The organism is Alkaliphilus peptidifermentans DSM 18978, assembly GCF_900101495.1.
GTDB lineage: Bacteria > Bacillota > Clostridia > Peptostreptococcales > Natronincolaceae > Alkaliphilus_C > Alkaliphilus_C peptidifermentans.
In genome coordinates this window covers 115343-173013 of sequence record NZ_FMUS01000001.1, presented here as the reverse complement: position 1 = coordinate 173013, position 57671 = coordinate 115343, and the positions used below count along the sequence as shown (strand labels likewise).

The window sequence follows — 57671 nt, the reverse complement described above, 5'->3', positions numbered from 1 at the left end:
AGAAGGACACAATTTCCGTTCAGGTGTAAAGGTATTTATTGGCGATATAGAAGCAGAAATAAGAACAAAAAGCCCAAATGACGACGAGATGATAATTATTGTTCCTGAGGCTGCAGCCAATGCAATAGGTCCATACTTAAGAATACTTGTACTAAACGATGATGGAGGCTATACCTATGGAGATGTAGTGCCAGAAAACCAAAGCCGTAACCCCTACTGGTTCCGATATATAGCAGAGGGTAGCTTCCCTAAAATTGACCATGTATACCCAGATTACGGGCCAGTTACAGGTGGAGCAAAAATAACAATTAGGGGAACAGGATTTAAAGATGAAGACACCTTTGGAAGTCCAAAGGATGTATCAGTCCTCATAGGTGGGGTCCCAGTACCGCAGGAAAATATAAAATACATTAATCCTCAAACCATAGAGGTTATAACACCTGCCGGTAGAGTTGGCAAGCAAACTATCGAAGTAATAAATTATGATCAAGGCCGGGCAATCGGAACAGACATCTTTACCTATATTAGTCAACCAACAATTTCAACTGTGAATCCAGGAAAGCTCTTTACCAACGATATAGATACTGAGGTAGTAATAAGTGGAAAAATGTTTATGAATGGGGCTAAGGTTTTCATTGGTGGAGAGTTAATGCTTGAAAAGAATGTACAGCCAGGTCAAACAATATTGGCCAGAGGTATTAGGGGAGTCACCGATGAAGGTGAAAGTAGATGGATGGTTATAGTGGGAGGAATGGAAGCTGCTTCTGTAGCCTTTGAAGATGAAAACATACTTAAGGTCAAATTTAATGAAGCTGTAGATCTAACAAATAACAACCTTATTGTAGTAAATCCTGACGGAGGATTATCCAGTGAGTATAAAGACTTTGAATATATGATTCCTATTCCAACAAGACCATTGGTGCTGGAAGCAATTCCTGGAGCAGAATCAACAGTTACACTTATCTGGTCAGGCTCTGCCCCGGATGTATTAAATAGAGCTGATCGATATGAGATATATGGAAAAAAGCAAAGCGATAAGGAGTACACATTTATTGGAGATACTAGAGATCTAGAGTTCCTTGTTAAAGACTTAGAGCTCAGCACGCAATACAGCTTTATGGTAAGGGCCATGAATAAATATGGTAGCGCAATAGAGTTTGCTGAAGTAAAGGTAAGAACCTTCAATGAACGTGAAGATCAGCAGTTAAGGGAAAAGCTAGAGGAGCTGGAAAAGGAAGAAAACAAGCTGAAAAAGGAAGGTAAGGTAGAAATCATTAAGGATGAAGTTATTCGAACAATAGGAACCGAAGAAATTCCCAACGGAGTAGCTCCATATTTAATAGATTTTTCGCTTGTTGATTATAAAAACCAAAACATATATACTGTTGCTATACCTGTTTCAGTAGTACAAAACTTAAACAGGAAGATTACCATAACCGATGGAAAAATGCAGTTTACCTTCCTACCAAGGGATTTATATACTAGAGAGGTAAGTCAGGTTTCTATTACTGATATGGATGACTCCTTTGTATTAGTCACCATCAACAGACTAACAGGAGAAGCTGTAGAGCCATTACAAACTGCAATAGGCCGAGCCCAAAGAAGGGCATCAGATATATATGAGCTGGGCTTCCAGCTAAGAGTAGGAAGAGATACTAGTGATATTAACAGTATGGTAAGAAGTGGTGAGTTTAGTATTAAGTTTGACTCCATGGCATATCCACTGGTAAATGAAGACAAGCTCTATATAGGAGAATATAGTACTTCCAACCATAACTTTACTAAAGTAGCAGATGGAACATCAGCAAGCATTAGAAATAAAGGAAGATATATGCTGATGGCAAACAGATAAAGAAATTCTCAGTAGAGGTGGAGGACCCCCTCCACCCAATTTACTAAAACTCATTCTGAGCATAGGAAGTTCTAGAGTTTTAGTCATTCTGAGCCTAGCGAAGAATCTTATATTTTAGGTTTTAATCTTTAGAATGTTTTAAACTCTTAACCCATAACTCTTAACTCTTAATTCTTAACTTTTAACTCTTTATTTTTAGTTTTTCAATTATCAATTATGTTTTATAGTATTCCATTTTAAAATTTGGAGGTCAATTCCATGCTAAAGCGCCAACATAAAATAAGCATATTTATAATCATCATATTCCTAGCCAATATCTTTTCTGCATTTGCCATAGACGGGTTTACATCACACCCAGTTTATGAAGGAATAGATAATGCAGCCACACAATATCAAAATCTACGCTTTAATGATACCGCCAACCATTGGGGTAGAGAAGCTATTCAAGAAGCAGGAGCTCTTTCTCTTATGAGGGGCTCTAATAATGGTTTTCAGCCCGATGGAAACCTAACCTATCTAGAGGCTCTGACGGTACTGGTAAGGGCAATTGGTTTAGAGGAAGAAGCCCAACAATTTGCAGAAACCCAAGCACTACCAAGTGTTAGAGATTTTGTAATACTTAGCGTTGTTGAAGAATGGGGTAGAGGCTATGTTCAGCTGGCAATACAAAACAACATTATTACAAACCAAGAGGCAAATGCAATAACCAACCTTACACAGCAACAGGCAGAAAACCTACAAAATCAAGTTCAGCAGCGACTAGATTCCTACGGAGAAAACATCACCCCACAGGAAAGAGCAGCATTAGAAAGACAGATTAATCAACAGCTTGAGCTTAATAGATGGAATCGTCCAATTAGCCGACAAGAAATAGCCATGTGGATAGCTAGAGCATTAGAGCTTCAGCCCCTATATGGTGATAAAATGGTAGAGGTATATAGCTTCAACGATTGGCGACAAATAGATACCGATAAAATTGCCTACATAGAAGCAGTTTTACAAGAAGGAATTATGTCTGGAATGGGAAATGGATTTGTTCCCAATGGAAATCTTACAAGGGCACAGATGGCACAAATACTGATGAACATAAGGGATGAACTTCTAGAAAAACGTGGAGTATCAAAACTAGAGGGAAGAGTAACTAAAATAGAAGAGTTGCAACAGCAGGGACAAGATAAAAGAATCATTACAATAGAAAATAGAGATAACAGCTATAACTTAATATCTCTACAACCAAATAAGGGAAAAGATATATTACTCCAAAAGAATGGAATACTACATCTTTCCGATGGTTTTCGGGAGGGTGATAGAATACAATATTTTATAAATCAAGATAATAAGGCATTTTATGCTAAAACTATACAAGCTACATCAACAGTAGTTGAAGGCTTTGTAGAATTCATTGATGTGGAGAATAACCGACTGGCAATGGTGGATTTTGATGATAAACAACATTTATTTGTTGTACACAGTAACACTCCAGTCACAACAAATGGTAAAAATGTTAGCTTTGGAGAGTTATACTATGGACAAGAGGTAGTAGTTACCCTTACTAATGATAGAGTAACAAAGATAGAAGGATACCTTGAGGAAGATCCTAACCTACATGGATACATACCGCCAGGCAGTAGAATAAAGGTGGGGGATGTTCTGTTTATAAATAGTCAAGAGGTAGCCTTAAAAACAGGAGACGGAATAGAAATATATCAAATTACCTCCGATACAGATATTACTAGAAATAGTAAATTTGCAAACCTCTTTGAAGTGAAAAAAGGCGATCGGGTTATATTATCCTTCGATGATATTTACAGTGCAGAAATATCAGAAATTCGAGTAGAGGATGAAGAAAGACATATAACCGCCATTTATAGAGGAACAATAGAGCAGGTAAGCGAAAGAAATAAAGAGGTTATTTTGGAAAAGGTAGAGGTTTTCGAAAATAACAGATGGGTGAGCCACACTGAATCAAAGGTTAAGCTAAAGGCAGAGAACAACTTATATTCAGGAGGGAGTCAAATAACCCTAAAGGAGTTATCCTCGGCTAAAGGTAAAGAGGTGTATGTAGCAACTGAAAGCAGCTTTGGAGTACAGCGAGTTGCAAAGCTACTACTAAAGGATGGTAGAACACAGCAATACGACAACAAAATAACCAATATTCAGTACGGGTTAGGGCGTATGGTGGTAAATAATAATTCAGTTAACTTCCATGATGGCACCATAGTAGTTCAAAATAATAGACTTATAGACCCATACAACCTAGAAGCACAACAAACCATCCATGTTACTGCAGACTTCGATGCCAGAAGCAATAGCAGAAATGCTGCCTTTATTAACATTGAATATGATGGTATGCTGGATGACCGTATTGATGGAACAAGGCTTCTTGTATATAGAGGAAGAATCGATACCATAGGTGAATATCAGGTAACAATAGGCAGACTGGCCTATCAGCTGGATTACCTACAGCTTCAGGACAACACCTGGGTAAATATGGATCGATCTAAAAAAATATCCATGACGGAGGACACCTATATCTTCGACAGTGAACTGGAGCTGGAAATAGGAGTACCATATTTTATGAACTCTAGATATATAAATCCAGACGATATTAAGGATGCTGCCCTGAGACAACGAATTAAAAATCGCCATTATGTAGGAAAAACTGCCTACTTTGTGGTAAAGGAATATAGTAATGGATCCCAGACTGTGGAAGAGATATTGGCAATTAGCCTTACACCACATCATAGGGTAATAACCAATAGAGTTAATACTGACCATGGTGCAATCGGCGAAATAGCCAGCATCGACCTTGATACCAACGAAATTACATTAACAAATCTAAGGCATTGGAATCAATTATCAAAACGATGGGAGGCTGTCACCAAGAATGAGGCCATCCATATGGATAAGGCAGTCATTCTGGTTAACGATCAGCCATTAAATAGAGATGAATTTTACACACTAAAAAAGAATGCAAAGGTTTATGTAATCAAAAATAAGGATGTTTCAACTGGCGATAATGCATACGTAGTTATTGTTGAACAGTAAAGGGGGTTGCCAAAATGAATAAAAAAGTTTCATTATTAGTAGTTTTAATTATGCTACTACTCACCCTTCAAGGCTTCGGACTAGAAATTCCTGGTTACGAGGGTGGAATTAAGAATGAAATGACCTATATGGAGGTTATCTTTATTACAGGAGAGCCAATAATAATGGAAGGAACCCTCGACATTCGAATTACAGAGAGAAATCAGCGGGGGACAGAGCGATATAGCTATCGTCTTGAAAACACAGATAAAGATGCAAAGCTTACCAGAACTGTTAATCTTAGCACAAATATAGTAGAAAAGGATGGGCAACGTCAAGAGGTCTATAGCGTTACCTCCTATAAGGAAACAATTGAGGTTGCAGGAGTAAAATACGATACCGACCAAAAAAGCAGCCAGTGGAGTAAGTCTAATATTTCTGAAATGAAACCCGGGGTTACATATTTTGCAGGAAACTGGGATGGTAGAAAAATTTATACAGTTAATAATAACGGAGGTAAGGTGACGGTTGAAACCAGAGGGGATGTAGTGGGCTACCACCAATACTGGGGTACGACAGAAAATCAAACCATAGAGCACTTTATTCGCTTTGAAGGTACGGGAGACGATGCAGTTAAATGGCAGGGTACTGCTAGAGTAGAGGCAGTTCATAATCGTACAAGAGATTATAGCTATGAAAGCAATGCACCTACACAAATCAGCTTTAGAGGTGGTTTTCTAATGACACAGCAGGAGGAAAATGTACTTAAGGTAAGCTATGACCTTCCCCGGCTGGGTGATGACGGAAGCTTAAAAAGCCAAAGAAATGTTGGAGTAAATAGCTATAGTATAGATACAAACCCAATCAATGAAAGATTAACCATACCTTCAATGAGAGATGTATCTGGACATGGGGCAGAATCAGATATACTTCTATTGGCAAGCCTGGGAGCAGTTCCTTCCAATACAACCAACTTTGGGCCATCCCTACCTATTTCAAGGGGAGACTTTGCCCGTTTTATAACAGTAGCAATGGGGATACCAGTAGAAGAAGAGGAAACACGATCAAGAAGTGTACAATCAAAGGATACAAAAGCACTATTCGTAGATGTAAATAATAGCGACCCTAATTTTAAATATATAAAGGCAATTACAGACAATGGAGTTATGCACGGAACTGGCGAAGGACGTTTTTATCCCAACCGTTCTGTTACAAAGGCTGAAATAGCAGCAATACTTGTTAGATTATTGGGCTTTGAAAGCCTAGCGCCAATACAAAGCTACAGCACAGGCTACAAAGATGATAGTCAAATACCTACGTGGGCAAAGGATGCTGTTTATATCACAAGCCAGCTTGAATTAATAGATGGCACAAGTGACAACTATTTTCAACCCAATAGAGACATCACTAAGGCCGAGGTAGCAACAATCTTAACAAACCTAATTCATTACCTACAGAAGGAATTAAGGTATGATTATAGAGAGAGTATAATAAACTTTTAAAGAGAGTTGCTAGAAGCCTTGTTAAGATGGTATAATTCTAACAAGGCTTCTAATTTTTATTAGAATTTGAAATTTTAATTTTCAATTATGTTTTTATGTTTTTAGGTTTTTAGCTTTTTAGCTTTTAATTTTCATTTTTATTTTTTAAGCTCTTAACTCTTAATTTTATTTTGATTTTTTTCCATTTTCCATTTTACATTTTCAATTTTATTTTTTTTATTTTTTCATTCAACATTCAACATTTATCATTTAACATTTGTTTTTCACTAAATCATGGAGGTATAAAATATGACTAGACCAAGCAACTGGAAAAAGCAACTGGCAGTAATAGCTGCAATGGTGATGGTAATGGTATTCTTAACTACACCCTTCACATATGCAGATGATTATGGAGACTACATTTTAGAGGGCTTAAAGGATGTTATATTACAAAAATTTGTAGACCCTTTAAAGTATGAAGATCTAAAGGGAGATACACCACAGGAAATTTTTGACAACCTAGATATCCATAGTGAGTATTATACAAGAGAAGAGTTTGACGCCTTTTTAGATCAAATTATGGGCGAATTTTCGGGTATAGGAGCATACATAGAAGAAAAAGAAGGAAAAGTATATATTGATGAAACAATCGATGATTCCCCTGCTAAGAAGGCAGGTTTAAAGGCTGGAGATGAAATTTATACAGTAGATAGTATACCTACAAAGGGGATGACTGTACAAGAGGCAGTGAACCTTATAAGGGGAGAAGAAGGCACCAAAGTTACATTAGAAATTAAAAGAGCTGGAATTGATAAAATATTAAAATATACAATAACAAGAGCAGTTATAGAAAGTAATCCAATACAATGGGAAACAATAGACGGTATTGGCTACATTAAAATTGATAGCTTTAATGAAAAGGCCAGTAATAACTTTTCAAAAGCTGTAACTAATATGAAGGAAGAAAAAATAGATAAGATAATAGTAGATGTTAGAGATAATCCAGGAGGTTCACTAGATGAGGTGGTGAATATAAGTAGACTTTTAGTACCTAAAGGCCCGGTAGTCTTTGTTGATTTTAGAAGCTATAAGCTCACTTATTCCTCCTTCTTAAGTAAACCGATTTTTGAAGATATAGTAGTTTTGACAAGCGAAGGAAGTGCCAGCGCATCAGAAATTCTTGCAGCAGCAGTACAAGACACTAAAGCAGGTGTTGTAGTGGGAAAGACAACATATGGTAAAGGCTCAGTACAAAGATTATATGGAATGTTCAATGGCGACGGCTACAAAATAACAGAGGCACGATACCTTTCTCCCAATAAAACAATTATCGATGGAGTAGGAGTAATACCAGATTATGAAGTAGAACGATATCCAGAGGAATTCCATGTCGAAAAACTACTACCATTATCACTAGTAGAGACCCTTAACAAAGAAGATAACAACGACACAGTGCTGGCCATTCAACAGCGATTAAGAATAATAGGCTACGAAATAACAGACGAAGATGGATGGTATGGTGAAAGCACACAAAAAGCTGTGGAAGCCTTTGCAAAGGGACATGGAATTAAAACCACACAACTAACACCAGAAATGCAGTTTGATATAGACTTTGTTTTCAGACTAACAGTGTCAAACAAAAAAATGACCAACAGCTACAATTTGCACTGGACTACCTTAAAAATAAAGATATTAAAGCAGCAGCAGTAAATCAATAGGATATTTATTGTAAGGGTGGACGTTTCTGTCCGCCCTTTTCTTCATTTTTGTGGATTTTCTATCAATTTTTAATTTTACACTTTCAACTTTCAATTTAGTTTTTCTATTTTCCATTTTCAATTCTCAATTCTCAATTCTTAACTCTCAACTCTTAATTCTTAACTCTAAAAATTTTAATTTTTATGTTGACACCAACCATCCATTGATATAAAATTAAAAAATATTAAAACCGACATATTTATATAACAAAATTGCGCACCCGACAGGGTGCCCCTAAAAAGGTCACCCCTCGGGGTGACTTCTCACTTTTTTTGGATAAGACCTGCCAACAAATAGCAATAATAGTATAAGGGGTGCAGTATGTCATTCTGAGAGTAGCGAAGAATCTTATGTTTCTCTTCTAATCATTTGGTTCTTATAAGTTGACTTTTTTATAATTTTTCTTTGCTTTAATGTTTTATATTTTTTTCCTTTACATTTTCAATTTTCAATTTTCAACTTAGTTTTGTTTTTCATTCAACATATAACATTCAACATTCTACATTAAAAAGATAGGAGGTTTTTTCCACATGTCCACAAAGTACATATTCATTACCGGAGGAGTTGTATCATCCCTGGGAAAAGGTATAACCGCTGCATCATTAGGTCAGCTTTTAAAAAGCAGAGGCCTAAAGGTAACAATACAAAAATTCGATCCCTATATTAATATAGACCCAGGTACAATGAGTCCATATCAGCATGGTGAAGTTTTTGTTACTGACGATGGAGCAGAAACAGATTTAGATTTAGGCCACTATGAGAGATTCATAGACATTAATTTAAGTAAAAATAGTAATATAACCTCAGGGAAGGTATACTGGTCTGTTATTACTAAAGAAAGAAAAGGTGACTACCTAGGGGGTACTGTTCAAGTTATACCCCACATAACGAATGAAATAAAAGAAAGAATATACAGGGTGTCAAAAGAAGGAACAACCGATGTAGTAATTACTGAAATCGGAGGTACAGTAGGTGACATTGAGAGCTTACCCTTTCTTGAAGCAATTAGACAGGTTAAATATGACGTTGGCATAGAAAATGTCATGTACATACATGTTACCCTAGTACCATTTTTAGAAAAGGCAGGGGAGTTAAAAACAAAGCCTACACAGCACAGTGTAAAAGAATTAAGGAGCATAGGAATTCAACCAGACGTAGTAGTCTGCCGTACAGCAAAACCCCTTTCACAGGAAATGAAGGACAAAATAGGTCTCTTTTGCAATCTTAACCCCAATAGTGTTGTACAAAACCTAGATGCCGAAAGCCTATATGAAGTTCCTTTAATGCTTCAAGCAGAAGGCCTGGACAATATAGCAATAAAAAGATTAAAGCTTAATGCAGGAGCTTCAGACTTAAACCACTGGCTTCAAATTGTAGACAAGCATAAAAACCCAATAAAAAAAGTAAATATAGCCTTAGTAGGCAAGTATGTTGAACTTAGAGATGCCTACATATCAGTATCAGAGGCTTTAATCCATGCCGGAATCCATAACGATGCAAAAATTAATATAAAATGGATCAGCTCATCAGAATTAGATAACGGCTCAGCAGTAGATACATTGGCTGGTGCCGATGGAATACTAATTCCCGGTGGCTTTGGCGACAGAGGCATAGATGGAAAAATTGAAGCCTTAAAATATGCCCGTGAAAACAATATACCTTTACTAGGAATTTGCTTAGGCATGCAGCTGGCTGTTGTTGAGTTTGTAAGACACGTTTTAAACCTAACCGATGCCCACAGCGCCGAATTAAACCCCAATACCAGCCACCCAGTAATAGACTTAATGCCGGAGCAACAGGATATTGAAGACATGGGTGGTACCATGAGGCTAGGCCTATACCCATGTAAAATATACCCCGATACTAAAGCAAAGGAAGCCTATGGAGAAGATCTAATTTACGAAAGACACCGTCACAGATATGAGTTCAATAACCAATATCGAGAGCTTCTAACAGAGGCTGGTCTTATAATAAGTGGAATTTCCCCCGATGAAAGACTGGTGGAAATTATAGAACTGAAGGACCACCCCTGGTTTGTAGCAGCCCAGTTTCACCCCGAATTCAAATCAAGACCAACACGACCCCATCCGTTGTTTAGAGACTTCATAGCCGCATCACTGAAAAAGACAACTTTATAATGTATAATATATTATATATATAAATGTAAGAAAAAAATTAAACACGGGGGTAAACGATGGGGGATAATATATTAGAGAATAAGTCATATAGGTTTTCTTTACAAATAGTAAAGCTCTCAAGATATATGAAAAATAGTAAGAAAGAATACGATATATCTAGACAATTACTACGTTCGGGGACAAGTGTGGGAGCAAATATTGTGGAGGCACAAGATGCCGAGAGTAAAAAAGACTTCATACACAAGCTGTCTATATCATTGAAAGAAGCAAATGAAACAAGATACTGGTTAAGATTAATTAGAGATAGCCATGAAGTTGAAAAAGAAATAGTTGAGCCACTATTAGAAGAGTGCAACAACTTACGTTATCTTCTAATATCAATAATAAAGAAAACCAAAGAGAATACAACTAAAAGCTGCTGATATAATCAGCGGCTTTTAATGTAAAGTAAAGGTCTATAGGTTCTGCTTTAATATTCGGTCTTTTAGTCTTTTAATTTTCAATTTTCAATTTTCCATTTTCAATTATCAATATCTTTAGTCTTTCAACTTTGCATTTTCAATTTTCAATTCAACATTCAACATTTAACAACAAACATTCAACATTAAACTACTATGTATTTAATCAACCTCACTAGTCTATACTCATAGTATAGAAAAATATAGAAATTTTTTCATATAAAAAAGGATTTTTTTCATAAACCTAGAATACATATGAAGTGGACAAAGTTTTTTGGGAAGGATTTCATTTTTCGTCACTTACCTGAAAAGAACTTGTAATATAACTGTAATGGTATTTTTGCCTCTACAAGTGTATAATGATATTTGTAAAGGTTGAGCAGGCATCGTAATAAGAATTTATTACAGTTATGTTACAAAAGTGCCTCTGTCGTTGACATTTCAATAGTGTCAATGATATAATCAACTTTATAGAATGCGGGTACATAAACTGATACACCGGTTCTATAGAATTTTAAAGGATTGGTTGGTTTTGAGAAGGGGTTACAACCATATCCTAAATTTAACTCACTTCAAACAAAGAAAAAAAAGGAGGAAGACATAATGAAGAAAATCCTATCATTAGTACTGGTACTTTCTATGGTACTAGGAAGTTTTGGATTTGCCTTCGCTTCTAATGAAGCAGCTGGTATGGAAAGAGTTGTTGAAGCCGGCGCATTTGGAGTAGGAGGACTAAGATTAAACGATGTTGCAACAAGAGCAGAATTAGCAACTATCGTGTTAAGACTTCATGGTTATACCGATGAAGCAATCAAAGCATTAAACGAAAAAGCAGATTTTACAGATGTTCCAGAGGGACATTGGGCAGCTCCTTTCGTTGGATTAGCCGCTAAAGAAGGTTTATTCCAAGGATACGGAAATGGGTTCTTCGGACCTGCTGATTCTGCAAACTATGCTCAATTAATGACAGTTATGTTAAGATCATTAGGTTATGGAGAAGAAATGGCAGACTTAGCATGGCCAAATGGTTTCCTTGTTAAAGCTGCTGCTGTAGGAATCGAAGTTGATTTTTCTATCGATCCTCTAGCTCCTGTTAAAAGACAAGTAGTTGGAAAAACTATGGAGCAAGTATTAGACGTTAACTTAAATGGTCAAGATACTACTTTAGCTGACAAGCTAGGTATCGAGCCAAAAGAGCCTGTAGATGTAGTTCCAGCTACACTTGAAGTTAAGTCAATTGAAGCTAACACAGCAAAAAGCTTCTTAGTTACCTTTAACAAGCCTGTTGAAGACACAGCTAAATTTGATTTTACTGTTAAGCGTGGTACAGCAACAACTACTATAACAACTAAGTGGAATGATGCTAAAACTGAAGCTACTTTAGAAGCTTCTGCTAAATTACCTGAAGGAATCTTTACTATTACAGTTACAGATAAAACAGGTGAAGATGCAGTTGAAATGGCTAAAGTTGAAAGAGAAATTACTAAAGAAAAAATAGTTTCTGTTGATTTTGACTCTGAGGTCATTACTAGAATTAGTGATACACATGGTGTTGTAGGTTTTACTACAAGAAACCAATATGGTGAAGATATTACTGATACACCATTAGGAAGAGGACTTAACTGGATTACCTCAACTAAAGACCACCATGTAGAATACAAATCAGGTGTTATTGAGTTTAGACATGATACTGAGCAAGTGTTAAATGAATTGAAAGACTTAAAATCGGTTGTTGTTACAGTAAGAGATACTACTGCATCATTTGTAGCAACTAAAACCTTTAGTGTTTCTGACACTGTATCAATAGTAAGTGATATTAAAGTAAATGGTATCGTTGATGAGAAAGGCAATGAAGTTAAATTTATTTTTAACGCCGCTAATACGTACTATTTAGATTTTGAAGCATATGATGGACTTGGAAAACTTGTAACCTATCAGCCAGCTTTAGATGCTAAAGTATATGGTACGGAAGTATTCAGTGTAAGAAGTACTAATACTATAGTAACACCAAAATTAGAGAAACACCCTGATACTGGTAAAGCTGCCATTAGACTAGAGTTAGATGGAGCTGCTACAGTAACTTATGATACACCTATTTCATTTATCCTTATGGCACCTTTTACAGGTAAAACGGCAACATTCAATGCAACTCTATCAAGATCAGCGAGAGTTGAGAAATTCTCACTACAATCACCTGTAGAAACAGCAACTGAAGGTAGAAGAATAGAAATTCCATTCTCTGCATTTGATCAAGATGGAAAAGAAGTAACACAATATGATGATCTTAAACCATTCATCACATTTAGTCCTAAGGACGATATAGAATGGGTTAGACAATCAGATGGCAGTGCTAAGTTAACTGGTAAATTTAATAAAGGAATGGTATATATAACAGCAACAGTAGATGGTACTATCACAGGATCCTTCAGCCAAATCTCAATAGATGTAAAAGAAGCATCTGTGCCATCTTCAATAACTGCACTTAGACATACAATAGCATTCACTTATAATGGTGACAAAGATAAGCCATACGATTCTGATGAAGCTTCATCTTGGTCTAGAAGACTTAGCCACTTTACTGTTAAAGATCAGTTTGATAGAAACGTGAATTTAAGAGTTGATTCAGAATCAATCCTTGACGGTACTGCTTTCGAGATTAGAGTTAAGTCCTCTTCAGAAGACATAATTCGAGTAGAAGAAGGTCATGGAGCTGTGAAGGACGGAGATTATGTTATCCTTACAGGAAATACAGACAATTCTGTAACTTTTAGAGCAGGGAAAACTACTGGTACAGCAACTATCACATATGAATTATGGGGTAAGGAAAAAGTAGACAACGGTTATTCAGCTCTTAAGAGAATTGATTCAGCTACAACTATTGCCTACAACGTTAAGCCTGAAGACATCAGAAAAGCAAAAATTACCACAGATCACGATAGAGACTTATTTGTAGTAGGAGAATTGACTCGCTATGGAAATAAGACTGCACTTACTGCTACAAAACTTGGCGATAAAATGGTAAATGAATTTTCTGTTCTTGGTGTTCTTAACAATGGAATGGAAGTACGATTACCATCAACAATGAGAGCAGGATACACCTCAAGTAACACCAACTTCAAATTGATTGGTGATGATTTGAATCAAGTTCAAGTAATTAGCATCGGAAGTGCAACAACTGCATCTACAACAGTTACTGGGTATGTATATGGTAAGAGTGGTGTGTTGGCAGCTAGTACAGAAATTAAGGCTAGTACAGTAGCACCAACTCCAACTGCAGTTAATGTTAGCTACTCAGAAGACTTCCAAAGAGCAGCGAATATCGATAATGATATAATTACTATTTCTGCTTCTGACTTTAATGCACTAGTAGTAGATAAAAACTTACTATCCTTTGATAAAGAAGGAAATGAGCTTACTGAAGCAGGTGTACGTTTCAGAGTAAATACACAGTATGGGTTATCTAACTCAGGTGTTGTTGAAAGATTAGTTGTAAGTCAAACTGGTGCTAGCAATGTAAACATAAGCCTTTCTACTGGTTTAGTAACCTTAACTGGTGGAGATACTACTCCTAATACTGGAGAGTTTACTATTACAGCTATAGCAGCTAATGGTCAACAAAAAGTTATTAAGATTGTAATTAAGTAACTTTAACTTAACTTACACACAATAATCAATTTAAAGATAGCTTAGGATATTCTATTATCCTAAGCTATTTTTATATTTATGAGCTATTCGAAGATCATCATTGTATAACAAATATCAGGTCTACAGTCTTTTGTTTATAATCCTAAAGCTTATGGCAGCGAGTATGTGTTAGTTTGCTACTTCGCTTATAGTATTTCAAGTTTTGTTGAATAGCCTTCAGTAGGCATTATCTATAAATCATCAATACGAAGCAGTTTTGGGAGAGCACTTATCAATATATATCATTTCTATCGGTTTGAAGAACTATATTTTAGCAGGTATCTTGGTAAGTGCTTTTTTTTCCCAAAAAAAAGCTGGAGTATTATCTACCCCAACATAATTGAACCATTTAATACAATGGTTGATACTTTATTTTGATAAAACCATTAAAATAATACCTTCATCAGCTTCACTTGCAAGAAAAACTGAAATTCTATCTTCTTTTTGTACTGATAATGTTATTGGCAATTCTTCATCAATAACTTCCCAACCTTCACCTACAAGAATTTCTTTATAATCAGCAAGAAAACTTTCGAATTCTTTACCCTCGACAAGAAAATGAGCATCACTAAAGTATTCATCTTCTCCTTCAGTAAATTCCTCTAGAGTCATTCCCTCAAGTATTGGCAAATCCGGAATCTCTTCAGAATAGTTTATGGTGTTGGAATTGCTACCAGTGGGGTTTTCTGTAGTACTAGGACTACATGCTGCCAAGCCAACGACTATCATAGAAAACATTAATACATATATAATTTTCTTCATCTAAATATTCACCTCCTCGACAAATATTATACAATGCTTTCAGTATATATACAAATGATAAATTAGGAAAAAAATAATTGACATAATAAAAAACTAATAGTAATATAATATTATACTAATAAAGTAAAATAGTACAAATTATATATAACTGTTATGGGGTGATATGACTTGGCAAACCAAAGTGAAATAAAGTATAACAGGTTATTGGAGAAGGCAGAGGAATTGTTTTTAGAGCAGGGCTACAAAGCTGTATCTATGGATACCATTGCAAGTAAAGCAGGAATCAGCAAAATGACAATATATAAATATTTTCCATCTAAGGAAGAGCTATTTTTAAAGATTATAAGCATGATGATGGAGAAGTATACAGCAATAATAGAGTCGGAAATGACGAAATTCAGCAATACCATAGATAAAATAGACTATGTGCTGAGCTTTAGTCTGGAAGCATCGCAAGACTATTCCTTTGCCTTTTATAAAGATATAATGGATAACCCATATATAAGAAATAGGGTGCTTGAGGAAAAAACAAAATACAGTAATATGTTTTTTGAAAAAATAATTAGAGAAGGAATAGAAAAGGGAGAAATAAGAAAGTGTGATATTGCAAGTATGACAGAAATACTTAGCGTTATAATAGAAGCCCTAACACATAATTACTTTGATAAAATTAACAATCGTGATGAATTGGAAGTTAAAGCTGCAATTCTTTATGACTTTTTAAAATATGGTCTATTTGGAGGAAATGAGGTGAAATAATAAAATGGAAAATAATACTTTGATGAAGGGCGAAAATATCAGTAAGCTCTATCAAATGGGAGAAGTAACAGTGGCAGCCCTAAAGGAGGTAGACCTAGAACTATATCAAGGAGAATTTGTTGTAATACTGGGGCCAAGTGGTTCAGGAAAGAGTACACTGCTGAATATTCTAGGTGGAATGGATTTACCCTCAGAAGGAAAGGTATTTATGGAAAGTGAAGACATAACAGATTACAACGACAAAAAGCTTACAGTTTATAGAAGAGAAAAGATCGGATTTGTTTTTCAATTCTATAATTTGATGGCCAATTTAACTGCACGAGAGAATGTAGAGCTGGCTACAGAAATATGCAAAAACGCACTGGATATTGATGAAGTACTGGGGGCCGTAGGCCTAGAAGATAGGAAAGATCATTTTCCAGCCCAGATGAGTGGTGGAGAGCAACAACGGGTGGCAATAGCAAGGGCAGTAGCAAAAAATCCATCCCTGCTGCTATGTGATGAACCTACAGGGGCCCTAGATTTTCAAACAGGAATAAAGATTCTATCCCTATTGAAAAAGGTTAATCAAGAGTTTAATAAAACTGTTGTCATAATTACTCATAATATGCCAATTGGCGAAATGGCAGACCGGGTGATAAAAATGAGAAGTGGAGAGATAATTGAGACAAAGATAAATAAGAATCCAATCCATCCTGAAAGGATTGAATGGTAAATGAAAAAGTTAGATGTAAGATTGTTGAGGGTTATTAAGAAATCTAAGGGACAGTTCATTTCAATCTCTGTAATGGTAATTTTAGCCCTTACCATTTATATATCCTTTAGCATGGTGGCAGACAACTTAAATAATACAATATCCCATTATTATGATGTCACAAACTTCGGAGACGTCTTTGTGGAGGTAGTACGAATTCCTAAGGCTGCCATAGATAATCTGTACACCATAGAAGGGATAGAAGGCGCCCAGGGTAGAATCAGCAGCGATGTACCCTTAAGGGTAGAAGACCCCAATGAAAAGGTTAGAGTAAGGGTGGTATCCCTTCCTAAAGAAGAAGGTGGCATTAATAGCCTATATACCATAAAGGGAAGAGAAGTAGAAGATAACCCTAGAACAACAACAGTACTCGAACAATTCATTGATGCTAGAGGTATACAATTGGGAGATAGAATAACCCCATATATAGCAGGTAGAGAGTATCCATTAGAGGTTATTGGAGTAGTAGGCAGCCCAGAATATATTTACTTGATGGAAAATGAACAAACCCTATTACCGGCTCCAGAAAAATTTGGAGTAATCTATGTGACAGAGGCGTTCGCTCAGTCTGCTTTGGGATATCAAGGCAGCTATAACGAAGTTTTGATTAAAATCAAGGATGACTATATACATCAAATAGATGACATTGTAGATGAAATTGAAGATCAATTGGACAGATATGGGGTAAAAAGAACCATCAAAAGAGAAGACCATTTAAGCCATAGCATGATGATGGAAGAAATAAATCAACTGGAAGCAATGTCTACAGCCATAACCCTACTATTTTTGATAGTGGCAGCTGTAATTATTAATATTATGCTATCTAGAATTGTCAAGAATGATAGGATGTCCATAGGGGTTATGAAGGCATTAGGATATAATAACATTAATGTTCTAGCCCACTATACTAAGTTTTCATTATTGATAGGATTGGTGGGTTCAATTATAGGTATAATTCTAAGCATACCACTGTCAGGGGTATTTACAAATCTATATATGTTTTATTTTAATATTCCTATGTTTCAGATGGAGGTATACTATATATATATAGTATACGGAATCCTATTAACCAGTGTATTCTGCATAATATCAGGGCTACTGGGGGCAAGAACTGTATTGAAAATACTACCTGCAGATTCCATGAGACCCGAAGCACCAAAGTCAGGTGGCAGAATATGGCTGGAAAAAATTAAATTTATCTGGAATAGAATATCCTTCAGCTGGAAAATGGTTATTAGAAATATACTAAGAAATAAGAAAAGGGCAGCCTTCTTAGTCATGGGAATTGCCCTCACCTATGGAATAACCATAGTACCGGTGTTTATGTCATCAGTTTGGGGAAACATATTTCTTCTGCAGTATGGCGAATTTCAAACAATGGACTATAATATAGATTTTTCAAAGCCTATGAATAATAATGCCATAAGGGAGCTGCAACAAATCCTAGAGGTTGATCATATTGAACCAAAGGCGGAAGTTCCCTTCGAATTAGTAAATGGGTTGAAAAAGAAGGTTGCAAGTGTAGTTGGTGTACAATGGGATACGCAATTCTATCACTTTAGAAACTCATTAGGTCAGGCTATTGACATACCGCCAAATGGTATTATCCTGGCAGAGGGCTTGGCAAAATCCCTGGGGGCAAATGTAGGAGATGAAATAGCAATAAAAAACTTTATGCCGGATAAAGAGGATAAAATTATAGAAGTCAAAGGAATTACACAACAATTCCTTGGTATTAACGCCTATATGGACATCAATATGATGAATGAGTTATTGGGTGAAAAGGGTTTGATTACAGGTGCCCTGCTGGACTCACAGGATGATGTAGTATTAAAACTACAGAATGTGAAAAACATTGGGCAGGTACAATCGGTGGATGATATGAAAAATAGCTTTTTAGAATTTATGGATGTAATCATTTACTCGGTGGGGGTTCTAATGATATTTGGTGGCGTCCTTGGCTTTGCCATTGTTTACAATACAACCATCATTAGTATTAGTGAGAGAACAATGGAGTTTTCTTCATTAAGGGTAATGGGCTTCGATAAAAAAGAGATTTATAAAATGGTTAGTAAAGAAAACGGATTAATGACTGTTCTAGGGTTAGTTTTAGGAATACCAATAGGATACGGAATGTGTGCAGGTATTGTTAGTGGTCTATCGACAGATCTATACAGCATTCCCTTGATAATTAATCCCAGCAGCTATGTCATAGCTGCCGTTGCAACAATAATATTTGTTGCTTTAGCACAGCTGGCCACCATTAGAAAGATTTATCGATTAAACTTTATGGATGCACTTAAGAATCGTACTTCTTAGTAAAATAATAATGGGTAATTAGTAATCAAATGAAAGTCTAGAAAGCTTATTAAATCTTGAGGTTATATAGGAAGTTTATTCTAAATAGTAAGGGTGTGGATGAGATGAAAAAAAAGACTGTTGGAATCATTTTAGCTGTAGTTGTACTGGCAGCAGTAGGATTTTTAATAGTAAATAGAAGCACAGCCATAGAAGTGGAAACAGCAACAGTAATAGAAGGCAGCATAGCAAAATATGTTGAAGAATTAGGGGTTGTTAAAGCAAAGAATCAAGCAGGTATTTATGCACCTACTGCAGGTAGAGTTATTGAGGTATTGGTGAAGACGGGAGATCAAGTAGAAGCTGGAGAAATATTGGTTAAACTAGATCAACAACAATTGGAAAGACAGAAATTAGAGCTTCAGGCCCGAAGAGCAGTAATAGAAGCCCAATATAAAGAAGCAACAAAGGTGATAGATGCAAAAGAGATCGAAAAGCTTGAATTAGAGCTTACTAATATGGAAAGAAGACTAGAAGAAGCAGTAAGGAATGCTGAAAATAAAGAAAAACTATACAAAGCAGGTGCCATAAGCTTTGATGCTTATCGTGATACATTAATAAATCTTGAATCACAAAAAACTAATTATGAGAAATCGAAGCTAGACTTAGCTATGTTAAAAACACCAACTTCTCAAAACATAGCAGCCCAGTACGAAGCCCAGCTTCGTCAACTGGATATTCAAATGGAAGAACTAACAAGTAAAAAAGAAGATTTTGCATTAACCTCCCCAATGAAGGGTACAGTTATGCTGAAGTCAGTTGAGGTGGGCAGCATTCTTCAACCAAGCCAGCTGGTAATGGAAATTGGTAATATAGATGAGCTATATATAGAAAGTGATGTTTTAGTAGGAGATATTGCCAATATAAAGGAAGGTGCAAGTGTTAGAATATCCAATAAAAGTCTGGGAATAAAGGATGCAGAAGGTGTTGTGAAAAAAATTCATCCCCAAGCCTTTAGTAAAATATCAGATTTAGGCATCGAACAAAAACGAATTAGCGTTGAGATTGAAATCCTTAATAACATTAATAACATAAGACCTGGCTACGATCTTGACATAGAAATAATCACTGATAAGAGGGATAATACATTAATAATACCAGAAAATGCTGTATTTCAGCAGGGAAATAAAAGCTATGTATTTATTAATGTAAATAATCAAGCACAACTAAGAGAAATAGAAAAAGGTATTGAGAGTCAAAAACAGGTTGAAGTGATAAGTGGATTAAATAAAGGTGAACTTGTAATAATATCTCCTGATGAAAAGCTGAAAGATGGTACTTCTATCAAATCACATCAAAATTTTAATAATTAGCAGACTTTTTAATAATCTATTCCGTATGTTATAATATAAGCAACAACAAAAACTATTCGAGAAGAAGGTGGGTATTAAATGAAGGTAAAAAAAACATTAGCTGCTTTAGGCTTAGGAATAACTATGCTACTAAATACAACAGCATATGCTGAAGTTTCAGAAGGAAAATATGACCTAGAAAAGCTTAAAGAAGTATATATCAATGAAAGCTTTGAAGTAAAAATGATAGAATTAGATACAGAGCTTTTGCAGGTTCAATACAAGGATCAAATAAAAGAATATAGAGATTCTAAGGATACTGTTAATGATGCAGAAGATCACATGAATGGAATGAAGGCATTAAGAGAGCAATCCTTAAAGGATTATGAAAGAGCTCAGGATTCAGCATCTAGACAGGCAGCCACAAAAAATGCAGATAGGTTATTAATGGAATACATTCGTGCAAGAAGTTCCTATAGAATGAGGGTAAAGCAAGATGTACAGATGACCCAGTCCTTAGAGCCAATAATATTTCAAATAGCTCAGGCAGAGATTAAAAAGGAGCAAAGTATAGCTAAATCTGAATATGAATTAGAGTTAGATTATTACAATCTGGTAAGACTACATAGAGAATTAGAATTAATTGAAAAAGATGTAGATAACATTAAGAAAAAAATAAATATTGATATGACAAAGGAAAATCTAGGACTACTGGTGGAATCAGCTAGAGAAGAATCAGAGAAACAGCTTAGAGATTTTGAAAAGCAAAAAAAACAGTTGGAAAATAGTTTAGAACTAGCACTAGAGAACATGAAAACGAAGCTGAACTTTGATCTCGGTGCACAACTAAAAATCGAACTAGAAATTCCCAATGAGTCAGTTCCAAAGAGCTACAACCTGCAGGACTCTATTTCGAAGTTCAAGAAGAATAATCTAGATTTAGCAGCTATGGAGAATAATGTTTTTATTAAAGAAAGTATCTTCAATAAGGTTACTCTGGCATATGAAAGAATAGAGGAGTGGAATGAAAATCAGATTACTCTTAAACAATATGAAGAAGAGCAAAACCAGATAAAAATATCAGAAATTGAATTTAAGAAATCAGAAATTCAATTGTTTAATTTGGAAAGAAAGCTAGAATTATACGCAAAAAACACCTATTATGAATATCAAACAGCTAGAGATACTTTGGTAGCCAATTATCTATTCAATAATAACCTATATGACAATAAACTAAACATTATAGAAGCAAATTATAAGCATGGCTTTATTAGTGAATTTGAATATGAAGTACAAAAACAACAGCTAAATAGAGAATTAAGAGGTTTAGAGCAAGATATGATTAACTATGTAAATGCAAAAAATAAGATGGAGCTAATGCTTAATGGAATTATGGTTACAGCCATGAACTAAAAATTTAAATTTTATTCTGAGAGGGTTAACCCTCTCTTTTTTGCTTTTTTCTTTTATCGAATTTCTCACTACTCATTACTCTTGTTGTAATAAAATTGTAATACAATTATTGAGGTTTTATAAAGGTGAGTATGTTATAATTTTAAAAGAAAAGACTTTTAAAAAGTTTTTTTGCGTTGCTTATAATACGCTTTCGATGTGTCATTCTGAATAAAGTAGAAAAAACAATTCATGGAGGTATTAATAGTGGAAGAAATTAGCTTAAGAGAACTTATAGAGGTACTTATAAAAAGAAAATCAATTATAATAGGTCTTACTATTTTAATGGTTATAGCTTCATCGGTTGTGAGCTTTTTCATGCTGGAGCCAGTATATGAAACAAGAATGGTATTAATGGCGTCAAACTTCAGCGATCGCCTTCAAACAAGCCAACAACAGGGTAACGGTGTGGATGGTATCCTAAATAATTTATCCCATTACCCTAGCATGACTATGGAAACCTATAAACAGCAAATTACAGCACCGCGAATAATGAGGGAAACAATTGCTGACCTTCAGCTTGAAGGTCAATACGATATTGAAACCTTAGCAAGAGCCATCACACTGGAAACCATCAGAGATACAAACCTTATTACCATAAAAATGAAAAGCACTAATTCAGAGCAAGCTGCTGAAATAGTAAACAAGGTAGGAGAAAAATTTGTTAGATTTGTGTCTGATAAGGCTAGAGAACAGGCTACTGCAACAACAATGTATATAGAAGAGCAAATAATTGAAGAAAAACAACAGCTGGATAATGCATTAATAGAATTAAAGGAATTTTTAGCACAGCCCAATGGAACATCAGAGCTTTCAAAGGAGCTTGATGCTAAGCTTAACTTAATTACAGATTATAAAACAAAGATTGTGGATAGTCAGCTTAATAAAGGAATACTACTAGAGTCAATTCAAGCTACCGAAAGGGAACTAAACAATGCCCCAGAAAAGCTGATAACAACTAAGTCGATTTTAGAAGATAATATTTTATCTGATGTAATAAAGGGAAGTAATAACCTTACTATTAACCAGCTGGCAAATATAAGGATGGAAAATGAAGAAATAAATCCGGTATATATATATCTATTAAACAAGAAATCAATCCTATTAATAGAGTTACAGGAAGAAGAAGCTCGTATTGAAAATCTACAGCTTCAAATAGGGCAAACACAAAAAGAGATAGATAAATTACAAATTGAATTGGCAGATAAAAAGCATGAGGAAAGACTAATTGACCAAAAAGTACAAATGTCTCAAAATACTTACGACGCATTTGCTAAAAAACATGAAGAGCTTAGAGTAACAGAGTCATCACAAATAGGCGAGTCAAACATGATTGTTATTTCTAGAGCCTTCCCAACCACAACACCTGTTGCACCAAACAAAACATTAAACGTTGCTATTGCAGGTGTATTGGGGATTATGATGGGTGTATTTGCTGCCTTCTTTATTGAGTATTGGCAAACCAGCGGAAAAGAAAGTGACATTAAGGCATAATAATAGGGGTGTGAATATGGGTTCAAAAACATCAAGAAAAAGAGAAATGAGTAAAAAAGATAATAAAACCTTTGGGTTAGTAATATTTTCACTATTATGTGTTTTAATATTCTATCCTCCCTTTTTCAGGGGACTGTTTTTTCCAAGGGCTACTTTAATAACACATATATTATCCTTTTCACTATTCCTTAGTTATCTAATTTATAAAAGACTACAAGACGAAAAAATAGAGCTTACAAGTGTTTTTGATTATATTGGCTTATTGTTAATTATTGCCTATGCCTTGCCGATTATATTTGGACAATGGGCTAACCTTAGGGATGCCATAGGAGAATTACTAAGATATATCAATGTATTTGTAGTTTACCTTATGGTGAAGGACTTTGCAAAGGAAGAAAAATATAAAAAAGCTATTTTAAACACCCTGGTTGCCAGTGGTGTGGCGGTTTCATTAATAGGGCTACTGGCAGCCTTTGGCTATTTTTCTTTAGCTGATGCTGTTTTAGGAAATCGTATATCCTCAACCTTTCAATATCCAAATACCTTAGCAGCCTTTACCATGACCTTGTTTTTTATTGCATTTTATCTTTTAAATGAAAGCAATAAAACCTGGCAAAAAACCCTATATTCTGTCTCGGGCTTTATTATGTTTTTCACTTTTATTTTCACCTTTTCCAGAGGAGCATGGCTATTGTTTCCTATATTTGCATTGGCATTTATAATTCTTTTGCCAGGCAAAGCACGTATTAATGGAATACTTTATTTAATTATAGTGGGAGTTCCAAGTCTAATTGCAATGCAACCCTTTACTACAATATTAAGTAATGATGGAGCAAGCCTTAAAGGGCTATTGATTTTTATTGCTTCATTAGGTTTGTTTACAATATTATTTAATGTTATTGAGTATATAAAGAACAAGCTGGCAGATACCCACTATAAGTATATATATATATTTCTTGGCGGCACTGCTTTAGTAGCAGCAGCCTTTATAGTTGCAGCTTTAAATATAACACAACCCCTGGTTTTAGATAATACTGCAGTTAAAGAAAATATATATAATCAAATTATAAGACCTATAGCAAATGTTATGCCAAATGAATCATATGTACTGAATTTCAATGTAGATGGAATAAATAACGATGAAAATAACTGGCCCTGGCAAGTAACTGTAGCTAGTATTAATGATAAAAATGAAAGAAGTACCATTATACAAAGAAGAGGAGAGGCAAATGAATCTGGAGAAATTCTGTTAGATATAGAAACTTTAGAAGACACCAGCGGAATAGCTGTGTACTTTACTGTACTTTATCCTAACACAAAAGCCACCTTTTATGATGCTGCCCTATACAGTAGTATTGGAGAAAAACTACAGGAAATTAAATTAAGCTATAAATATATTCCAGAAGCTATAGTTTATAGAATACATTCTATAAGCATAGCTGAACACAGCTCAACAACACGAATAACCTATTATAAGGATGGTATTGAGATATTTAAAAATCACCCTATTATTGGCGCAGGTGGTGGAGCATGGAAAAGCTTGTACCCTAAATATCAGTCTGAACCCTATAACACAACAGAAGCTCATAATTATTTCATTCAAACAATGGTTGAAGTAGGAACATTGGGACTATTTCTTTTAATAACCCTGTTATTAACCTTATTATATTATTTGTATTTTGCTGTTAAAAACAAACAATTTCTTAGTATGACAGTAATCATTGCCACATTATCATTATTTGCCCATAGCTTTTTAGATTTTAATTTTTCATTTCTATCTATAATGTTAACTGTGTGGGTAATTATTGGTTGCTTAGATACTAAAGAAAGCATCAAATTTGCAAAAAAAGAAGTGAAAATTCCTGCAGTATTGGTGAGTATTTTTGTTCTACCACTACTAATTCTTTCTATATCTCTATATAGTGGGCAAAGAAATGGTGACTTAGCTATAAATGACATAAATAGTGGTAATGTAATAGAAGCTCAAGAACATTTTCAAAGAGCAGTGAAACGAGACCCATTTCGTGAAACTTATCGGTTAGATTTAGCAAATATTTTAACCAATGTTGGCATACAAAAAAACGACAATCAATTATTAGAAGAAGCAAAAAGCCATTATTCTAAAGCGATTAAACACGCCCCATATAATAATATTGCTTATGCTGGGGCTACAAACTACTATCTAATGACAGGAGATTTCGAAAAAGCCTTTAATTTAATTGATAAAATACTAATTAATGCACCCCTAAGGGAAGACACCTACGAATTTAAGCTGAACTCCTATTTAGCAGTAGGGAATTTTTATATGGAAAATGGTTTAAAGCATTTAGGGGAAGAAATGTACGAAAAGGCTTTAGAGGTAATTGATAACATTACTGATGTAAATAAAACCTCAAAAAAACCAATATATATAACAAATAATTCATTGCAGCCTATAAATAGAACTAAATATTTCTTGAATAGTTCTGACGACATGTTGAAGTTACAAAACCTTAACAACATTGCATATATTAGCTACTTTAATATAGATATTGTAGGTAATAACATACCAGAGGGATGGAGATTATGGAATACTCCAAATCATGAGAAAAATACTACAGTAGTAGCTAGTGGAATGGAAATAAACAATATAGAGGGACAGAGACGGGGTATTTTCTCATATGATTTCTCATTACAGCCCAATACACAGTATACAGTAGAGTTAGAGCTTAGTGATAATTCGATAATAGAGAATGCTAGGGTATGGATATATAGCAGGAGTGGTGAAACTTTATTGCAACATCGACAAGATAGTCTCGAGGACTACACAACAAGCTTTGAGTTTACAACTGCAGAAGATATAGAACCTGGAAATCAATATTTTATAATTGAGCATAAAGGTATATCTAATGGATTAATTATAATAAACTCAATTCAAATATTACAACAAGATTACAATTAGTAGGATGGGTTGACCTATAAATGTATAAGATATATAATTATATTAAAGCGTTCATTAAATGAACGCTTTAATATTTGAAAAAAGGTGTTATTATGGACAAAGAATATACAGTACTTGAATTAATTAATGAAAATGAAAATATCTCCCAAAGGCAATTAGCAAAAAAAACCGGACTTTCATTAGGTAGTGTTAATATCCTTTTGAAAAAAATGATCAAAGAAGGCCTAATAAAAGTAGAGAGCATTCCTGCCAATAGAGTTGTTTATATGTTAACACCAAAGGGAATGACTGAAAAAATAAGTAAAACATATAAGTACATCAAATTACATTATACCTATATTAATGAAACTAAGGAGAAAATAAAAAATCAGATTATAAACTTACTTAGAGAGAATGGCAGTATACATATAGTACTCGGAGAAGATGAAATAAGTGATTTAGTCAAGTCTGCACTAGCTGAACTTCAAAATATAGATAATATTACCCTCATTAATAAAAATAGTAGTTTTTATGGTGAGACTCCCGTAGTTTTTTTAAGTACTGTTGAGTATGAGAAATATTGCAATTCATATAACAAAGTATTTAATCTTATGGAATTGCTATAAAAGTAAAGAATAGAGGTGTAAGAAATGAGTAAAAAAATATATTTATCTTCCCCCCATTTGAGCGATGAAGGCTATGAGATGGAGTATATAAAGGAGGCATTTGTAACCAATTGGATTGCACCCCTTGGTAATAATGTTAACCAGTTTGAGACCGAGTTAGCTACTAAAGTTGGAGCTAAGGCAGCAGCAGCCCTATCTTCAGGAACAGGTGCAATTCACTTAGCCCTTAAAGCAGCGGGGGTTGGAGATGGAGATGTAGTATTTTGTCCAACACTTACCTTTTCCGCTACAGCAAATCCAATAATATATCAAAATGCAACTCCTGTATTTATTGATAGTGATTACAAAACATGGAATATTTGCCCTAAAGCGCTAGAAAAGGCATTTGAGAAATATCCGAATGTAAAGGCTGTAATTATTGTTCATCTTTATGGTCTTTCTGCAGATATGGATATAATTTTGGAAATATGCAGGAAACATAATGTAGTTGTTATAGAAGATGCAGCAGAATCTTTAGGTACCCACTACAAAGGTAAACATACAGGAACCTTTAGTGAGTATGGAATATTCAGCTTTAATGGAAATAAGATTATAACTACATCTGGTGGTGGCATGTTGGTTTCAGACAATGAGGAGAGAATTTCCAAGGTGCGATTTTGGTCAACTCAATCTAGAGATAAGGCAAGGCATTATCAACATAGCGAACTAGGATTTAACTATAGAATGAGCAATATTGTAGCTGGCATTGGTAGAGGACAGCTTAAAGTACTGGATGATAGAGTAGAAAAGAAAAAGTATATTTTTGAATTTTACAAGAGAGAACTGAGTAAATTTGAAGGTATTGAATTTATGCCTATAAACGAGTGGAATGAACCTAATTATTGGTTAACCTGCATCACACTTAGTGGCAACGTTAAGCCACTTGATATAATGGAGGCACTGGAGAAGGAAAATATTGAATCAAGACCTATTTGGAAACCAATGCATATGCAACCATTCTTCTCTGAGTACGATTATGTTGGTGGCGATGTAAGTCAGAAGCTTTTTGAGAATGGTGTGTGTTTGCCAAGTGATACTAAGATGACTGAGGAAGATTTAAGTAGGGTTGTAGAAATAATAAAAAGTTTGTTTTAACAATGGGTCTTTTAACGATGGCTAAACTATGGTTCAACAGTAGTTCAACAGTAGTTCAACAATGGTTAAACTATCGTTTAAAGACTAGTGTGGAAGCCGATGCATATGCAGCCATTCTTCGCTGAGTATGATTATGTTGGTGGAGATGTATCTGAGAAGTTATTTGAGAATGGCGTCTGCTTGCCAAGTGATACGAAGATGACGGATGGAGATTTAAATAGGATATGTTCAATTGAAAAGGAGCTGTGGAAGTAATATGAAGAGAAAGAAAGGGTTCTATGAAAAGTTTATAAAAAGACCACAGGATCTTTTTCTTTCTATATCTGCTCTTATAGTTTTAAGTCCTATACTTTTAATCGTGGCTATTTTAGTTAGAACAAAACTAGGTAGTCCAATCATATTTACTCAAGACAGACCTGGTAAAAATGAGAAGATATTCAAAATGTATAAGTTTAGAACGATGACAGATGAAAGAGATGATAATGGAGATTTATTACCTGACTCAGTTAGATTAACTAAGTTTGGGAAAATACTTAGAGCTACAAGTTTAGACGAACTTCCAGAGCTTTGGAATATAGTGCGTGGGAATATGTCTGTAATAGGACCTAGACCTTTATTAGTTAGTTACTTAGAGCTATACAATGAACATCAAAAGAGAAGACATGAAGTAAGGCCTGGTCTATCGGGACATGCTCAGGTTAATGGACGAAATGCCATCAGTTGGGAAGATAAGTTTAATCTTGATGTTGAGTATGTTGATAATGTAAGTTTCATTGGAGACTGGAAGATAATCTTTCTTACTATAAAGAAGGTATTTGTTAAGGAAGGTATTAGTTCAGACACATCGGTAACGATGGAGGCTTTTAGAGGAAGTAAGGTAGAGAATTAAGATTTTAGAGATTACTGCAATCATACATCTTTTATTTGGAAATTGCTAATAAAGTGTAAGTATAAATCATTGTTTTAGAGAGGAATGTACTTATCATGAAAGATAAATTAATCATTATAGGTGCTAGTGGCCACGGAAAGGTTGTGGCTGACATCGCAATAAAAATGAATAAGTGGCAAAGCATCGCATTCCTCGATGATGACGAATCTATTAAGATATCTATGAGGTTAGAAGTCATCGGTAAAACTGCTAATGCTTTTACATATAAAAATGAAGCTGATTTCTTTGTTGCTATAGGAAACAATGCTGTTCGAGAAAAAGTGCAAGAGAAATTAATCGAGGAAGGGCTAAATGTAGTTAGTTTGATTCATCCGAGTTCTGTTATTGGCACGGATGTTGAGATCTGTATTGGAACTGTAGTAATGGCTGGAGTTGTGATTAACAGCTCAAGCAGAATAGGCAAGGGATGTATCATCAACACAAGTTCTAGCTTGGATCATGACAATGTTATTGAAGGTTATGTACACATATCTCCTGGTACTAGCTTAGCTGGAACGGTGAAAGTTGGCAAGGGGAGCTGGCTAGGAATAGGAAGTATTGTAAGCAATAACGTGAACATCTGCAGTGGTTGCAAAGTAGGTGCAGGGGCTGTGGTGGTTAAGGATATTACTGAACCTGGGACGTATGTTGGGGTTCCGGTGAGGAGAGTAGACTGATGGGAAAAATCTTGATACTAGCCAATAACGATATTGGATTATATAAATTTAGAAAAGAATTAATCGAAGAACTACTTAAGAATAATCAAGTGGTTATATCGTTACCTAATGGAGAGTTTGTAAAAGAGCTCGTTAACTTGGGCTGTGAATTCATAGATACGAATATTAGTAGACGGGGGACAAACCCTATCACTGACCTAAGATTGATGTTTGAGTATAAAAAGATACTAAATAGAGTTAAACCAGATGTAGTTTTGTCATATACAATTAAACCCAATGTTTATGGTGGCATGATGTGTAGGCTCACAAAAACACCATACATCTCTAACATAACAGGTTTAGGAACTGCTGTAGAGAATGGTGGTGTTTTACAAAGTATCACCATATTTTTATACAAATTAGCTTTGAAGAATGCATCGTGCGTGTTCTTTCAAAATAAAGAGAATGCGGAGTTTATAAATAGCAAAGGAATAATTAAAGGAAAACAAAAGATAATTCCTGGTTCTGGTGTCAATTTAGATCATTATGAAATTTTAGATTACCCTGAAGATGATACTATTAACTTTTTATTTATTTCAAGAGTCATGAAACAAAAAGGGATAGATCAGTATCTTGATGCTGCCGAACACATAAGAAAAAAGTATCCAAATACCCAATTTCATATTCTTGGTTTTTGCGAAGAATCATATGAAGAAAAATTAAAGGCTATGCATGAGGAGGGTATTATTCAATACCATGGCATGCAGAGTGATGTAAGAAAGTTTCATCAGATATCTCATTGTACAATTCATCCAACATATTACCCTGAAGGGATGTCCAATGTTTTATTGGAAAGCGCAGCTTGTGGTAGACCTATAATAACTACGAATAGAAGTGGTTGTAGAGAAATTGTGGATGATGGAGTTAACGGTTATGTTGTAGAAGAACAAAATAGCCAAGATCTTATTGAGAAAATTGAAAAATTCTTAGCCTTGAAATATGAAGAAAAGAAGCAGATGGGTTTGGCTGGTAGGGCTAAAGTTGAAAGAGATTTTGATAGGCAGATAGTGGTTGAGGCATATAAGTATGAGACTATAAAATTTTGATGTAAATTACAAGTTGAACTATGAATAGCTATTGATGGTAAAATATCCAGATAAACACAATGCGTTTAAAGAAAAAAGATATGCAAAGTATTGTAGGATAAATTGCTAGGGCTTGTAATTAAATATTGATTTTTCAATTTAGTTGTAAGAATAATGTGATTTTAGAATCAGTGCTGTTATTGCACATATGCAAAATAATTTTTCAGTTTTAATATTAAATGAAATATTAAGAATGAGATAGTATTATAAACACTAATGCTGTATGAGGAGAATTAATAATGAAATCACTTAATAAATATGAGCATTCATCATCTACCAACAATAGAAGTTATTTCCCTAAAGAAGGGATTTCAAAAATTAGCAAAATAAAGAGTCTATTCCTAATTCCAGGGTTACTTCTATTTTTTATGATGCTTTTTGTTCCAACTTCATATCAGAGCTTAAAAGGAATTATCTTAGCATTAACTATTGGATTAATATTGATTGGTACTTTTAAGCGCAAAAAAGTTGCTTTAGCGCCACAAACATTGTTTTGGGTTTTGACATGGGTATGTTCTGGACTTTTTTTTATGTTAGTTGGCTCAGTTAATAATAATCCTGGGGCATTAAGAGTAGTAAGCGTGTATGTACTTTGGCCTATTGTATACCTACTATTTATCATTGCTTCTTCTAACGAAGAAATAATAAGGCGGCTGTTAAAAGTCTTAATCTTTTCAAGCGTTATTATTGGAATTCACTCTTTAAGTTATATTCTTTATTCTTATGGTTGGTTACCGTCGGCATTATATATCGAATTAGATTTGCGCCAAAGTATTGGATTTTACTCAGGAATGATGGCATATAGCATGAATAATACAGCAACATTAATATTCTTAGTACCATTTTTGATTTGTATAATAATGACATGGCCTAAAGAAGTAAAACAGAAATTTAACAAATTATTCATTGTGACAGGCCTATTGCTAGGAATCTTATTAACCTTGCTTAGTGGAAGAAGAATACTACAATTATTAGTAGTTGCTACTCCAATACTAATAGTTTTTTATCAAAAGTTCCTTTCTAATCTACATAGAAAAAGGAGTAAAAAATCGAGTCAAAGAGCGTTCCTATTACTTTTTTTATGTGTAGTGTTGATTTATTTACTTCTTAATTGGACCTATGGAATAAATATAACTACGATAATTGAAGATATTAAAGACGCTTTTAGATTTTCTACGGATGCAAGCGCTTCTCTTAGAAGTGGTCAGTTTAGGGCGCTCCTAAACGGTTGGTCTGAAAGTCCGCTGATTGGCTCTGGTCATGGTGCAAGCGCTCCTCAATTTATACGCTCTACTGAACAACCTTGGGCGTATGAGCTTAGTTATGTAGCATATTTATACCACACTGGATTGGTTGGATTTTCTATTTTTTCAGGACAAATAATTTGGATTATTATAATGAGTATAAAAATTATTAAATCTAATAGCATACTAAAATTTCATATATTACCAGTAATTGTTGGAAGCACCGCTTTTTTATTAGCTAATGCAACAAACCCTTATTTAGCAAAATATGATTTTATGTGGGTGATTTTTTTGCCTATATGTATAATTAATACATGGTTATTAAGAGACCATAAAGGAGGACAAACAAAATGAGCAGTTCTTTAGATATTATAATTGTTAATTGGAATTCTGGAAATCAATTATATGATTGTTTAAAATCTATACAAGTGACTTCTAAAGATGGCTTTAATTTACGCAATGTAATTATAATTGATAACCATTCAACAGATAACTCATTAGAAAAATTAGAGAATATAGAGGTGCCCCTTATAACTATTAAGAATAATACTAACCAAGGTTTCGGAGCTGCTTGTAATCAGGGTGTTAGTAAAAGTAACGCGGATTATATTCTATTTTTGAATCCTGATACTAGATTATTTGATAAATCTCTATCTATTCCCATTAAAGTAATGAGCAAAAAAGAAAGTAATGAGATAGGAGTATGTGGAATTCAATTAATAGATGAACACAAAACGATCCATAGATCTTGTTGTAATTTCCCAAAAACTAAACATTTTTTAAACAGAATGACAGGCTTACACTACTTATTTCCTAAAAAATTCAAGACACATTTTAAGACAGATTGGGAACATAATGAAAATTCAGTCGTAGAACATGTTATCGGTGCGTTTTACTTAATAAGAAGAGAATTATTTCAAAAAATGAATGGTTTTGATGAAAGGTTTTTTGTGTATTTGGAAGATTTAGATTTATCATATCGTATTAGCAAATTAGGTTATAAAACCTTATACTTAGCGGAGGTTAATGCTTTTCATAGAGGTGGGGGAACATCGGAACAAGTAAAAGCTAAGCGCTTATTTTACTCAATTAGAAGTAGAATTCTTTACGGGTTTAAACATTTTAATTTTTTCACAGCCGCTATATTATTTTTTGCTACTTTGTTAATAGAACCAATATCAAGAATATGTTTAGGGATTATTAAGCTATCGTTAAAAGATGTAAAAGAAGTTTTAAAAGCATATAGTATGTTAATAAAAGATATTCCTAATATTGCGAGGTTATCCCGATGAAAATATTGTTATTACCTAAATATTTTCCCGAAGGGGCAAGTTCTAGATATAGAACACACAACTATATTGATTACTTTATTAAAAATGGACATGAAGTTACAATAAAACCTCTTTTTTATGATGGTTATGTTAAAAATTTATACCAAAAAAAATCAAAGGATTATCCAAGGATATTATCAGATATATTAAACAGAGCCAAACATTTACTTAAAAACAAAAGCAAATACGATATTATTATAATTGAAAAAGAACTTTTCCCATATTTCCCGTATATTTTTGAAAGGATTTTACTTCAAAATAGTCGTTACACATTAGACTATGATGATGCTGTATCTACCAAATACAAAGGTGGTATTATTAAAAAGGTTTTAGGAGATAAAATTAATAATCTCTCAGAAAATGCTCTAGCAACAGCTGTTGGGAATAGATGGTATTGGGAGGAAATCACAAAGGGAAATTTGGTATATTTACCAACAGTTGTTGATTTAAATAAGTACCCAATAAAGGGTATAAAGAAGCCCGTTAATTACATTCCAATCATCTCGTGGATAGGGTCTCCATCTACCGTAAAGTACATATATAGAATAAAGAGTGTGTTAGTCGAATTAATCAAAGTGTGTCAATTTAAATTGAGAGTAATTGGAGGAAACATAGACATAGAAGGACTTAATATCGAATGTTTACCATGGTGTGAAGATAAGGAATTTGAACATTTATTTTCGAGCGATATAGGAATAATGCCGTTACATGAAACACCTTGGGAATATGGCAAATGTGGTTTTAAATGTATTCAGTATATGGCATCAGGATTACCAGTAGTTGCATCTGCACTGCCAGCGAATGAAGAAATAATTATCCATGGAGAGACAGGATTTATTGCAAAAGATGATAATGAGTGGTACGAGTATTTGAAGCTTTTATTAACTGAGCCGAATAAACGTATTTCCTATGGAGGCAAAGCAAGGATGAGGGTAGAAAAAAACTACTCTTATCAAGTGTGGGGTTCAAAGTATATTGAGCATATTGAAAATTTATCCATATAAACAATATAAATATAGTTGTTAACTATCAAAAAACATATGATTAGGGAGGATTTATCATGATAAAAAAGATGAAAGGTATTATTTTAGCTGGAGGAAGTGGAACAAGATTGTATCCACTTACAATGGTAACAAGTAAACAATTGCTACCTGTTTATGATAAACCAATGGTTTACTATCCAATTTCAGTCCTTATGTTAGCAGGGATAAAAGATATTCTTATAATTTCAACCCCACATGACTTGCCTAACTTTGAAAAGCTATTAGGCGACGGTAGTCAATTTGGTATTAATCTTGAATACGCTGAGCAACCATCACCGGATGGACTAGCCCAAGCCTTTATTATTGGTGAAGATTTTATTGGAGAAGATAATGTAGCCATGATATTGGGAGATAACATTTATTACGGGAATGGATTTACTCCTATACTTAAAGAAGCAGCTGAAAATGCTAAAAATGGTAAAGCTACAATATTCGGCTACTATGTACATGATCCTGAAAGATTTGGCATTGTTGAGTTTGATGATAAAGGTAAAGTTATTTCAGTTGAAGAAAAACCACAGAATCCCAAGTCTAACTATTGTATTACAGGACTTTATTTCTATGATAACAGAGTTGTCGATTTTGCAAAAAAAGTAAAGCCATCTCATAGAGGTGAATTGGAGATTACTGATTTAAATAGAATGTACTTAGAAGATGGAACTCTTAATGTAAAACTTCTAGGTAGAGGATTTGCTTGGTTAGATACCGGGACTATGGATAGCTTAGTAGAAGCTGCTGAATTTGTTCAAATGATTGAAAAGAGACAAAGTATTAAAATTTCAGCACTTGAAGAAATAGCATACCATAATGAATGGATTAATAGAGAGACACTTTTAGCATCTGCAGAAAAGTATGGCAAATCACCATATGGAGAGCATTTAAAGAAAGTTGCTGAAGGTAAAATCCATTATTAGAAATGAGGTAAGAGGAATGAATATAGTTAAAACAGAAATTGAAGATGTGGTTATTATTGAGCCAAAGGTATTTGGAGACCGCCGAGGATGGTTTACAGAAACCTATTCCAAAGAAAAATTTAAAGAATTAGGAATAGATATCGATTTTATTCAAGATAATCATTCTCTTTCAGCACAGAAAGGGACGTTAAGGGGGCTTCACTTTCAGCTTAATCCTAAGGCCCAGACAAAGCTTGTTAGATGTACTAAAGGGAAAATATTAGATGTAGCTGTTGATATTAGAAAAGCATCTCCTACATATAAAAAATGGGTAGCTGTTGAGCTAACAGAAGAAAATAAAAAACAATTATTAGTTCCTAAAGGGTTTGCCCATGGATTTATAACATTAACGGATAATGTAGAAGTTCAATATAAAGTAGATGAGTATTATTCACCGGAAAATGATAGAAGTATAAGATTTGATGATCCTGAGATAGGTGTGGATTGGGATATGGATAACCCAATTTTGTCCGAGAAAGATTTAAATGCGCCGATGTTATCTGAAAGTGATGCGAACTTTAAATACTAACGAAAGAGGGGAAAAGGAATGAATGTATTAGTAACAGGTGGAGCTGGATTTATTGGAAGTAACTTTGTTTTTCATATGCTTAAAGAGCACCCAACATATAGAATTGTTTGTTTAGACGCACTAACTTATGCAGGGAATTTATCAACACTAGAGCCAGTGATGGAAAACCCCAGCTTTAGATTTGTAAAGGGTGATATTACGGATAGAGATTTAATAGACAAGCTATTTGAAGAAGAAAAATTTGACTTTATAGTTAACTTTGCTGCAGAGTCTCATGTAGATAGATCAATCGAAGATCCAGGAATTTTCTTAAAAACAAATATATTAGGGACACAAGTATTAATGGATGCTTCTAGGAAGTATGGAGTAAAGAGATTTCACCAAGTTTCTACAGATGAAGTGTATGGGGATTTACCACTAGATAGACCTGATTTGTTCTTTACTGAAGAAACCCCAATTCATACATCATCGCCATACTCAGCATCAAAAGCATCAGCTGATCTGTTAGTACAGGCATATCATAGAACGTTTAAATTGCCTATAACCATTTCAAGATGTTCTAACAACTATGGGCCTTATCACTTCCCAGAGAAATTAATACCTCTTATGATATCAAGAGCACTTAATGACGAATCATTACCGGTTTATGGCAAAGGGGAGAATGTTAGAGATTGGCTATATGTTGAAGATCATTGTACAGCTATAGACCTGATACTTCACAAGGGAAAAGATGGTGAAGTTTATAATATAGGCGGACATAACGAAAAAACAAATTTAGAGGTAGTAAAAACAATTTTAAAAGAGTTAGGGAAACCAGAGTCTTTGATTACTTTTGTAAAAGATAGAGCTGGTCACGACATGCGTTATGCAATTGACCCTTCAAAGACTAGAAGAGATTTAGGCTGGGAACCAACTACACTATTTGATGAAGGCATTAAGATGACAATCAAATGGTACCTTGATAACCGTGACTGGTGGGAAAACATTCTATCTGGAGACTATGCAGATTATTATGAGACGATGTATGGAGATAGGCAAGGTGATAACTAGTGAAAGTATTAGTAACGGGATCAAACGGACAACTTGGATATGATGTTATAAAAAGACTAGAGAAAAGTGAAATTCGATATTTGGGTACTTATAGAGACACTTTAGATATTACAAATGAAGAAGATGTTAAAAGGGTTATAAGAGACTATAGCCCTAATGTTGTAATTCATTGTGCTGCATATACCGCGGTGGATAAAGCAGAAGATGAAAGAGAATTATGTCATGCTGTGAATGTACTTGGGACAAGATATATTGCTGAAGTATGTAATGAAATAGACGCAAAAATGATCTACATAAGCACTGATTATGTGTTTGATGGTGAAGGTGACAAGCCTTTTGAGGTCACAGATGAACCAAACCCTATAAATTACTATGGACAAACAAAATATGAAGGGGAATTAGAAGTTCAAAGACTTTTAGATAAATATTTTATTGTTAGAATATCCTGGGTCTTTGGAAGTAATGGAAATAATTTTGTTAAGACAATGCTTAGATTAGGAAAAGAAAGAGATGAAATTTCTGTAGTGGCAGATCAAGTTGGCTCTCCTACATATACTTATGACTTAGCAAAGTTACTAGTTAAAATGATGGAAACCGATAAGTATGGGATTTATCATGCTACTAATGAAGGATATTGCACCTGGTACGAGTTTGCATGTGAGATATTTAAGCAAGCTGAAATGGATGTTAAAGTTAATCCTATAAATACAGAGGATTATCCTACTAAAGCTAACAGGCCTTTAAATAGCAAAATGAGCAAAAATAAAATGGTTGAATTTGATTTTAAGCAATTACCTCACTATAAAAGTAGTATTGGTCAGTATGTTATGATGAGAAAGAACCAAGTTGAGAACTCAAAATGTGAGTGTAATTTTAAATTAGATAGGGCTGGAGAATAAATTTATGAATATGCTAAAAATCAAAAAAAACATTGCAAGAATTTTAAATAAAAAATTATACTTTAAATATAAAGATACTATAAGGAAAAAAACAAAATATGGAAATAATTCTAAGAAAATAATATTAATTTCTCATGAATCTAGTGACTCTGGAGCAGTTATATTACTTCTAGAAATAATCAAAGAATTATACATGAAAAAGTATAATGTAAAAGTTCTTTCGAGAGATTACGGTCCGTTTATTGAAAAAGCATCTGAGTTTGCTTTTGTTGAAGTGTTTGCAAACAAGCGAAGATTTGAAAAAATTATTAAAAAAGCGTATAAGTGTAATTATAGAAATGTATTATGTAATACAACTGTGAATGGTGATCTAACTCCTATCCTGAAAAAAAATTCATTTAATATTGTATCCTTAGTCCATGAATTACCTGCTACGATAAAGAAGCTCGGATTAGAAAAGAATGCTAGTTTATTAGCTGAACATTCTGATTTTGTTATTTTCCCATCAAAGTATGTAATGAATAATTTCTTAAGTATTTGCAGCATTAAATCGAAATGTTTAATAAAACCTCAGGGTGTTAACCTTACAGATAAATTCACGATTAATCGCAATGAAGCAAAGGAAAAGATATATCAATTTTATTCGATTCCCAAAAGTAGCAAAATTGTACTAGGTGTAGGTGTGGGTGACAAGAGAAAAGGATATGATCTTTTTCTGGATATAGTAGGCAATTGTACCAATGAAAAAGTTAAGTTTGTTTGGGTAGGAAATTATAGAAAGGAAATTTATGAAAAGAAGTTACGAGATTATTGTGTGTCTAAATTTGATAATCTGCATCAAGTAGGCTTTATTTCTGATGTGGAGTTATTGAGTATAATTTACGCAGCTGCCGATGTATTTGCGTTAACTTCTAGAGAAGATCCTTTTCCATCAGTTGTTTTACAAGCATTTAATGCGAAGACTCCAGTAGTAGGATTTAAAGATGCAGGTGGATTCGAAGATATTGTAAAAGATGAACATACAGGTTTTTTAGTAGATTATGAAAGTTCAGACGAAATGCTTAGAGCAATTACACTATTAGTAAATGAAAAAAGTAAACGTGAAGAAATGGGAAACAAGGCAAAGGAAATTATTAATAATTATGGTTTTCGGGAGTATGTCGATTATTTATTGGCAGCATTTCAAAAATGTGATGAAAGAGGTTAGATAATGAAATTTTTAATTTTAGGAGGTACAGGGTTTATTGGACGTAATTTAATTATGAAATTATCCGAGAATGCCCAAAATGAAGTTTTATGTTTTTCAAAATCTGCTCCAAGCTTATCAATGTTAGATAGCATAGGATACCCTGAAAAATTTAGTTATATAAAAGGAAATTACTGTGATATGGACTTTGATAGCTTGACAAATGAAATTGATGTTGTTGTTCATTTAATAAGTACTACTGTCCCATCCAATAAGAATCACATACTTGACTTAAGTGAAAATATTGTTCCAACAGTGAGGTTACTTGAATCATGTGTCAAGAATAGTGTTAAAAAATTCATTTTCATCTCATCAGGAGGAACAGTATATGGGAAAGCACCGAAAAATCCAATTGACGAAGATCATCCTACTAACCCTATATGTTCTTATGGCGTGCAAAAACTGACTATTGAAAAGTACATTTCACTGTATCATCATATTTATGGAATGGATTATAAGATTATTCGACTATCTAATCCATATGGAAAATTTCAAAATCTTAATTCTGGTGTTGGTGCAATTATGAATTTCACAGTAAAAAGTATTAAAAAAGAGCCCATTATTATATTTGGGGATGGAGAAATTGTCAGAGACTATATATATATTGATGACGCAATAACAGGCATAATGAATGTTATATATTCTAAAAGTGATATTAAAATATTTAACTTAGGTAGTGGTAAAGGTACAAGTTTAAATGAGATTATTAGGTTGTTGAAAAAAGTATTAGGTTTTAAAATATGTGTAAATCATTATAAAGCTAGAGATAATGACGTGCCATACAACGTTCTAGATATAGGTAGGTACCTATCAGCAAACAATCATGAAATGTTAGCCCTGGAAGACGGAATAATAAAATTAAAGGAATATATTATTGAAAACTTAAGTCAAATAGAAGAGATTAAAAGGTGATGAGTCAATTTAATATGAATAATGATATAAATTTATTAAAAACTAAAAATGATTTTTTGAGATATAAAAATGTGAACACAATGGTGTTGTTTGAAAACACAAATTATTCAGTAAGTCCTTTAATATCTATAGTTATTCCAACATACCAAAGAGTTTGTGAGTTAAAAGAAGCCATATTAAGCGCTGTGAACCAAAAAGATTGCAGCTTAGATTATGAAATAGTGATTTTAGATAATAAATCTTCTTCAGAGTGTTCAGATGAAATAATTAACTTCTTAGCGCATAAAGATTTTCAACACGTTAGTATTAAGTACTATCAAAACGATGAAAATATTGGCATGTTTGGAAATTGGAACAGGTGCATAGAGCTAGCTAGAGGGGAATGGGTTTCTTTCTTGCATGACGATGACTTATTGCATAAAGACTACCTAAATAGAGTATTAAGATTAATTACAAGTGATTTAAAAATTGATGGTATCTGCTCTAATGTTGAATATTTCGGAAGTAAATCTAAATGGAAAAAAACTAACTTAGTATTTACTAAAAGTATCAAGGAATATGCAAATAGCTTTTTAACCAACAGACTAGTAGAGATAAAAATTATGGATTCAATATTTTTAAATTCTAACCCATATGGAGAGCCATCATGTGGGCTAATATTAAGAAAAAGTCATATACTTAACTTAGGCGGGTTTGATGAATCATATGGCGCAGTGGCAGATTGGTTTTTTTTATTTAAATTTAACAATGACTATAAAATATATAAGCCATTCTTCGTTACTGGTTATTATCGATGGGAAGTAAATGAATCAATGAAACCAATAACTATTCATGAGTTCTTTAATGGTTTTGAAATTATGAGAAAATTTGGATCAAATTATTGCAAGCTAGGGAGATTTTTATACAAAACATTTAAACAAGAGCAGCACACGTTAAAAATAACAGAGTTAGAAAGTTTAATTGAAAGCTCGGGTCTTGATAAAAATAGTTTTAATTATATATGCATCTACAAAAAGAGGATCTTAAAGTTTGCTTTTTATAAATCAATGAGTAAGTTCTATAAGAAGATAAAAAAGATAATAAATCTAGTTTAATAATGAGATGGAGGTTTTGTAGATGAACAATAAAGAAATAAGAACCCTTATTCTAGAAAAAACAAAAGAATATTACCAATTGAAATTTGCATCAGAAAAATATTCGGAAGGTGACCGCATCCCATTCGCGAGGAGAGTGTTCGATGAAAATGAACTTGTAAATCTTGTGGATTCATCATTAGACTTTTGGCTGACAGCGGGTAGGTATGCTGAAGATTTTGAATATGAATTTGCACAATTTATGGATGTTGATCATTGCCTATTAGTGAATTCTGGATCTTCGGCAAATCTGGTAGCTTTTACAACACTCACATCGCCCAAATTAGGCGAGAGACGTTTAAAAAAAGGTGATGAAGTTATTACAGTTGCAGCTGGATTTCCAACTACCATAAATCCAATTATACAAAATGGGCTAGTACCTGTATTCGTTGACGTAGAGCTGTCAACGTATAATATAAAAGTTGAAGACCTTGAAAAAGCTTTATCAGATAAAACAAAAGCTATAATGATTGCACATACACTTGGAAATCCATTTGATCTTGGTGCTATTATGGAATTTGCGAATAAACACGATTTATTTGTTGTAGAAGATTGCTGTGATGCTGTAGGATCAACATACAATGGTAAAAAAGTAGGAACCTTCGGGCATTTGGCTACAGTGAGTTTTTATCCTGCCCATCATATGACGATGGGAGAAGGTGGAGCTGTTCTTACAAGTGATGATGAATTAATGAAGATAGCTACTTCCTTTAGAGATTGGGGAAGAGATTGTTATTGTGGGCCTGGCTCAGATAATACCTGTGGGAGAAGGTTTAGTATGCAGTATGGTAAGCTACCGGTTGGATATGACCATAAATATGTGTATAGCCATATTGGTTACAACTTAAAGGTTACTGATATGCAGGCGGCAATTGGTATGGCTCAACTTGAAAAATTACCAAGTTTCATTGAAAAAAGAAAAGAAAATTTCAATAAGATAAAAAAAGAACTAGAAAAATATGAAGACTATTTCATACTTCCGGAAGCAACAAAAAATTCTGATCCTTCTTGGTTTGGGTTTCCAATTACAGTAAAGGAAAACGACAAGTTTTCTAGAAATGAATTAACTTTGTATTTAGAAAAAAACATGATTATGACTAGACTACTTTTTGCTGGAAATGTTACAAAGCAACCAGCGTATCTAGATATTGAATGTAGAATAATCGGAGATTTAAAAAATACTGATTATATTATGAACAATACTTTTTTTATAGGGGTATATCCAGGGATCAATGATGAGCAAATAGCCTATATTGCAAAGGCATTTGAAAGTTTCTTCAAGGAGCTAGCATAATGAACTTTGTAACTCAAGCAGAAGTTATAGAAGTTATAGAGCATAGTAAAGATATTAGAGAATATGTACTTAGGCTAGAAAAAGAAAGAAAGTATAATCCAGGGTCATTTGTGCAACTTACTCTAGATTTAGTTACAGCTTCTGATATATGGCCTGACTCTAGAACTTTTAGTATAGCCTCTTATGAAAAAGGGTTAATGCGATTTATTATTAAGAATGTCGGATTATATACATCAAGAATATTTAATGAACTAAATATAGGGGATAGATGCACAATTAAATATCCTTTTGGGGACTTATTTAACAAAAAAATAGAAAATGAGAGACATTTATTTATAGCAGGTGGTGTTGGTATAACTCCGTATTTTAGCTTGATAAAATATTTTGAGTTAAAGGGACTTTCAAAAAATATTCACCTATTTTATAGTGTTAGGTTTTTTGATGATTTATTGCATTATGAAAGCCTTAAGAATACACTAGGTAAAAACATGGAAGTATTTGTTACTAGAGAAAAGATTGACAATTGTTATAATAGCAGGATAAGTATAGATGACATTAGTAGAGTTGCTGATAAAGAAACCAATATCTATATATGTGGGAGTAAGACTTTTAACAGTGACTATAAAGAATTACTTATAAAAAATGGATATACAAAAATTTATATGGATGAATGGGAGTGAAGAATATGAAATTAGTTATTTTAGCGGGTGGTTACGGGACAAGACTGGGAAACCTTACAAACTCAATTCCAAAACCAATGGTTAGAGTTGGGGGGAAACCGATAATTTGGCATATAATGAAGACTTATGCACATTATGGAATTAAAGAATTTGTAATTTGCCTAGGATATAAAGGTGATGTTATAAAAGACTACTTCCTGCATTATGATTCAAATAATAATGATTTTACCGTAAACCTTAAAGATAATAGTGTGGAATTTCATAATGGACATGATGAGGTGGATTGGAAAGTTACATTAGTAGATACTGGATTAAATACACTAAAAGGTGGCAGATTAAAACGAATAGAAAAATATCTAGATGAAGATATAAATCTTTTAACATATGGTGATGGGGTAGCAGATATTAACATAAAAGACTTAATTGAGTTCCATAATAAAACAGGCAAGATGGTTACTATCTCAGGGGTGCATCCACCAGCTAGATTCGGAGAACTAATTGCTGATGGAGATATATTAACTTCTTTTGAGGAGAAATCACAGACATCTCAAGGGATGATTAATGGTGGCTATATGGTTTTTGACAGGAAACTATTAAATTATATTACTGAAGATGAGAATTGTGATCTTGAAGCAGGAATTTTAGAGGATTTAGCGACTCAAGGAAAAGTAGCTGTATATAAACATGATGGATTATGGGCATGTATGGATCATGAAAGAGATTTAAATCATTTAGAAAAATTATGGAAAAATGACGAAGCTTTTTGGAAAGTGTGGTAATTATGAACGGGTTCAATAATGTTTATAAAAACAAAACAGTATTAGTTACTGGACATACCGGGTTTAAAGGTTCATGGCTTTCTATTTGGCTGCATGAATTAGGGGCTAAGGTTATCGGATATTCTTTAGATCCATATACAGATAGGGATAATTTTGTTTTATCAAAAGTTGGAGAAAAGATAGTTGATATTAGAGGGGATATAAGAGATAAAGCCAAGCTTGAAGAAGTATTTGCAAAATATAATCCCGAGCTTGTATTTCACCTCGCAGCCCAGCCGCTAGTAAGACTTTCTTATGAGAATCCTGTTGAGACATATGAGACAAATGTTATGGGGACAATTAATGTTTTAGAAGCTATTAGAAAGACTAAAGCCACGAAAGCTGGAATAATGGTTACAACTGATAAGTGCTATGACAACAAGGAACAGCTTTGGGGCTATAGAGAATCAGATCCAATGGGAGGATATGACCCATATTCATCTTCTAAAGGCGCTGCTGAAATAGCCATTAATTCATGGCGATTATCTTTTATGAATCCTAAAGATTATAAAAAACATGGGAAATCTATAGCAAGTGTAAGAGCGGGAAATGTAATAGGTGGTGGAGACTGGGCTAAAGATAGAATTATACCAGATTGCATAAAAGCATTAGAAGCTAATAAACCAATTGAAATAAGAAGTCCTAAGTCTGTTAGGCCTTGGGAGCATGTTTTAGAACCTTTAAGTGGTTATTTGATGTTAGGGGAAAAAATGTATAATAATCCTGTTGACTATGCAGAAGCGTGGAATTTTGGACCTGAACTCAACTCAATAATTCCTGTTTGGGATGTTTCTCAATCTGTCCTTAATTATTATGGAAGGGGAGAGTTGAAGGATGTTTCTGATCCAAATGCTGTACATGAGGCTAAGCTATTAGCATTGGATATCTCGAAAGCAAGGTTTAAATTAGGCTGGATACCAACCCTAAATATTGAGGAGACTATTGAGTTAACGGTTGATTGGTATAAAGACTATAATGATATAGATGTATATGATTTATGTAAGAAGCAAATTATGGATTTCTCTGTAAAAGGGGGATATTCATGAAATTAATTAAAACAGAGCTAGAAGGAGTTTTTATAATAGAAAATTTTAACGCTTCAGATGACAGAGGAAGCTTTACAAAAACATATCACAAAGAATTTTTTTCGGAAAATGGACTTTGTACTGATTTTAGAGAAAGTTATTTTTCTGTTTCAAAGAAGAATGTAATCCGAGGAATGCACTTTCAGCTACCACCACATGATCATGAAAAGCTTGTGTATGTGGCAAAAGGGGAAGTTATGGATGTAATACTTGACCTAAGAAAAGAATCTAGAACATATGGGAAAGCTATTTCAATATTATTAAATGAAAGTAATCAAAGATCTGTATATATACCAAAGGGCTTAGCTCATGGATTCAAATCAATTCAAGATAATACTATAATGATTTACAACGTTGCAACAGTTTATAATAATATATCAGATTTTGGAATTCGCTATGACAGTTTTAATTTTAACTGGGAATTGAAAAGCCCAATTATTTCTGATAGAGATAAAGCTTTAATTACTTTTGAAGAGTTTAAAGATAGAAATCCTTTTTAGGAGGTGAGCATAAAATGAAAAAGGCAATTGTAACTGGGGGCACAGGGTTTGTAGGCTCAAATTTATGTAAATTCCTAATTAAGAATGATTGGGAAGTTTCTGTAATTACAAGGCCGTCCTCAGATTACTCAAATATAAGTAGTGTACTTAATGAGATAGATGTTTTTGAATATGATGGACAGATTGAGAGGCTAATTGATTATTTCAATGAAAAAAATGTAGAGATTGTATTTCATTTAGCATCTTTATTTATTGCAGAGCATGAATCTAATCAAATTGATGGTCTGGTGGATAGTAATATTAAATTTGGCCTTCATATTCTTGAAGCAATGAAAGAGTCTAAAACCAAACTGCTGATTAATAGTGGAACTTCTTGGCAACATTATCACTCTGATGAATATAATCCTGTAGATTTGTATGCTGCTACGAAGCAAGCATTTGAAAGTTTGGTTAAATACTATGTAGAAGCTGAAAATATTAGGGTTATTACATTAAAGTTATTTGACACTTACGGGGAGTTTGATAAAAGACCAAAACTAATCAATCTACTACATAAGTTTGCGGATGAAAATAAGGAACTCAATATGTCACCAGGAGAACAAGTATTAGACCTAGTTCATGTCAATGATGTAGTTAAAGCTTATGTAAAGGCATATGAGTATTTAGTAGAACAAGGAATAGGATTTCAAGAGTTTGGAGTGGGTTCAAAAAAACCTATCCGATTAAAAGATTTGATAAATAAATTTGAGTTTATAACAGGAAAAAAGTTGAATGTTATTTGGGGTGGTAGGAATTACAGAAAACGTGAAGTTATGAAATTATGGGGAAAATATGAGACGCTACCTGGCTGGATAATAGAAGTTAGTTTAGAAGAAGGGTTGCTAAAATATAATGGGAATAAAAATAACTAAAAAAGATATAATGTGGAGTTATGCATCATATATACTTCAAACTAGCGCAGGTATACTATTATTGCCATTAATCCTCAGGCTGTTACCTTCTGAGGAACTTGCTATATGGTATGTTTTTTTATCTATAACCGCACTTGTTAATTTACTAGACTTCGGTTTACAACCAACAATTATGAGAAATGTTTCATATGTCTATAGTGGCGCTAGGAATTTATGTAAAGAGGGGATTGTAGAGCAAAAAGAGAGTCTTGACATTGATTATTCATTGCTAAAAACATTAATTTCATCAGTGAAAAAAATTTATTTTGCTATTGCTACAATAATAGCTCTAGTCTTGTTTACGGTTGGAACTAGATATTTAGAGGGCATAACAATAGATTTAGTAAATCAAGCAGATATATTAAATGCTTGGAATATTTATATTTTATCAGTGGTTTTTAATTTTTACTTCTATTACTATACTCCGCTGTTAACAGGACAAGGTAGAATTGCACAATCTAATCAAACCATAGTTTTATCTAAAATATCTTTTTTATTATTCTCAGTTATTGGATTATCTTCAGGATACGGACTAGCTGGTGTAGCATTTGGAAATTTAGTTGGAAGCATAGTAAATCGTGTGTCTTCATATTATTTCTTTTACGATAAAGAAACAAAGATGGCTTTAAAAACCGTAAAGAAAAAGGATTATGATATTTTTTCCATACTATGGACAAATGCATATAAGCTCGGACTAGTTTCTTTAGGCTCTTTTTTAATAACTAAAGGGAATACTCTGGTTGCAGCTAGATATCTAACGTTAGAAACTGTTGCTAACTATGGATTAACTTTGCAGATAGCTAATTTACTAGTAGTATTTTCAAGTATTCTATTTAGAACTTATATGCCGTTATTCAATCAAAACCGAATGATTGGAAACTCAAATGAAATAACTAATCAGTTTTCAAAAAGCATAACAATAATGACGTATACTTATTTGGCGGGAGCAATAGGGGTTCTTTTATTTGGAAATAGATTCTTAATAATATTGGGCAGCAATATTTTATTATTGCCTACTAATCAGACTTCATTTTTACTTATTATTCTGTTCTTAGAAATGAACCACACTAATTTTGCAACTCTAATTACGACTAAGAATATAGTACCGTTTGTAAAACCGGCCATATTTTCAGGTTTTCTAATCTTGGGACTATCTCTGATTAGTGTTGTTTTTCTAAACTTGGGACTTTGGGGATTATTGATTGCTCAAGGTTTAGTACAAGGGAGTTATAACAACTGGAAATGGCCTAAAGAGGTACTTAAGGATTTAGATGTGAATATTGCGGAGTTTTTTGCTAAAGGGAATAAAGAGATTTCTGAAATGCTTACAAAGAGTTTAGGCAAAAAATTAAGAAAATATAACTGATAGAAGTTATAGACATCAATTAAAATGCAAAGTTTTGTGATTTAATATAATGTTGGTTTGAACTGTTCACTGTTCACTTTGTAATAAAATTTATAATAATTATTGTTTTGCAGAAAAATTAAGAGTTGATTGAATTAAAAGAAAGGGGAAAAGATGAAAATACTAATAACAGGTGCAGCTGGTTTTATCGGCTTTCACCTTTCAAAAAAATTACTAGATCAATCCTATCAAATAATTGGAATTGATAACTTGAACGACTATTATGATCCAAGCCTAAAACAGTCAAGGCTTGAGATCCTAGGCAAATACAATAACTTTAACTTTCATAAAGTAGATCTAAAAGATAAGGCTGCAGTAGATCATATCTTTGAAACCCACCAGCCAACACACGTCATAAATCTAGCGGCTCAAGCAGGAGTGCGGTACTCCATTGAGAATCCCTATGCTTATGTGGATTCTAACCTGACTGGTTTTATGAACATCTTAGAGGCTTGTAGAAATTACCCGGTAGAGCATCTGCTTTATGCATCTTCTAGCTCTGTCTACGGTGGCAATAAGGTAGCACCATTCTCTACAAATCATAATGTGGATCACCCGGTTTCACTTTATGCTGCTACCAAGAAGTCAAATGAATTGATGGCTCATACTTATAGTCATCTTTATGGTGTTCCAACAACTGGGCTTAGATTCTTCACAGTTTATGGACCCTATGGAAGACCAGACATGGCTTACTTCTCATTTACTAAAGACATCTTAGCTGGAAAGCCAATCAAAGTCTTTAACCACGGAAAGATGGAAAGAGACTTCACTTATATTGATGACATTGTAGAAGGTATTGTGAAGCTGATTGATAAAGCTCCTATTGCCAATAAAGAGTGGGACGAAAGCAAGGACGATTTAAGCACAAGCTTTGCACCTTATAAAATATACAACATAGGAAACAACAACCCAGTACAACTTATGAGATTTATTAATGCATTAGAATCAGCTCTTGGAAAAGAAGCTGAGAAAGTATATATGGATATGCAGCCAGGAGATGTTCTTAGAACTTATGCTGACGTGAGTGATTTAGAAAGAGATATCAACTTCAAACCATCTACGAGCATTGAAGAAGGACTTCGGAAATTCGTTGAATGGTATGAAGAGTATTATAAAGTAGAGAAGCAGGCTAAATGATAATGAAAGCCATAGTCAAATAACATAATGAGGTCTTATGATTAGATGATCTTACAAAAACAAGGGGGTAATCAGAAAATGAAAATCACAGTTGCCGGAACAGGTTATGTTGGACTATCAAACGCTGTTCTATTGGCACAACACAATGAAGTCACTGCCTTAGATATTATCCAGGACAAGGTAGACCTGATTAATAATCGCAAGTCACCGATTATTGATGCAGAAATTGAAGACTATCTTAAAAATAAAGAATTAAACCTTAAAGCGACGACGGATAATTTTGTAGCATTTAAGGATGCAGACTACGTTATTATCTCAACTCCAACAAACTATGATCCAGAGAAGAACTATTTTAATACAAGGACCGTAGAAGCGGTTATTGCAAATGTACTTGCGATTAATCCTGATGCTGTAATGATTATAAAATCGACGGTGCCTGTTGGATACACCGAAGAAATAAAAAAGAAATTTGATACAGAGAACATTATCTTCTCACCGGAATTCCTAAGAGAAGGAAAAGCTTTATATGACAATCTTTATCCATCTAGAATTGTTATAGGAGAGCAGTCTGAAAGGGCAAAGGTATTTGCTGAACTTCTAGCACAAGGTGCCATCAAAGAGAATATTGATATTCTTTACACTGATGCTACTGAAGCGGAAGCTATTAAACTTTTTGCTAATACTTATCTTGCAATGAGAGTTACGTTTTTTAATGAGTTAGATTCTTACGCAGAGGTGAGAGGATTAAATTCACAACAAATCATAGAGGGTGTGGGTCTGGATCCACGTATTGGCACTCACTATAATAACCCTTCATTTGGTTACGGTGGATACTGTTTACCGAAGGATACAAAGCAGTTATTAGCTAATTATGAAAATGTCCCTCAAAATATTATGGGGGCAATTGTAGATGCTAACAGGACAAGAAAAGACCATATAGCTGACATGATTATTAAGAGGCAACCTAAGATTGTAGGAATCTATAGACTGACCATGAAGATGGACTCTGATAACTTTAGACAATCTGCTATTCAGGGTGTCATGAAACGAATTAAAGCTAAAGGGATTGAAGTAGTGGTATTTGAGCCAGCCCTTCATGAAGATGAGTTCTACCACTCAAGAGTAATCAAAGACTTTGATGAATTCAAGAAAATTTCAGATGTTATCGTAGCAAACAGATTATCTGATGAAATTAAAGATGTAGTGGACAAAGTTTATACGAGAGATTTATTTAGTAGAGATTAAGTAGAAATAAGCCCTAACACTGTTTAGGGCTATTTTTACAATGGGGGGATAGTGATGGATCAAAACATAAATAGGTTTAAAAAGGGAGCAAAATACATCAACATAGCATCTGCAGTAACAAGAGATCATTTAACTTCTATAGATCATCTAAGTGATGGCTATTTAAACTTGAAATGTGTGAAGTTTATACCTGCCAGTGGTGCAGCCACTAGAATGTTTGAAGATCTTTATAAATACTTAGATGATAAAATAGATACTGAATCCATCAATACATTTTTTGATGAGTTAGAATACATCACTTTTTATGAAGAAATCAAAGGCTTTATTGAAAAAGAAAACATCGTGCGAATGTCAATGAATTTCTTTACCACGCGATACTGAATTTGTTTACCAGTAACGCTACTCAAAAAGTTTACCATTATTGAATTTTGATACTGAAAAAGTTTACCACTAAGTGGTTTAATAATGGGGAATACCTTAATAGGCATTACCCCAAGAATAGAATTGTGTATATCCCTAACGGGAAGGTTTTTTTATTGATGCTCTTCTGAATGTTCACTCCGATAGGAGGTGCCATTCATATTTAGTACATGGGAACGGAATGTAAGCCTGTCAACCAAAGCAGCTACCATCGTTTCATTCTCGAAGAGAGTTGTCCACTCAGAAAATTTTAGGTTAGTAGATACTATAACGCTCCTTTTTTCAGCGCGATCAGCCACCACTTTAAATAATAGCTCTGACTGGTGTCTATTAAATGTTAAATAGGACATTTCATCTATGATTAATAAGTCAGCCTTATCAAGCTGTTTTTCGAGCTTTAAAAGTCGCTTGTATTCCATGGCTTCAATTAATTCATTAGATAGGTTGGCTGCTGTATAGAACTTTACATTCATACCCTGCATGCAAGCTTTAATACCTAATGCAATAGAGCAATGGGTTTTGCCCCTACCTGTATTTCCAATCATAACGACATTTTGTCTCTTGCTTACAAAGTCACAGGTGGACAGCTCATGAAAATAGGCTTCTGATACATGCTCATATCGGCTTAAATCAAGTTCATCAAAGGTTTTTATGTATGGGAATTTAGCAGCATTAATCTTGCGTTTTTGGCTACTTTCCATCCTAGATAGCGATTCTAGTTTTAATAGCTCAATTAAGAAGTGCTCATAGCTTTTGTTTTTATCTAATTGTCTGATCACATCTTCAAATCTGTTAAAGGAGGGCAGTCTTAACTGTTTTGCATATAGAGCAATTGTTTCTGCATTTAAATTTATTGAATTCATTGCTGCACCACCATTCCGTATTTTTTATCATACTGTGAAAGGTCCACTGACTCTACAGGAACTTCTTTCTTTAGATATATTATTGGTGTTTCAGTAGGTTTATTTAAATGGGCTCTAATCATATCTACAGTTGGTATTATGTGACCAGGTATTTGATTCTTAATACTAAGAATATATTCTTCGCCATAGTCCACACAGAGACGCAATAGTTTTACCATTTCTCTATTACCACCGGGAAGCTGTCTCCCCCAAGTAAGAAGTTCAGCAGTAATATTCTGCTTTACCGGCTTGGCATTGAATACAGATCGAGGCTTTCTCTCAAGTAGGTCAATGTAGTGAGCTAGGCAATAATTGGTTTTCCCTGAATGATAACATCTAACATGTGAGGCGATTTCTTCACTTTGATAAAAAATGCGGATGTAATTGCCGTAACCCTTGACAGTTACATCTTTTCGGAGGTATTTAGTGGGTACAGAATAATAGTTCTTTTCAAATCGTACTGTTGAATAGTAGTGTCAATCAAAAAGTTTACCACTGTGATAATCAAAAAATTGACCACCTCAAGGCAGTTTTTTAGTTTTCTGATTTGACTAGTTTAATTTTCTGATTGCTTTCTTTGAATCTGTAAGACTCACCAACAAAGGGAATTACATAGGAATGATGAGTGAGTCTATCTAGTAGAGCTATGGTTAAAGCATTATCACCAAACACCTCCCCCCAACGTCCAAATTCTAGATTAGTTGTAATGATTAGACTACCACGTTCATATCTTTCTGAGCAGAATTGAAATAGTAATGGGCTTCCTGCTCCAAGGTTTATGTAGCCTAATTCATCTAAAATAACTAAATCGAATTTGCTCCACGATTTAAGGTAACGGGGTAGGCGATACTCACTTTCAGCTCTTAGTAGTTCTTGAATAAGGTCATTTACCTTGATGAATCGTACTTTGAAGCCCTGTTGTATTGCTGCTACACCTATAGCTATAGCAATATGGGTTTTACCTGTACCTGACTGACCTACACATATTACATTTTCTCTCTTTTTGATAAATTGGCACTCTGTTAGTGAAATGATTGTAGTTTTAGGTAATTTAGGTATGCTGGTAAAATCAAATTTATCTATGGTTTTAGCTTCTATGAACTTTGCTTGTCTTAGTCTCTGGGTCAGCCTTCTTTGGGATCTTGATTCAACTTCTATGGCTAAACAAGCTGATAAAAATGCTGTTGGTGTTTGATTTTGAGCCATAGCATCCCGGGCTAAATCTCGGTAGGCTCCTTTAAGTCCTGGTAGTTTAAGCTGCTTGCAATATATATCTATCATTGCTTCTTTAGGATCTAGTATCTCACTCATGCTGTAACACCTCCTAAGAAACAATCAAATTTGGTAGGGCTATCTACTGGAACTTCAAGATTTGGATTGCTTAATAATTCAATTGGCTCTACTGATGATTTCTTAATGTGTTTAGCTGCTAGTAGATATTTAATTGTAGCTAAATTGGGACTGGAAATTTTAAAGCTTTCTTCAATGGCTATTAGAACTTCTTCAAAATCATACTCTTGGTTCAATAGCAGTATTTTAGCAAATTCTCTATATCCTTCAGTATTTCTACTACATAAAAGTTCCCTAAGACTTTGATATACTTGTGGGAGTTTACGTACTACTAGAGCATTTTTAACAGCTCTAGGCTTGATTTCAAGTATAGGCAGATAATGCTCAAGCTTCATTACTTTTTCACCTTGACTATAGCACCTATCATGTACAGATATTAGCTTAGAGGAGCCATAAATTTCTATTCTATCTACAAAGGCTTCTACCCTTAAAGGCTTAAATCCATAATTGTAGGGTACTGAATAATGATTTCTATCAAACTCAATTAATAGAAATTTATTGCTAGTAACCATTTTTGTTTTAGAACATCTGAAGTGAGTGGACGGTAGTGGTCATTGCTTTTCACACCAGCTAATGAGCTTTTGATTTAATTCTTCTATGGAACTAACATGGGGCACTGGCACCATAACATTTAGTCTTACAAACTTAACTAAATTTTCTACTGTGCCTTTTTCGTTGCCTCTAGCGGGATTGCAAAACTCACTGTCAAAGAGATAATGAGCTCTCAAACTAGAAAATACAACATGTTCTTCACGATTAGGTCCTTTAAGTATTTTAGTTACTGCTGTTTTAGGATTATCATAAACTAAGTTTCTAGGTACACCATCTAACCACTCAAAAGCCCTTTTATGACCTTCTAGAAAGGCTTCAAGCTTCTCGGTTGGTGATGCCCAAACAAAAGGTGTTAGGCTGGCTTTAAGTCTCATACAGAATAATGATACTTCACGTTCTTTGTCATTAATATATATTTTTGCTCTACCCCAATCAACCTGAGCTTGTTCGCCCCAGTCAGCTGATAGTGGGATATGAATTTCTTTCTGTTGATCTTTATGTAATCTAATGAAGCGACGTACTGTAGATTCGCTACCTGTGAAATCATGCTCTTCACAGAGTCTATGGTAAATACGTCTAGCAGTATGACGTTGTTTCTTAGGAGCAGTTTCATCTTGCTTTAACCACTCAATAATTACATCTTTAAATGAGTCTAATACTGGACTAGGTTTTGGTTTGGTTAAATTATATTTTGGTATTTCGGAGCTATCTAATGCTTTACGGACGGTTTGTCTAGCTACTCCTAAGTTCTTACTAATCTTTCTTATTGACCAGTCTTCCACAAAGTGCTTTTTTCTGATATACTCAATATCGACCATTCCGATCATGTCCTTTCCCCCTATACGATAAAGTCTCGTCAACTTTTATCATACAGGATTGGGCTCTCGGGGTGGTCAACTTTTTTGTTATCATTTGTGCATAAAATGGTCAACTTTTATGTTATCACTACTAGTTGAATAATCATCAACGGTAGCAATGCTTGTTTTGCTGGTGTCGAATCGAAATAAAGGTACTTGATTTAACATACAGAATTCTTCTTGATACATGGCTTTAACAGAATGAACTCTATCCTTTATCTGATGTCTTTCGCGATAATTAAGGCATTTCTCCCATAGTTTCTGGTTTAAATCATCAATGCTAGATACCTTGGGTACAGGAACAAAAAAGTTACGCCTTGAATAACCAACGAGATTTTCTACCAGCCCTTTTTCATTACCCTTTGCAGGATTACAGAAATCCAGATCAAAGGCATAGTGGGCACTAAAAGAAAGGTATCTGTTTTGTGGCTTTGCGTAAAGACCAAAGCCTTCCTTTACAGCTATTTTAGCATTATCAAAGATTAGTCTCTTGGGTATTCCTCCAAAGAAATCAAACATGAGCTGCTGGGCTTCTAGAAATGATTCCTCATTGGCAGACCTAAAAACCTGTACAAATATGTCACAGCTATAGCATAGCCTTCCACAGAAAGTGTAGAGTTTGGTTTTCTCACCATCGAGGTAAACAGTAACTTCGCCCCAATCTATCTGTACTGCTTCACCAGGCTCATAGGATAGGGGAACATTACTTTGTGGGGGAACCGATTGCTCCGCACGTAAAGACTTAACTACCTTACGTATGGTGGATTCAGCACCAGTAAAGCTTTTTTCATCAACAAGACGGTCATAAATACGTTTAGCCGTATGTTTTTGTTTTTTAATGTTTTCATCCTTGTCTTCCTTAAAGCAATCAAGGATAAATAACCTTATATCCTCGGTAATCGTATCAGGTTCTCTAACATAAGGTTTTCTTACATCTGGGTGAGCAGAACCTTCACAGTATTTCTTTACTGTGGGTCTTGAGATGCCTAATCTCCGAGCAATAGATCGTTGAGATTCGCCTTCAAGATAGCTCTTGCGAATATCTTTGTACATGTCCATTTCTACCTTCACACCTTTCATCCCCCTGTCAAAATATATGAATATATTTTACAGGATTTTAATGTTGGGTGGTAAACAAATTCAGTAGCGAAATGGATTCAAGTGGTATACTAATACAATATCATTTACACATCGATAAAAACACGACTTCTGGCAGATTAAAAATAATCGATTACATACTAAATACTATGAATTATGGAAATTTGCCAAAGGATGTAATTAAAATGAACTCATATAAGGGCTATTCGACAACACCCATAGAAGAGCATATCTTTGAAGGGGAAAGGTATACGAAACACAATGGGACGGTTCTTTTGTGTTGACATCGCCTTTAGTTTATGTTAATTTTAACTAGAGGTGATTTTTTATGCCAAGAAGAGGTAGACAAAAACACAGTACAGGAATATACCATGTAATGTTAAGAGGAATAAACGAACAAATAAATCTTTGAAGATTATAAAGAATATAGAAAATTTCTTGATATAATTTAAGAATATAAAGAAAAGAGCGGATATAAAGTTTATTCCTACTGTCTTGTGGTAATCGTATACATTACTGATAAAAAAAAGGGAAATAAGGTTTGGGAATTATTTAAATGAAATTCAGAATTTTGAAAGTGAAAATAGCAACAAGTTAAATCATGTAGTTTAAAAATAAAGGATTATCAATAAGACACATTGAAAGACTAACAGGAATTAGTTTTAGTATAATATGAAGAATATGAAGAAGAATTTGTTGATTAACAACCTAAATACTTCAGGAAAAGGAGATCCATAACAAATGAGAGTAAAAAAAGCAGTAATACCAGCAGCTGGTTTAGGCACCCGTTTTTTACCAGCTACAAAGGCAATGCCAAAAGAAATGTTACCAATCGTGGATAAACCAACAATTCAATATATAATTGAAGAAGCTATTGCATCTGGGATAGAAGAAATTCTAATCATCACAGGCAAAAGCAAACGTGCTATTGAAGATCATTTTGACCGCTCCTGTGAGCTGGAACAAGAGCTTGAAAAGAAGAATAACATAGAATTACTTGAGGTAGTAAAGAATGTATCGGAAATGGTGGACATCCATTATATCCGGCAAAAGGACCCAAGAGGGTTAGGCCATGCCATCTACTGCGCAAAGACCTTTGTAGGGAATGAACCCTTTGCTGTATTACTTGGTGATGATGTAGTCCATAATGAAGAAAAGCCATGCCTAAAGCAAATGATAGAAGCCTATGATAAATATAAAACATCTATTTTAGGTGTTCAGGAGGTGGCTCTACAAGATGTGTGTAAGTATGGTATAGTAGATGGTAAGAAAGTGGAAGATCGTGTATATACTGTTAAAGACTTAATTGAAAAGCCAGCCGTAGAAGAAGCTCCATCAAACATGGCTATATTGGGAAGATATATCATCAATCCTGGTATATTTGATATTTTAGCAGAAACGAAACCAGGTAAAGGTGGGGAGATTCAACTCACAGATGCATTAAAAGAACTGACTCTAAAAGAAGATATGTACGCATATAGCTTTGAAGGGAAACGTTATGATGTTGGAAATAAACAAGGGTTTTTAGAGGCTACTGTTGAAACGGCACTGAGAAGAGAAGATCTAAGAGATGAGTTCCTTGACTATCTTGTTAGAGTGGTTGAGAAGGAAACCGGAGTATTAAAAGAGGTTGCTGCTACAAAGCTTGATTAAATAACACGTAGCACATAACACGAGGGGAAGGTTCTTTTATGTTGGCATCACCTTTAGTTTATGTTAATTTTAACTGGAGGTGATTTTTTATGCCAAGAAGAGGACATTTATTTTAATAGATATAAAAGCGAAGTGGTAGAGGATGACAGTTACTTCTTAACAGTATTAAGGTATATACATCAAAATCTCCTTAAAGCAGGAATTTTTGGATTACTGAAAAAAATGTAGAGTAAGATGCAAAAGGGGTTTAAAGAAGTTAGAGGAGAGCTAAAAACAGTATATAGTAAACTTGAGAAAAAATGGGTAATCCATATTACAGTCTTCTAGTATTATTATGTTCTAAAGCCTTTAAGTAGTTTTTTACGATTTCTTCCAAACAATGAAGCTCTATACCATTTAACTGAGAAAGAGATTCATTAATATTATTAATATCTACTTGATTAACAGAACCCAGTAATAGATAATCTGTACTTACTTCTAAAGCCCTTGCAACCTTTATAATACTATCGGCACGAATATTTTTTCTTCCGGTTTCTACAGTTGAAAAAAACTGATGACTTAAGCCAGCCTTCTCAGCAGCTTGCTCCTGTGTATAGCCAAGCTGTTTTCTTCTAAGCAGTATACGATGTCCAATGGTTTGAGCTAAAGTATCTTTACTCAAAATAAACACTCCTTCAATAAATTAATCCTATAATAGAATTTTATCT

At 34.0% G+C, this 57671-nt stretch carries 49 protein-coding genes and 2 pseudogenes (1 of these 51 cut by a window edge); 42 read left to right on the top strand and 9 right to left on the bottom strand.

All coding sequences use genetic code 11. The features are described from left to right. The 7 genes from BLP68_RS00785 to BLP68_RS00755 form a co-directional block, all read left to right on the top strand. Positions 1–1852: the final stretch of an IPT/TIG domain-containing protein gene (locus BLP68_RS00785; RefSeq protein ID WP_176758800.1), read on the top strand. Its footprint begins 4091 nt before the window's first position; 1852 of the gene's 5943 nt are visible here — the last part of the coding sequence; its start codon lies beyond the left edge, outside the window; the stop codon is at positions 1850–1852. A gap of 258 nt (positions 1853–2110) precedes the next feature. Beyond that, entirely contained in the window at positions 2111–4900 is a 2790-nt protein-coding gene (locus BLP68_RS00780) for an S-layer homology domain-containing protein (protein ID WP_091538835.1), read from the top strand. A gap of 14 nt (positions 4901–4914) precedes the next feature. After that, positions 4915–6381 carry an S-layer homology domain-containing protein gene (locus tag BLP68_RS00775; protein ID WP_091538832.1) on the top strand — a complete coding sequence of 489 codons (1467 nt, stop codon included), beginning with the start codon at positions 4915–4917 and terminating at the stop codon, positions 6379–6381. 288 nt (positions 6382–6669) lie between these two features. Continuing rightward, positions 6670–8070: a S41 family peptidase gene (locus BLP68_RS00770; RefSeq protein ID WP_091538829.1), complete on the top strand. Its 1401-nt coding sequence runs from the start codon at positions 6670–6672 to the stop codon at positions 8068–8070. A gap of 578 nt (positions 8071–8648) precedes the next feature. Next, entirely contained in the window at positions 8649–10256 is a 1608-nt protein-coding gene (locus BLP68_RS00765) for a CTP synthase (RefSeq protein ID WP_091538827.1), read from the top strand. A 56-nt stretch (positions 10257–10312) separates the two neighbouring features. Then, positions 10313–10678, top strand: coding sequence for a four helix bundle protein (locus BLP68_RS00760; RefSeq protein WP_091538825.1), 366 nt, complete (start codon positions 10313–10315; stop codon positions 10676–10678). 639 nt (positions 10679–11317) lie between these two features. Further along, positions 11318–14359 (top strand): S-layer homology domain-containing protein, encoded by a 3042-nt coding sequence (locus BLP68_RS00755; RefSeq protein ID WP_091538823.1) that lies wholly within the window; start codon positions 11318–11320, stop codon positions 14357–14359. A 408-nt stretch (positions 14360–14767) separates the two neighbouring features. Here BLP68_RS00755 and BLP68_RS00750 read toward each other — a convergent pair whose 3' ends face one another. Beyond that, positions 14768–15160 (bottom strand): hypothetical protein, encoded by a 393-nt coding sequence (locus BLP68_RS00750; RefSeq protein ID WP_091538821.1) that lies wholly within the window; start codon positions 15158–15160, stop codon positions 14768–14770. A gap of 168 nt (positions 15161–15328) precedes the next feature. On the opposite strand from BLP68_RS00750, the gene BLP68_RS22205 reads away from it, so the two are divergent. The 33 genes from BLP68_RS22205 to BLP68_RS00590 all read left to right on the top strand — a co-directional run bounded on the left by BLP68_RS22205 (position 15329) and on the right by BLP68_RS00590 (position 50513). Beyond that, positions 15329–15919, top strand: a complete 591-nt coding sequence (locus tag BLP68_RS22205; protein ID WP_091538818.1) for a TetR/AcrR family transcriptional regulator — start codon at positions 15329–15331, stop codon at positions 15917–15919. A 4-nt stretch (positions 15920–15923) separates the two neighbouring features. Next, the gene (locus tag BLP68_RS00740) at positions 15924–16634 is read left to right on the top strand and encodes an ABC transporter ATP-binding protein (RefSeq protein ID WP_091538815.1); all 711 of its coding nucleotides are present in this window, start codon (positions 15924–15926) and stop codon (positions 16632–16634) included. Continuing rightward, positions 16635–18992 (top strand): ABC transporter permease, encoded by a 2358-nt coding sequence (locus BLP68_RS00735; RefSeq protein WP_091538812.1) that lies wholly within the window; start codon positions 16635–16637, stop codon positions 18990–18992. Positions 18993–19096: 104 nt separating this feature from the next. Next, a complete protein-coding gene (locus BLP68_RS00730; RefSeq protein ID WP_091538810.1) occupies positions 19097–20344 on the top strand; it encodes an efflux RND transporter periplasmic adaptor subunit in 1248 nt (415 codons plus the stop codon). A 78-nt stretch (positions 20345–20422) separates the two neighbouring features. After that, a complete protein-coding gene (locus tag BLP68_RS00725; protein WP_091538807.1) occupies positions 20423–21736 on the top strand; it encodes a TolC family protein in 1314 nt (437 codons plus the stop codon). A gap of 246 nt (positions 21737–21982) precedes the next feature. Continuing rightward, positions 21983–23269, top strand: a complete 1287-nt coding sequence (locus BLP68_RS00720; RefSeq protein ID WP_176758799.1) for a GumC family protein — start codon at positions 21983–21985, stop codon at positions 23267–23269. A gap of 16 nt (positions 23270–23285) precedes the next feature. Further along, positions 23286–26210 carry an O-antigen ligase family protein gene (locus BLP68_RS00715; protein WP_091538801.1) on the top strand — a complete coding sequence of 975 codons (2925 nt, stop codon included), beginning with the start codon at positions 23286–23288 and terminating at the stop codon, positions 26208–26210. 92 nt (positions 26211–26302) lie between these two features. Further along, on the top strand, positions 26303–26815 hold the full coding sequence (locus BLP68_RS00710) for a winged helix-turn-helix transcriptional regulator (RefSeq protein WP_091538798.1): 513 nt from the start codon (positions 26303–26305) through the stop codon (positions 26813–26815). 24 nt (positions 26816–26839) lie between these two features. After that, positions 26840–27949, top strand: a complete 1110-nt coding sequence (locus BLP68_RS00705) for a DegT/DnrJ/EryC1/StrS family aminotransferase (RefSeq protein ID WP_091538796.1) — start codon at positions 26840–26842, stop codon at positions 27947–27949. A gap of 105 nt (positions 27950–28054) precedes the next feature. After that, a complete protein-coding gene (locus BLP68_RS21350) occupies positions 28055–28204 on the top strand; it encodes a hypothetical protein (RefSeq protein WP_242876870.1) in 150 nt (49 codons plus the stop codon). A gap of 1 nt (position 28205) precedes the next feature. Beyond that, the gene (locus tag BLP68_RS00700; protein WP_091538793.1) at positions 28206–28838 is read left to right on the top strand and encodes a sugar transferase; all 633 of its coding nucleotides are present in this window, start codon (positions 28206–28208) and stop codon (positions 28836–28838) included. Between the two features lie 95 nt (positions 28839–28933). Beyond that, positions 28934–29554: an acetyltransferase gene (locus BLP68_RS00695; protein WP_091538790.1), complete on the top strand. Its 621-nt coding sequence runs from the start codon at positions 28934–28936 to the stop codon at positions 29552–29554. Next, positions 29554–30639, top strand: a complete 1086-nt coding sequence (locus BLP68_RS00690) for a glycosyltransferase family 4 protein (protein WP_091538787.1) — start codon at positions 29554–29556, stop codon at positions 30637–30639. Before BLP68_RS00695 ends, BLP68_RS00690 begins: the two co-directional genes overlap by 1 nt. Before the next feature lie 278 nt (positions 30640–30917). After that, positions 30918–32276: an O-antigen ligase family protein gene (locus BLP68_RS00685; protein WP_091538784.1), complete on the top strand. Its 1359-nt coding sequence runs from the start codon at positions 30918–30920 to the stop codon at positions 32274–32276. Beyond that, positions 32273–33214, top strand: coding sequence for a glycosyltransferase family 2 protein (locus tag BLP68_RS00680; protein WP_091538781.1), 942 nt, complete (start codon positions 32273–32275; stop codon positions 33212–33214). The genes BLP68_RS00685 and BLP68_RS00680 overlap by 4 nt, the downstream gene beginning before the upstream one ends. Further along, a complete protein-coding gene (locus BLP68_RS00675) occupies positions 33211–34257 on the top strand; it encodes a glycosyltransferase family 4 protein (protein WP_091538779.1) in 1047 nt (348 codons plus the stop codon). The genes BLP68_RS00680 and BLP68_RS00675 overlap by 4 nt, the downstream gene beginning before the upstream one ends. Before the next feature lie 68 nt (positions 34258–34325). Further along, complete coding sequence (rfbA, locus tag BLP68_RS00670) at positions 34326–35210, top strand: glucose-1-phosphate thymidylyltransferase RfbA (protein ID WP_091539222.1); 885 nt, start codon at positions 34326–34328, stop codon at positions 35208–35210. Between the two features lie 16 nt (positions 35211–35226). Continuing rightward, positions 35227–35778: a dTDP-4-dehydrorhamnose 3,5-epimerase gene (gene rfbC / locus BLP68_RS00665; RefSeq protein WP_091539219.1), complete on the top strand. Its 552-nt coding sequence runs from the start codon at positions 35227–35229 to the stop codon at positions 35776–35778. An 18-nt stretch (positions 35779–35796) separates the two neighbouring features. Further along, on the top strand, positions 35797–36828 hold the full coding sequence (gene rfbB / locus BLP68_RS00660) for a dTDP-glucose 4,6-dehydratase (RefSeq protein ID WP_091538777.1): 1032 nt from the start codon (positions 35797–35799) through the stop codon (positions 36826–36828). Continuing rightward, complete coding sequence (gene rfbD / locus BLP68_RS00655; protein ID WP_091538775.1) at positions 36828–37727, top strand: dTDP-4-dehydrorhamnose reductase; 900 nt, start codon at positions 36828–36830, stop codon at positions 37725–37727. Before rfbB ends, rfbD begins: the two co-directional genes overlap by 1 nt. Before the next feature lie 4 nt (positions 37728–37731). After that, complete coding sequence (locus BLP68_RS00650) at positions 37732–38934, top strand: glycosyltransferase family 4 protein (RefSeq protein ID WP_091538772.1); 1203 nt, start codon at positions 37732–37734, stop codon at positions 38932–38934. Between the two features lie 3 nt (positions 38935–38937). Next, positions 38938–39885 (top strand): NAD-dependent epimerase/dehydratase family protein, encoded by a 948-nt coding sequence (locus BLP68_RS00645; RefSeq protein WP_091538770.1) that lies wholly within the window; start codon positions 38938–38940, stop codon positions 39883–39885. A 14-nt stretch (positions 39886–39899) separates the two neighbouring features. Then, complete coding sequence (locus tag BLP68_RS00640; RefSeq protein WP_176758798.1) at positions 39900–40979, top strand: glycosyltransferase family 2 protein; 1080 nt, start codon at positions 39900–39902, stop codon at positions 40977–40979. 22 nt (positions 40980–41001) lie between these two features. Next, positions 41002–42312 (top strand): lipopolysaccharide biosynthesis protein RfbH, encoded by a 1311-nt coding sequence (gene rfbH, locus BLP68_RS00635; protein ID WP_091538764.1) that lies wholly within the window; start codon positions 41002–41004, stop codon positions 42310–42312. Then, positions 42312–42992, top strand: coding sequence for a ferredoxin--NADP reductase (locus BLP68_RS00630; RefSeq protein WP_091538762.1), 681 nt, complete (start codon positions 42312–42314; stop codon positions 42990–42992). The genes rfbH and BLP68_RS00630 overlap by 1 nt, the downstream gene beginning before the upstream one ends. Before the next feature lie 5 nt (positions 42993–42997). Then, positions 42998–43771 (top strand): glucose-1-phosphate cytidylyltransferase, encoded by a 774-nt coding sequence (rfbF, locus tag BLP68_RS00625; RefSeq protein ID WP_091538760.1) that lies wholly within the window; start codon positions 42998–43000, stop codon positions 43769–43771. Positions 43772–43773: 2 nt separating this feature from the next. Next, positions 43774–44856: a CDP-glucose 4,6-dehydratase gene (gene rfbG, locus BLP68_RS00620; RefSeq protein WP_091538757.1), complete on the top strand. Its 1083-nt coding sequence runs from the start codon at positions 43774–43776 to the stop codon at positions 44854–44856. Next, a complete protein-coding gene (gene rfbC, locus BLP68_RS00615; protein WP_091538754.1) occupies positions 44853–45395 on the top strand; it encodes a dTDP-4-dehydrorhamnose 3,5-epimerase in 543 nt (180 codons plus the stop codon). Before rfbG ends, rfbC (BLP68_RS00615) begins: the two co-directional genes overlap by 4 nt. 14 nt (positions 45396–45409) lie before the next feature. Beyond that, positions 45410–46306, top strand: a complete 897-nt coding sequence (locus BLP68_RS00610; RefSeq protein ID WP_091538752.1) for an NAD-dependent epimerase/dehydratase family protein — start codon at positions 45410–45412, stop codon at positions 46304–46306. Continuing rightward, on the top strand, positions 46287–47711 hold the full coding sequence (gene wzx, locus BLP68_RS00605; RefSeq protein WP_091538749.1) for an O-unit flippase-like protein: 1425 nt from the start codon (positions 46287–46289) through the stop codon (positions 47709–47711). The genes BLP68_RS00610 and wzx overlap by 20 nt, the downstream gene beginning before the upstream one ends. Positions 47712–47864: 153 nt before the next feature. Beyond that, on the top strand, positions 47865–48887 hold the full coding sequence (locus BLP68_RS00600; RefSeq protein WP_091538747.1) for an NAD-dependent epimerase: 1023 nt from the start codon (positions 47865–47867) through the stop codon (positions 48885–48887). A gap of 78 nt (positions 48888–48965) precedes the next feature. Then, on the top strand, positions 48966–50132 hold the full coding sequence (locus BLP68_RS00595; RefSeq protein ID WP_091538744.1) for a nucleotide sugar dehydrogenase: 1167 nt from the start codon (positions 48966–48968) through the stop codon (positions 50130–50132). Positions 50133–50186: 54 nt separating this feature from the next. Further along, a complete protein-coding gene (locus BLP68_RS00590; RefSeq protein WP_091538743.1) occupies positions 50187–50513 on the top strand; it encodes a DUF4301 family protein in 327 nt (108 codons plus the stop codon). 152 nt (positions 50514–50665) lie between these two features. Here the strand turns inward: BLP68_RS00590 and istB (BLP68_RS00585) are convergent, their stop codons facing one another. The 7 genes and pseudogenes from istB (BLP68_RS00585) to istA (BLP68_RS00565) form a co-directional block, all read right to left on the bottom strand. Next, complete coding sequence (gene istB, locus BLP68_RS00585) at positions 50666–51415, bottom strand: IS21-like element helper ATPase IstB (RefSeq protein ID WP_091538741.1); 750 nt, start codon at positions 51413–51415, stop codon at positions 50666–50668. Continuing rightward, positions 51412–51633: a hypothetical protein gene (locus BLP68_RS00580; RefSeq protein WP_091538738.1), complete on the bottom strand. Its 222-nt coding sequence runs from the start codon at positions 51631–51633 to the stop codon at positions 51412–51414. Before BLP68_RS00580 ends, istB (BLP68_RS00585) begins: the two co-directional genes overlap by 4 nt. Before the next feature lie 147 nt (positions 51634–51780). Beyond that, positions 51781–51909, bottom strand: a pseudogene (locus BLP68_RS22415) (Mu transposase domain-containing protein); the annotation flags it as partial. A gap of 79 nt (positions 51910–51988) precedes the next feature. Further along, positions 51989–52765: an IS21-like element helper ATPase IstB gene (gene istB / locus BLP68_RS00575; protein WP_091538735.1), complete on the bottom strand. Its 777-nt coding sequence runs from the start codon at positions 52763–52765 to the stop codon at positions 51989–51991. Continuing rightward, positions 52762–53340, bottom strand: a pseudogene (locus tag BLP68_RS22050) (Mu transposase domain-containing protein); the annotation flags it as partial. The gene istB (BLP68_RS00575) and the pseudogene BLP68_RS22050, both read right to left, overlap by 4 nt. Before the next feature lie 15 nt (positions 53341–53355). Beyond that, entirely contained in the window at positions 53356–54183 is an 828-nt protein-coding gene (gene istA / locus BLP68_RS00570; protein WP_242876868.1) for an IS21 family transposase, read from the bottom strand. Positions 54184–54264: 81 nt separating this feature from the next. Next, a complete protein-coding gene (gene istA / locus BLP68_RS00565; RefSeq protein WP_176758797.1) occupies positions 54265–55284 on the bottom strand; it encodes an IS21 family transposase in 1020 nt (339 codons plus the stop codon). Positions 55285–55340: 56 nt separating this feature from the next. On the opposite strand from istA (BLP68_RS00565), the gene BLP68_RS21345 reads away from it, so the two are divergent. Continuing rightward, positions 55341–55595 carry a DUF4301 family protein gene (locus BLP68_RS21345; protein WP_176758796.1) on the top strand — a complete coding sequence of 85 codons (255 nt, stop codon included), beginning with the start codon at positions 55341–55343 and terminating at the stop codon, positions 55593–55595. A 457-nt stretch (positions 55596–56052) separates the two neighbouring features. Then, complete coding sequence (gene galU, locus BLP68_RS00560; RefSeq protein ID WP_091538731.1) at positions 56053–56964, top strand: UTP--glucose-1-phosphate uridylyltransferase GalU; 912 nt, start codon at positions 56053–56055, stop codon at positions 56962–56964. A 313-nt stretch (positions 56965–57277) separates the two neighbouring features. On the opposite strand, the gene BLP68_RS00550 is transcribed toward galU, so the two are convergent. Further along, positions 57278–57625 carry a helix-turn-helix domain-containing protein gene (locus BLP68_RS00550; RefSeq protein WP_242876867.1) on the bottom strand — a complete coding sequence of 116 codons (348 nt, stop codon included), beginning with the start codon at positions 57623–57625 and terminating at the stop codon, positions 57278–57280. Positions 57626–57671 lie beyond the last annotated feature (46 nt).

Bases quoted from the DNA above. Each gene is read 5' to 3' on its own strand.
- BLP68_RS21350 (WP_242876870.1), top strand. From the start codon at position 28,055: ATGCAGCCATTCTTCGCTGAGTATGATTATGTTGGTGGAGATGTATCT.
- istB (WP_091538741.1), bottom strand. From the start codon at position 51,415: ATGAATTCAATAAATTTAAATGCAGAAACAATTGCTCTATATGCAAAA.
- BLP68_RS00590 (WP_091538743.1), top strand. From the start codon at position 50,187: ATGGATCAAAACATAAATAGGTTTAAAAAGGGAGCAAAATACATCAAC.
- BLP68_RS00685 (WP_091538784.1), top strand. From the start codon at position 30,918: ATGAAATCACTTAATAAATATGAGCATTCATCATCTACCAACAATAGA.
- BLP68_RS00770 (WP_091538829.1), top strand. From the start codon at position 6,670: ATGACTAGACCAAGCAACTGGAAAAAGCAACTGGCAGTAATAGCTGCA.
- BLP68_RS00755 (WP_091538823.1), top strand. From the start codon at position 11,318: ATGAAGAAAATCCTATCATTAGTACTGGTACTTTCTATGGTACTAGGA.
- BLP68_RS00705 (WP_091538796.1), top strand. From the start codon at position 26,840: ATGAGTAAAAAAATATATTTATCTTCCCCCCATTTGAGCGATGAAGGC.
- rfbA (WP_091539222.1), top strand. From the start codon at position 34,326: ATGAAAGGTATTATTTTAGCTGGAGGAAGTGGAACAAGATTGTATCCA.
- galU (WP_091538731.1), top strand. From the start codon at position 56,053: ATGAGAGTAAAAAAAGCAGTAATACCAGCAGCTGGTTTAGGCACCCGT.
- BLP68_RS00765 (WP_091538827.1), top strand. From the start codon at position 8,649: ATGTCCACAAAGTACATATTCATTACCGGAGGAGTTGTATCATCCCTG.
- BLP68_RS00630 (WP_091538762.1), top strand. From the start codon at position 42,312: ATGAACTTTGTAACTCAAGCAGAAGTTATAGAAGTTATAGAGCATAGT.
- BLP68_RS00775 (WP_091538832.1), top strand. From the start codon at position 4,915: ATGAATAAAAAAGTTTCATTATTAGTAGTTTTAATTATGCTACTACTC.
- BLP68_RS00760 (WP_091538825.1), top strand. From the start codon at position 10,313: ATGGGGGATAATATATTAGAGAATAAGTCATATAGGTTTTCTTTACAA.
- BLP68_RS00640 (WP_176758798.1), top strand. From the start codon at position 39,900: ATGAATAATGATATAAATTTATTAAAAACTAAAAATGATTTTTTGAGA.
- BLP68_RS00735 (WP_091538812.1), top strand. From the start codon at position 16,635: ATGAAAAAGTTAGATGTAAGATTGTTGAGGGTTATTAAGAAATCTAAG.
- BLP68_RS00650 (WP_091538772.1), top strand. From the start codon at position 37,732: ATGAATATGCTAAAAATCAAAAAAAACATTGCAAGAATTTTAAATAAA.
- rfbH (WP_091538764.1), top strand. From the start codon at position 41,002: ATGAACAATAAAGAAATAAGAACCCTTATTCTAGAAAAAACAAAAGAA.
- BLP68_RS00690 (WP_091538787.1), top strand. From the start codon at position 29,554: ATGGGAAAAATCTTGATACTAGCCAATAACGATATTGGATTATATAAA.
- BLP68_RS00595 (WP_091538744.1), top strand. From the start codon at position 48,966: ATGAAAATCACAGTTGCCGGAACAGGTTATGTTGGACTATCAAACGCT.
- BLP68_RS00725 (WP_091538807.1), top strand. From the start codon at position 20,423: ATGAAGGTAAAAAAAACATTAGCTGCTTTAGGCTTAGGAATAACTATG.
- istA (WP_242876868.1), bottom strand. From the start codon at position 54,183: ATGATCGGAATGGTCGATATTGAGTATATCAGAAAAAAGCACTTTGTG.
- BLP68_RS00740 (WP_091538815.1), top strand. From the start codon at position 15,924: ATGGAAAATAATACTTTGATGAAGGGCGAAAATATCAGTAAGCTCTAT.
- BLP68_RS00580 (WP_091538738.1), bottom strand. From the start codon at position 51,633: ATGGTAAAACTATTGCGTCTCTGTGTGGACTATGGCGAAGAATATATT.
- BLP68_RS00695 (WP_091538790.1), top strand. From the start codon at position 28,934: ATGAAAGATAAATTAATCATTATAGGTGCTAGTGGCCACGGAAAGGTT.
- BLP68_RS00700 (WP_091538793.1), top strand. From the start codon at position 28,206: ATGAAGAGAAAGAAAGGGTTCTATGAAAAGTTTATAAAAAGACCACAG.
- rfbG (WP_091538757.1), top strand. From the start codon at position 43,774: ATGAACGGGTTCAATAATGTTTATAAAAACAAAACAGTATTAGTTACT.
- BLP68_RS00780 (WP_091538835.1), top strand. From the start codon at position 2,111: ATGCTAAAGCGCCAACATAAAATAAGCATATTTATAATCATCATATTC.
- BLP68_RS00715 (WP_091538801.1), top strand. From the start codon at position 23,286: ATGGGTTCAAAAACATCAAGAAAAAGAGAAATGAGTAAAAAAGATAAT.
- BLP68_RS00675 (WP_091538779.1), top strand. From the start codon at position 33,211: ATGAAAATATTGTTATTACCTAAATATTTTCCCGAAGGGGCAAGTTCT.
- BLP68_RS00710 (WP_091538798.1), top strand. From the start codon at position 26,303: ATGGACAAAGAATATACAGTACTTGAATTAATTAATGAAAATGAAAAT.
- rfbF (WP_091538760.1), top strand. From the start codon at position 42,998: ATGAAATTAGTTATTTTAGCGGGTGGTTACGGGACAAGACTGGGAAAC.
- BLP68_RS00600 (WP_091538747.1), top strand. From the start codon at position 47,865: ATGAAAATACTAATAACAGGTGCAGCTGGTTTTATCGGCTTTCACCTT.
- BLP68_RS00750 (WP_091538821.1), bottom strand. From the start codon at position 15,160: ATGAAGAAAATTATATATGTATTAATGTTTTCTATGATAGTCGTTGGC.
- BLP68_RS00610 (WP_091538752.1), top strand. From the start codon at position 45,410: ATGAAAAAGGCAATTGTAACTGGGGGCACAGGGTTTGTAGGCTCAAAT.
- BLP68_RS00680 (WP_091538781.1), top strand. From the start codon at position 32,273: ATGAGCAGTTCTTTAGATATTATAATTGTTAATTGGAATTCTGGAAAT.
- rfbC (WP_091539219.1), top strand. From the start codon at position 35,227: ATGAATATAGTTAAAACAGAAATTGAAGATGTGGTTATTATTGAGCCA.
- rfbC (WP_091538754.1), top strand. From the start codon at position 44,853: ATGAAATTAATTAAAACAGAGCTAGAAGGAGTTTTTATAATAGAAAAT.
- istB (WP_091538735.1), bottom strand. From the start codon at position 52,765: ATGAGTGAGATACTAGATCCTAAAGAAGCAATGATAGATATATATTGC.
- BLP68_RS00645 (WP_091538770.1), top strand. From the start codon at position 38,938: ATGAAATTTTTAATTTTAGGAGGTACAGGGTTTATTGGACGTAATTTA.
- wzx (WP_091538749.1), top strand. From the start codon at position 46,287: ATGGGAATAAAAATAACTAAAAAAGATATAATGTGGAGTTATGCATCA.
- BLP68_RS00730 (WP_091538810.1), top strand. From the start codon at position 19,097: ATGAAAAAAAAGACTGTTGGAATCATTTTAGCTGTAGTTGTACTGGCA.
- rfbB (WP_091538777.1), top strand. From the start codon at position 35,797: ATGAATGTATTAGTAACAGGTGGAGCTGGATTTATTGGAAGTAACTTT.